The following is a 52,970-nucleotide window of genomic DNA, read 5'->3' as shown; positions in this document are numbered from 1 at the left end:
TCTGTATCACCATTTGGTAATTTCTTAGTCTCTACGAAGCGGTATTCTGGAATGTCTTTCTTATCGACTGTTCCTGGCTCACTTGGATATTTAGGAATTTCGTTTCCTTCTTTATCCTTGAATGATGTCTTAACTTTTTCGTAGATGTGTTTTGTATTTCCTTTTTCATCAATTTCAGTTCTAACAACATTATATCCTGGAATTGGTTCTGAAGGTTTAGCTCCATCTTTAGATGGAAGTAAATCTGTTTCTTTGCCATCTTTTTCGATAACTACAAATCTAGTATCTGGGCGAACTGTTGGAGTATATTTAGCTGTTACTGGTGTTCCGTTCTTATCAACACGTTTAACTGTTACTCCTGTAGCTTTTCCTACGAAGTTTGGCTCTGGAGTGAATGTTACTTTTCCATTTTCATCGATTGTATATGTTCCTTCGTTTGGTACTACTTTTTCAGTTGTTCCATCATCGAATTTTGGTTTTACATTTTCATCGATTGCTACTGGTACTTCTTTCCCGTTAAGTGTTACTTTTCCACCTGTAAATGTTGGTGTCCCTTCTTGAGATTGTCCTTTTGGACCTTCTGATTCAGCATCTTTAGAAGTTGGTGACACTGGGATTACTACTGGTGTGTATTTAGCTGTTACTGGTGTTCCGTTTTTGTCAACACGCTTAACTGTTACTCCTGCAGCTTGTCCTGTGAATGTTTTTTCTGGAGTGAATGTTACTTTTCCATTTTCATCGATTGTGTATGTTCCTTCGTTTGGTACTACTTTTTCAGTTGTTCCATCATCGAATTTTGGTTTTACAGCTTCATCGATTGCAACAGTTTTTTCTTGACCATTAATCGTTACTTTTCCACCTGTAAATGTTGGTGTTCCTTCTTGAATTGCACCTTGAACATTAGTTGTGATGACATCTGAACTTGTTGGTGTTGCTGGTTTTACAACTGGTGTGTATTTAGCTGTCACTGGTGTAGCATTCTTATCTTCACGTTGAACTGTAACACCTGTTCCTTTACCTGTAAAGTTCTTTTCTGGTGTAAATGTTACTGTGCCGTCTGGAGTTACTGTATATGTTCCTTCACCATCGATAGTTACTGATTCAACTGGATCACCTGTTTTTGGATCTACCAATTTAGCTGGTTTATCTTCATCGATTGCAACAGTTTTTTCTTCACCGTTAACTGTTACTGTGCCACCTTCAAATGTTGGTTTACCTTTTTGAATTGAACCTTGAACATCTTCTGTTACAGTATCTGAACCTGTTGGTGTTACTGGTTTAACTGTTGGTTCATAAGTAGCAGTTGTTGGTGTTCCATTCGCATCTTTTGCTTGAACAGTTGCTGCTACTGGTGTACCTGTAAAGTCTTTATTTGGTGTAAATGTTACTTTACCTGTTGTTGGTTCAATTGTGTAGGTACCAACTGTATTTCCATCATTATCTTTTGCTGGAATTGTTGTATCATCTGTTGGTTTTCCAGTTTCAGGATTTACTAATTTAGCTGGCTGATCCGCATCAATCTTCATAGGAATTCTTTCATCACCTGGTGTGAATGATGGAGTTCCTTCTTGTTTAGCACCTTGAATTCCTTCAGAAGTTGTTGGTGTTCCTGATGGTTCTACTGGTGTAATAGATGGAGTATAAGTTGTTTTTACAACTGTTCCATTTGTATCTTTTGCTTGGATCGTTACTGGCTCAACTTCACCAGCATACGTTTTATCTGTTGGTGTAAATACTGCATTCACTTTGCCATCTACGACTTTAAGTGTATACGTACCAATCACATCACCTGCTGGATTCTTCGCTGGAACTGAATCTACTGCATTTTCATTTTCATCTAATAATTTAAATGAAGTTGTATCGATTGCTACTGTTTTTTCTGTTCCATTGATTTCTGTTTTACCTGGAGTAAATGTAACTTCTTTTGATTGTTCTACTCCTTGGATATCTGTTGAAGTAGCTGGTTCTGCTGTTGGAACTACTCCTACGATATGTGGAGTATAGGTTGTTTTCACAGTTGTACCATTTTCATCTTCTGCTTGAACATTCGCTGGTAATACGGTACCTTTATAAGTTTTATCAGTTGGTGTAAATGTTACAGTATTATTTGATGGGTCGATTGAGTAAGTACCTACTTTTGTAACTCCATCTGCTGCATAAGCTGGGACTGTTGCTTCTGTTGGTACACTTCCGTCAGCATTTACTAATTTAACTGAGCCTTCCTTGATGGCTACTGACTTCTCAACATTATCGATAGTCGCTTTACCTGGTGCAAATGTTACAACACCTGATTGTACTTCACCTTGGATGTTTGTAGATTCTGCTGGTGTTGCTGTTGGGGCTACTCCTACGATATGTGGTGTGTAGGTTGTTTTAACAGTTGTACCATTTTCATCTTCAGCTTGAACATTCGCTGGTTGAACAGTACCTTTATAAGTTTTATCAGTTGGTGTAAATGTTACAGTATTATTTGATGGGTCGATTGAGTAAGTACCTACTTTTGTAACTCCGTCTGCTGCATACGCTGGCACTGTTGCTTCTGTTGGTACACTTCCATCAGCATTTAATAACTTAGCTGAGTTAGCTTTAAGTGGTACTTCTTTTTCTACACCTTCAACTGTTGCTTTACCTGCTGTAAATGCTACAGTTCCTGTTTGAGTATCCCCTTGAATTCCAGTTGAAGTAGCTGGTTGCGCTGTCGGTGTTGCTCCTACTACAGTCGGAGTATAAGTAGCTGTTGCTTTTTTCAACACTGGCGTTCCATTTTTATCAGAACCTACAGCTGTTTCTAACTCAATCGTTACTGGTTTAGCTGTTCCTTTAAAGTTTGGCTCTGGTGTAAATGTTACCTCTCCAGTTGTTGGGTTAATTGTATAAGTTCCTTGACCATCTACTTTTAGTGTCTCTACTTTATTACCAGAAGCATCCACTAATTTAGCTGGGTATTTATCACTTGGTGTTACTGCTGTTGTTGTATCCGCTAAATTAAATGTAGGTGTTTTCTTCTGTGGTTTTCCTTGGATATCTGTAGAATCTACATTTTTACCTTCTAATTCTTTTGGTGTTACTGTTGGAATGTAGACTGCATCCATAGATGTAGTTGCTGCCCCATTAAGCGTAACTGTTTTTTCAACTGCTTTAGTAACGTCTAAGCTACCATCAAAGTTAGTGTATGTAGATCTTCCGTTGGCAGCTGTTACCGCTGTGTCTTTATCTTGTAAAATTGTTGATGTCCATCCAGTAGAGTTTCCATTTTTATCAACACGACGAACGAAAATACCATCTGCAGTACCAACAAATGTTGCTTCTGGTGTGAACGTCACTAATCCATCATTATCAACTGTATAAGTACCTTGACCTGTTACAGTATATGATTGACCGTGTTCAACTCCATCAGCTGAAACGATAACTGGTAGTTTTGTTGTATCGATTGTGTTCGCAACTGAATGATCCGTATTTTGTGTTCCAAATGCTGTGAAAGTTAAAACTGCTGATTGTTTTTCACCTTGAGCACCTGATGTTTGCTTAACTGAACCTTTAGGAGCTGTAGTTGTTAATGACTTGAAGTCTTCTACCTCACCAGTCGCTGCTGATCCTGTAGGAACTAGAATCTCATTTTTAGACATCGCAATACGGATACGTGTTCCTAATTCTGAAACTTTACCATTTAGAGCTGCTTCTGTTCTAGCTTTATTACTAAATCTTAATGTAACATCTTGGTTATTACCATTTATTTCTACAACATCAGATTCTTCTTCTGGGTCAAATCTTCCATTTTCATTGAAGTCAATCCATCCACGAACATAAGCTTTTCCACTCAATGTTTGTTTAGTACCGTCTGCTTTATCGAATTCTCCAGAACCATTGCTTGCTTTGAAGCTGATCTTTGTTGTTCCGTCTGATAAAGTAATAACTGAGTATTTCTTACCTACTCCTACTAATTGTTCTTCACCTTCATCTTTGGTTCCAGGATTATTCGTTACATTTGTATCATCATCACCTGTCCATGGAGTTGTTTCGATTGGTTTAGATACATACTTACCATTTTCTTGCGTAACCTCAGTTTTTCTTTCAAAGTCAGGTAAAGCAGAACCTAGATATGGTTGTTGTATTCTATCACCAGTTCTTTGGTTTACTGAGTTGATACTATGACGAGCCTCACCATATGTTAATGGAGCATCTCCTCTATCTTCCGCTAAGAATCCAATCATCGCATTTTGCATTCCTGCAGCATTGATATAAACAGATACATGTTGTGCATCACGTGATCCAAAAATAGGAACTGTTTTAGATGCATTCCAACTGCTTCTACTTGCATATCCTAATTCTACTGAATTTGTATTGTAATGACTATTAACGTTAAATGTATGATATGGGCTCATAACTTGAGTTCCTAATCCAAGTTTTGGTTCCCCGTTTTCATCTAAATCTAAATAGGCTTTATAGTAGTTATTATTCTTACGGTTGAAGAAGTCACGATAATCCTCCGCTCCTCCTTCATGTTTACTATTTCTCGCTCCACCGACAAGGTGTGTCTCTTGTTTTAAATCATCTGCTGAAGTTAGTGACCAACGACGTAGAGGCGCTGCATATCCTTCTGCATAAGATCCATCTGGCCATTTGTATCCACCATTTCCGTCTAAAGAAACACTTGGTGTGCTGCCTGTTAATGGATCTCCTTGTTGATTCTGTTGTGCATTCGCTTCTTCTACTAGCTCCCAGTTTCCTCCGTCAGTCACGTAGTTTACTGTTTCAGTATTGGTTAATTGTTCTCCATCGGCTAATAGAACATCTGCACCTTTTAGTTCTTTACCATTTAAGAAACGAGTTAACTTCCAAGTTACCCCAACAGTAGCGTTGTCTCTAGCAGGACCAAATCTGTTAAACATGTTTCCAGTAACGATACCTGCATTACTTGGATTTCTTTCTTTTTCTTTTTGAATTACAACATCAACTTCTCTTCCATCATAACGAATCGAGTTCTTAGTAATTTCTGAATTATCTTTTGTATGTTTTACTTCCACACCAGCTTTTTGGGCACGCTCTTTATAAACATCTGTTGTTTCATATGGTTTAAGTTCTGTAACTTCCATACGTACAACATAACCAGGATATAGTTCTTGTTCAAACACAGTTCCTACTTGTAGAGCTAGTTGATATCCTGCCGCTTTTGTCACTCCAGCTGCTTGAGCATCACGTTTTAAGTTTTCGTTTGTAGTTTCATAAATAGAAATATCTGTAGTTGGTTTTCCTAAGTCATTGCTAATCGCAGTGAATTTACCACCTGATTTATAAGCTTTACCGAAGTCATACCACATAATACCGTTGTTTTTATCTGCGGTATATTGTTGTTTGTTCTCTACCCCTAAGAAACTAGCACCATATTTATAGTTTTTAAAATTTTTATAACGCTCTATCGTGTCATTCTTAACAGTATCAACTTTACCAGTTGTTGTTCCTGTAGTGCTTGGTAGTACTGCTTCAAATTTACCATCACGGCCGATTCCTGCTTTTTTCAATTCATTGTATACTGCAAGAATCGATTCATTTAGGCGCTCCAATTGAGCATCTACTTGCTCTTTTGTAACACTCTTATCAGCTAAAAGAGTTTTTGTTTCAGCAAGAACTGCTTGGTTTTTAGCGACTGCTGCTGTAACAGCTGCCTTGTTTTCTTCTTTGACATCAGCCTTTGCAAGTTGAGTCTCAGCCAATTTGTTAGTTGCTTCAGCTTCTGATGATACTTGTGTTAGAGTTGTTGTAGCCACTGAAAGTGCTTTTTCAACTGGAGTTGCAGTTTTTTCTGCTTCTGCCTTAGCTGCTTCCTGATCAACCGCCTGCTTCTTATCAAAACCAGCAGTATTTGACTCTGTTACAACCAAACTTAAAGCAGATACTGTAGCTGCCTGTTGATCAACTTCTGCTTGACTAGCCTCTGCATTAGCAAGAGTTGCTTTAGCTGTAGCCAAAGCTTCCTTAGCTGAGCTCAGTACAAAAGCCTCTGCATACTTAGCCGTTGAAAGTTTTGATTCTAAAGTTGAAATGCTAGCTTCAAGAATCTCTTTTTTAACTTTTTTAGCTTCTTCTACTTTATCAGCTTCTGCTTTGACTGATTTATCTTTAGAATCCGCCTGATTCCCTAGATTAGCAGTTGTTACAGACGAAACTTCAGCCCCTTGTACTTCAGTAGCCGAAACTGCTCCATTCCCAAGGAACATCAAACCAGCTGCAATCGCTACTGATGCAGCTCCAAAACTATACTTACGGATACCATAACGAAGGTATTTTTCCGTTCTAAAATCTTGTTGGTTTCTCTGCATGAGATACACAACCTCCTTATTTATTAAATAATGCTGATTTCAAACACTAGGAAAAATACCCCCCCCCTTAAATTTTTATGCAATATTAAGAAGTTGATATCTTAAGTTAGGTATAAAAGATAAATCAACATTTGTTGTTATTATATCATTCAGAACAATCTTTTGCAAGATAAAAAATTTCGTTCGACAATCGTAAACATAGAAACCTTATGTAAATATATAGTTCTCTGGTTGTTTTTTTATAGTATTCCAGAAATATTATACAAACTTGTGAATATTGAAATAATTGATACGCTTGTAATCCATATAATTTTTTTTACAAATCAACAGAAAACAATTCCTATTTCTTTATTTTTATCAATCATCAAATCACGTTCAAAAACACCAAAATGAGGCTGAGAAAAACTCAATTTCTGGATCAAACAAAATAAATTTTCTCAAATAAAAAAACGAGCACTTTCGTACTCGTCTTTGTTTATAAACTACTGATTAAAGTGAGTTTACGTCAACTTTGATACCAACACCTTGAGTAGTTGTGATAGTCAAGTTTGTTACGTAAGTTCCTTTAGCTGTAGCTGGTTTTGCTTTTTGGATTGTTTCGTTGAAAGCTTTGAAGTTTTCAACCAATTTTTCAGCTTCAAATGATACTTTACCGATGATTGCTTGAACGTTACCTGCACGGTCAGCACGGTAAGTGATTTTACCACCTTTAGACTCTTCAACTGCTTTAGCAACATCCATTGTTACAGTACCAGTTTTAGGGTTTGGCATCAAGTTACGTGGTCCAAGGACACGTCCAAGACGTCCAACAAGAGCCATCATGTCAGGTGTTGCGATAACTACGTCGAAGTCCAACCAACCGTCGTTGATTTTAGCAACAAGGTCATCTTCACCAACAAAGTCTGCACCAGCAGCTTTTGCTTCTTCAGCTTTTGCACCACGTGCAAAAACAAGAACGCGTGAAGTTTTACCAGTACCGTTTGGCAATACCATTGCTCCACGGATTTGTTGGTCAGCTTTTTTAACGTCGATGTTCAAGTTATAAGCAACTTCTACAGTTGCGTCAAATTTTGCAAAGTTAGTTTCTTTTGCAAGTGCTACAGCTTCTTCTACGCTGTATGCTTTTGTGCTGTCGATTTTCTCAAGAGCAGCACGAAGTTGTTTGCTTTTTTTAGCCATTTTCTATTCTCCTTGTAAGTGGTTCAATCGATTTTCATCTCCCACGTCACTTCTCGAAATGATGAAGTCTTGCGGGTTTTCAGTCTATTAGATTCTTTTCCTACGGCCTTAAGTTTCCTTGCTGTACCCAAGTACAAGCATCAGTCACTTGCCTAGTATGAAAAGCAACTAATAGACTGCTGTGAGATTTTCTACTGTGTTATTGATTAGTCAACAACAGTGAATCCCATAGAACGAGCAGTACCTTCGATCATACGCATTGCAGACTCAATGTTTGCTGCGTTCAAATCTGGCATCTTAGTTTCTGCAATTTCTTGTACTTGTGCACGAGTAACTGTAGCAACTTTAGTTTTGTTAGGTGTACCTGATCCTTTTTCAACACCTGCAGCTTTTTTCAAAAGAACAGCAGCTGGTGGTGTTTTAGTGATGAAAGTAAATGATTTATCTTCGTAAACTGAGATAACAACTGGAATGATCATGCCAGCTTGGTCAGCTGTACGAGCGTTGAACTCTTTTGTGAATCCCATGATGTTGATACCAGCTTGACCAAGAGCAGGTCCAACCGGTGGAGCTGGTGTAGCTTTACCAGCAGGGATTTGCAATTTTACAAGTTTTTCGACTTTTTTAGCCATTTTTAAATCCTCCTTTGTGGTTTTGGCGGTAATTAAAGATTTTTACCTCCCACAAGTATGCTTTACACATACTCATCTATTATACACTATTTATCTGAAATTGCAAGAGAAAAGTTTATTTTTTATACTCAATGAAAATCAAAGAGCAAACTAGGAAGCTAGCCGCAGGTTGCTCAAAGTACAGCTTTGAGGTTGCAGATAAAACTGACGAAGTCAGCTCAAAACACTGTTTTGAGGTTGTGGATAGAACTGACGAAGTCAGTAACCATACCTGCGGTAAGGCGATGCTGACGTGGTTTGAATTTGATTTTCGAAGAGTATTAATCGACGTAATCTCCGCCTTCAAATCCATAGTATTCTTCCAAACTGAGACCACTTGCAGCAATTTCTTTAGCTTCTTTTCCGACATAACGAAGATGCCATTCTTCAGCCATATAGCCTGTTTCCTTTTCCTTACCTTTAAGATAACGGACAACAAATCCATAATCAGCTGCATGGTCCAAAAGCCATTGGGCTGCTTTTTCTTCTGTTACCAAATCTCCATTCGTCCCAATCACATCAAAGGCCAAGCCTGTTTGGTGTTCGCTATAACCAGGTCGAGCAGAGTAACGGTCAGCCGCTGCCTTCCCATCTTGATTGACATAATCTTGATAGAGCTTGGTCTGAGTTTCATAACTTCTAAAACCACTATAATGGTCACTGATTGGGAATCCTGCCTCTTGCATAGCCTTGATGAGTTTGAGCAACTCTGCCTTGGCTGTCGGATTTTCCCCTGGATTATAGTCTTTAGACAATGGATAGTGTTTATTAGCTACGATGATTTCATCGTATTTTCCTTGAATGCTGTAATAGTCTCCTTTGTTGACCACTTCTGCTTTTTTCTGGGCAGCTCCTTGAGATTTACTGCCAACTGTTCCATCAGTCTTGGCGGTTTGTTCTGTCTTAGCTGCGCCATCTTCAGTTTTTGCTTTTTCTTGTGAACAAGCTGCTAGACTCAAGGCTAGCAAGGCTGTCAAGACAAGGTATCTTTTTTTCATTTCTACTCCTTTATTTCTAATAGTTTATCTAGTTCTAATGATAAACATTTGACTAATCTTTTAATCTCATCTGGTTTTGCTTGGCAAGTTTCTGAGGTCATTTCTTCAAAGGGAACCCACCAAACTGGCCCACGCCCCTTAAGACCGTGGCCGTTCATATCACCTCTTCGTCGTGGAAACAGATGCCAATGAAGATGGGCATCGCCATTTCCTAGCAGTTCGATATTCATTTTCTCAGCAGCAAAGGCCTTAGCAACTGCCTCTTGGACCATACTCATTTCTTCTAGAAAACGGAGTTTCGTTTCCTTTTCTAAATGGTGCAATTCGGTGACATGTTCCTTGGCTAGAAAGAGACTATAGCCTGCAAAATACTGATGGTCTCCAACCACAAGATAGCCTGTTTCCAACTCTTTGACAAAATAGGGATTTTCTCCCTTCTTGATGAGCTCAATTCTCTGGCAAATCAAACACATATTAGTCTACCAATGCGCTCTTAAGATAAGCATCAACCATACGTTCCGTTGCGACTACCGAGTCAATATGAGTACGTTCATATGAGTGACTAGACTCGATACCAGCACCGAGAAGGGCGTGTTTGACTTCTGCCCCTGCAGACATAGCTGCTGAAGCGTCCGAACCATAAAATGGATAGATGTCCAGCTTAAATGGAATATCTTGCTCTTTAGCCAAGGCAACCAAATGTTGACGGAAGTCATAGTGATAAGGCCCAGAAGCATCCTTGACACAGATAGACACTGTATACTCATCTGTTTGCTGATCATCTCCCATGGCTCCCATATCCACAGCCAGATATTCGACTACCTGAGCAGAAATATTAGAATTAGCACCGTGGCCCACTTCTTCAAAGACTGAAAAAGCAAAATGGGTTGTTACAGGCAACTCAACCTTCTCTTCCTTATAGATACGAAGGAGATTGAGCAAAATTGCTGCACTGACCTTATCGTCCAAATGACGAGACTTGATAAAGCCTGTCTCTGTAACGACAGTTCGTGGATCAAAGCTGATAAAATCACCGACCTCAATCCCCAAGGCTCGAGTTTCTTTTTCATTGCTTACTTTTGCGTCCAAACGCACTTCCATATTGTCCTGCGTGCGTTCTGCAGTTCCTGCATCCTTGTAGACATGGCAAGAAGTCTGGTGGATGAGAATAGTTCCTGATACTTTTTGTCCTGTGCTAGCCACATGAACGGTACAGTTTTCTCCTTCAATCATATTCCAAGGAAAACCACCGATACGGTCCATTTTGAGACGACCATCTGGTTTGACAGCACGGACAATAGCACCCAGCGTATCCACATGGGCAGTCACATAGCGGTGCTCTTCATCATTTTGACCTTTGATGGTCACATTGACACCACCCTTAGCTGTACGAACCGGTTGGTAACCAAAATCTTCTAAAGTCTTGACTAAATAGTCCGAAATCTCACGAGTGAAGCCTGTTGGCGATGCAATAGCTGTCAGTTCTTTGATATATTCTACTGTTTGATTCATTTCTTCACCTCTTTTGCTACCTATTATAACACATTTATCATCGGATAAAAAAAGAAAATCACTCCTGTAGACTTGGCTACAAAAGTGATTTTAATGATTATTCCATTTCAAAAACATCGCTTTCTTGCTTGTTTGGTAGAACCAATGAGAGCAAGATTCCGACAATGGCTGGCACCAACCATGGGAGAGATGCCTTGGCAAAAGGAAGAGCGTTGACAAGGTTTGCAAGAAACTCAACCTTAAATGAGCTTCCTAGTACGCTTGCAATGGCAATAGCTGTAACAACAGCAATTGTCAACTGCATACCTGGTTTTGAAAGAGCCACAAATTTGTTAACAATGACAATCATAACGATAGCAATCGTGATTGGGTACAAGATAACCAATACTGGAATGGAGTACTTGATAATCGCACTCAAACCAAGATTTGCAATAGCAAATCCAATCAAGGTAAAGACTGTTGCATAAACCTTGTAGCTGATTTGTGGGAAGCGCTCATTAAAGAACTCAGCTGTTGACACAATCAGACCGACTGTTGTTGTGAAGCAGGTTACGGTTACCATAGCTGCTAGGAAGAGTTGAGCTGTTGAGCCAAAGATTTCTTGAGTGGCTTGTGACAAGATGTAAACACCTGGTGTTCCACCCTTCATCGCTTCAGCTGGTACTGGGAAATGATTTCCAAGGAAACCTAAACCGATGTAAAGAGCGCTGAAAGCAAGGGCAACAACGATACCAACCACCCAAATAGTTGAAATGTATTCTTTCTTACTTGAGAATCCAAGTTGTTTCAAGGTTTGAACTGCGATTACACTGAAGGCAACTGAGGCAAGGGCATCCAAAGTATTATAACCTTCTAGGAATCCTGTACCAAAGGCAGAAGCTTGATAAGCAGCTGAAGCAGCTTGAGGACTTGTTCCACCATATTTGATAGCTCCTAGAACAACTAAGATAACGATCAAAATCGCAAAGACTGGCGTTAAGATACGGCCGATACGGTCCAAGATTTTTGATGGATTAAGCGAAATTAGATACGCTGCTGCAAAGTAAAGAACCGTAAAGACAATCAAGCCAAGACCTTTATTTGCATCCGACAAAAGGGGGCTAATCCCTACTTCGTAAGCCGTTGTAGCTGTACGTGGGATAGCAAAGAATGGACCGATTGACAAGTAAAGAACTGAGAGGTAAAGAGTCGCAAACCAAGGCGCTATCTTTGTTGAAATCTCGTAGATATATCCTTTAGGATTTAGCGTTCCAATAATAAGAGTCAAGACGGCGATACCGACACCTGAAAAGACAAAACCTGCGATGGCAGGAAGAAAATGTTCTCCAGACAGAGCACCTAGAGAAGGCGGAAAAATCAAGTTCCCCGCACCAAAAAATATTCCAAACAGGAGTAAACCTGTTAGGGCACCTTTTTTAGCCATGAAAATCTCCTTCATATTTATAAAATACTGACCTAGTATATCATGAATAGGAGCATGAAAAAAGCTTCACGAAGTAAATATTGAATGTTTTCAAGATTCTTAAAAATGAGAATTGTCTAAAAATAAGATTCTCCTACCCAGTCCACGCCAAGTAGGAGAAAATTCTAATGTTTATACTCTTCGAAAATCTCTTCAAACCACGTCAGCTTCACCTTGCCGTACTCAAGTACAGCCTGCGGCTAGCTTCCTAGTTTGCTCTTTGATTTTCATTGAGTATTAAAGTTCTTCAAAGGCCATCATACCACCTTGGACATTGATAACTTCATAACCTTGTTCTGATAAGAATTGGCAAGCACGCGCCGATCTCATTCCAGATTTACAAATAATATAATGCAAGCGATCTTTGTCCAATTGATCATAGCTATCAGCTAATTGACTCAGCGGTAGGTTTTGGGCACCTTCTAAATGAAGAGCGTCAAACTCTTCCACTTCTCTCACATCCACTAGAGAAAGTTGGTCGTTTTGGTAGAGTTGGTAAAATGCGTCAAAGGTTATTTCTTTCATTCTTTTTCTCCTAATACTCTTCGAAAATCTCTTCAAACCACGTCAGCGTCGCCTTACCGTACTCAAGTACAGCCTGCGGCTAGCTTCCTAGTTTGCTCTTTGATTTTCATTGACTATAAAATGGTTTTAATTCTTTTTTTCAAATCTGGCACCACTTCTGACTCAAACCAAGGATTTTTGGCCATCCAGATTTGATTTCGCGGTGAGGGGTGAACTAGTGGAAAATAGGTTGGTAAGTAGTTCTGGTAATGTTTTACCCGTTCTGTCACCTTGCCACTAATTTTTTCCTGTAAATAGTAGGCTTGGGCATACTGGCCAATCAAGAGAGTTAGCTGAATATCTGGTAATTCTTGCAAGAGCTGAGGATGCCATTTTTCTGCAAAACCCGCTCGCGGTGGCAGGTCACCTGATTTGCCATGCCCTGGAAAGTAGAAATCCATAGGCAAAACCGCAAAATAACCTGAATTGTAAAAGGTATCTTCATCCACACCTAACCAGTCCCGCAAACGGTCACCACTTTTGTCTTTCCAGTAAAGGCCTGCTTCTTGGGTTTTAAGTCCCGGTGCCTGACCGATGATATTGATGCGAGCAGTCTTTGGCGCTGCAAAGAGAGGCTCGATACCACGTTCGGTATAGCTGGCATTCTGCGGATCCGCCATGATAGCCTGCTTGATTCTTTCAATTTGAGACATCTACTTTCCCTCCAAAAAGAAGTCTAAGCATAGCATCTCAGACTTCTATCGTTTTATTTGATCAATTCGTAAATAGCTTCGGCATAGATTGCTGCTGCTCGGAAGAGATCATCCAAGGCGATAAATTCATTGGCTTGGTGCATAGTATCAATTGAGTCTGGGAACATAGCACCGTAGGCAACACCTCGTTCGAGCAAGCGACCAAAGGTTCCACCACCGATGACTTGCTCATGACCTTTAAGTCCAGTTTGTTTTTCATAAACATTCAACAAGGTTTGGACAAGTGGATCTTCCATTGGCACATAGTGAGGGGTGTGACCGTGTTCAGAAAGGCTAACAGAAGCAACTGGCAAGTTTTCAAGGATTGACTTGATCTGTTCAGGACTTGTTCCTTTCGGATAGCGGATATTGAGGGCAATGGTATTATCAACACTTGTTTCGTCAAAGCGGAAGACACCGGCATTCATAGAAAGGGCACCCATCTTTTCATCCACATGTGCAATCTTGAGGTTTTCACCCTCATGGTCGTTCAAGAGAATTTTACCAGCAATATCAAGGTAGTCTTTTGCTGGTCCAACAAAGTCAAACTGGCTAAGGAAGAGGGCTAGGTAAGTCGCACCATTGACACCTGAAGCAGGCATAGCACCGTGGGCTGATTTCCCAATGATCGTCACCTTGTATTGACCAGCCTCTTCTTGGATTTCTCCTCTGAGCTTGTGTTCTGCAACAAAGGTATCTAGTTTAGCTTGCAAGTCAGTCAAGTCACCTGAAACGACTGCTGTTGCTGATTCAGGTACCATATTTTCACGCAAACCACCTGTAAAGCTATGAAGATGAGCAGCACCTGCATTTTCACCTGCAAAGTGAAGATATTCCGTGATATTTCCTTTTTCACCGTTGATGATAGGGAATTCAGCATCTGGAGAGAAACCGAAGTCTGGTTTTGCAAGTCCTACGTGCTCGAAGTAGTAGTCCATGTCTGCCCAGCCTGATTCTTCATCAGTTCCGACAATGAAGCGAACTTTCTTAGAAGTTGGAAGGCCCAATTCTTTGATAATTTTCAAACCATAATAACAAGCTGTTGTAGGTCCCTTGTCATCAGAAGCACCACGCGCATAAAGACGACCATCTTTGATAGTTGGTGTGTAAGGGTCTGTGTCCCAACCGCTACCAGCAGGTACTACGTCCATGTGGGCAAAGATTCCGAGAACTTCTTCTCCATCACCAAACTCGAAATGCCCTGCGTAGTTATCAACATTTTTAGTTGGGTAGCCATCACGGTCTGCAATTTCAAGGAATTTTTCCAAGGCTTTTACCGGCCCAGGTCCAAATGGATGCTCAGCATCCGCCTTGCTGTCATCACGTTCTGAGTTAATTTCCAAAAGGCTAAACAAGTCAGCCAAGAGGTCTTCTTTGCGTTTTTCTACTTCTGCTGTAAAATCAATTGCTGTCATAATATCTTCCTTCTATCTTTTCTCGATGATTTCATCTACTGGCAAGCGGTAGCTTGGTTCCAATTTTTCGTCTGTGTATCCCACTGTAATCAAGAGTTCTGGGCGGAAACGTTCTTCGATGTCCAAAACTTCATTGACTTTTGATTTGTCAAAACCAAGAATCAAATTTGATCCGATTCCTTGGTCTGTAAGAGCGAGAACCAAGTTCATAGCAACCAAACCTGCATTGAGGGCTAGGTAGTCGCTGACTTGTTATTCATTGTAACGGGCAAATTCCGCAGGTAAATTCTTCATGAAATATTGAAGTTGTTCTTCAGAAAAATTCTTTGCCCCACCGACACGAGCAATCTTGCGAGCACGTTTGGCTAAGTCCGTATCTGTAAACAGGGCAATGGTGACAGGCGCTGATGATACCTGCTCAAAATTTGAACCGTAAGCCAACTTTGCCAAATCAGCATTTTTCTCACGAACCACCACAAATTTCCAAGGCTGGCTGTTGTGGGCACTTGGTGCCAAGGTTGCAATTTCGATAGCCGTACGCACATCTTTTGGATCAACTGGCTTATCAGTGAAATGCTTAGTCGCATGACGTTTTTTATTTAATTCAAGAAATTTCATAATCGATTTCCTTTTCTAATTCTACTGTTTCCATTCTACCATAATTTGAAAGAGCTTGCAGGGATTTTTCATGATTAAGATTTTTTATTACAGTCATAAAAAATATATATTGGTTCATCAGGAACATTTCTGATAAACTAGCAAGTACTTTACATTTGAATGGAGATATTATGAAAAAATTTAGCCTATTATTAGCCATCCTACCATTTTTGGTTGCCTGTGGAAATCAAGCTACACCCAAAGAGACTAGTTCTCAAAAGACAATTGTCGTTGCTACAGCTGGTGATGTGCCACCATTTGACTACGAAGACAAGGGCAATCTGACTGGCTTCGATATCGAAGTTCTAAAAGCAGTAGATGAAAAACTCAGCGACTACAAGATTCAATTCCAAAGAACTGCTTGGGAGAGCATCTTCCCAGGACTGGATTCTGGTCACTATCAAGCTGCAGCCAATAACTTGAGTTACACAAAAGAGCGTGCTGAAAAATACCTCTACTCACTTCCAATTTCGAACAATCCCCTCGTCCTTGTCAGCAACAAGAAAAATCCTCTGACTTCTCTTGACCAAATCGCTGGAAAAACAACGCAAGAAGATACCGGAACTTCAAACGCTCAATTCATCAATAACTGGAATCAAAAACACACTGATAATCCTGCTACTATCGATTTTTCTGGCGAAGATATCGGCAAACGAATCCTAGATCTTGCTAACGGAGAGTTTGATTTCCTAGTTTTTGACAAAGTATCCGTTCAAAAGATTATCAAGGATCGTGGATTAGACCTTTCGGTTGTTGATTTACCTTCTGCCGATAGCCCCAACAACTATATCATTTTCTCAAACGACCAAAAAGAGTTTAAAGAGAAATTTGATAAAGCGCTCAAAGAACTCTACCAAGATGGAACCCTTGAAAAACTCAGCAATACTTATCTAGGTGGTTCTTACCTTCCAGATCAATCTCAATTACAATAATACTCTTCGAAAATCTCTTCAAACCACGTCAGCTTTATCTGCAACCTCAAAGCTGTGCTTTGAGCAACCTACGGCTAGCTTCCTAGTTTGTTCTTTGATTTTCATTGAGTATAAGATATACTAAAAGCGATTGGACCAGCCAATCGCTTTTTTAGTTTGCATTGGTTATTTTAGGAAACTCTTACAAAAAATCAAAATAATCCTTCACATCTTCTACATACCCATGCTTTTCTATTAAGCTTGCTAATAGTTCCAGATTGTGCCCCTGATAGTTGTCTTCTCTTCGTAGCTCTTCATACATTTCGATAAAGGGAAGCCCCTTGGACTTGGCCAATTCTAACTCCGCTTCATAATCATAAGCGACTTTACGAAATTGGATATTGAGTAATTCCCCATCTTCAACTTCTATCACGGCATACTGGGCACGGTGATTTTTTAACGCCTCCCAATTAAAATAGGGCATACCAATCGAACCTGGATTGATGATTTGTTGCCCTTGACTGCCATAACGAAGCAACTGCTTGTGAACATGACCATAGACTGCCACGTCGGTTTCATCATCTAGGAGTTGGTCAAATTTCTCCGTATCATTATCAACCAGTAGGTCCCCACCATAGTTTTTGTCAGGTAAATTATGAGAGAGAGAAAAGCGCAGTCCGTCAACTTCTTTCTTTTCTAGCAAAGGCAAGCTTCGTAGCCAGACAATCGTTGCAGGATCCATTCGCTCCATCAAAAACTGGGTCATTCGCATTGACTGGATTTCTTGTGGATGTTCCAAACCATATTCACCATCCAAGGCCTCAAGGACACAATCATCCCAATTGCCTCGAACACTGGCTGTTATAGGAAGGTCCTTTAACAGGGCGACCAAGTCATTTGCACCGGGACCGGGAAGAAAAATATCTCCCAGAAGCCAGTATTCACTGACTCCTTGATTTTTAGCATCTGCAATCACTGCTTCTAGGGCAGTTGTATTGCCATGAATATCTGATAAAATTGCGATTTTATGGTTCATTGTGGTTTCCTTCCGTTTGATAATCTACTCTTTCTTCCGCCACTTGAGCTAATTCCTCTTCTTCCTGCGGGTTCAACTTCCTCTGTACAGCCTCTGCAACCGTTCTAGGTACTCCAACATCAACAATCTCATCCACACTGGCTTCCTTGATTTTGCTCAAAGACTTGAAATGCTTCATGAGATTCTGCTTGCGTTTAGGTCCCAGCCCTTCAATTCCATCCAGTTGTGATGAAAAAGAATTTTTGGAGCGCAGTTGACGGTGGAAAGTAATAGCAAAGCGGTGGACCTCATCTTGGATACGTTGGAGCAGGAAAAATTCCTGAGAATTGCGAGACAACTCCACCACCTCAAGTGGATCTCCAAAAAGTAATTCATGGGTTTGGTGCTTGTCATTTTTTTGCAAACCTGCAATGGGAATATCCAGACCCAGTTCCTCTTGTATGACTTGCTTGGCGATATTGACTTGACCTTGTCCCCCATCGATGACAATCAAATCTGGAGGAGTCAAACCGTCACGCTGTACTCGACCATAGCGCCTGCGAATGACTTCTCTCATACTCGCATAGTCGTCTGGCCCGACTACGGTCTTGATTTTATACTTACGGTAATCTTTCTTACTTGGTTTGCCGTTGACAAAGACCACCATGGCTGAAACAGGACTGGTCCCCATGATATTAGAGTTATCGAAGGATTCGATGCGGACTGGGGTCGGTATTTGGAGCAAACGACCTAGATTTTCAATAGCTCCTTGTGTCTTTTCGACAGATTTCTCTAACAGGTTGAACTTCTGCTCTAGACTGACTCGAGCATTCTTTATAGCCAAATTGACCAGTTGCTTTTTCTCACCACGCTGGGGTTTGAGAATCTTAGTATCCACTAAGACCTTGACGGCTTCTTCGTCAATATCCTGCGGAATCAGCACCTCATTAGGAACTAGGTGAGATTTTTCTTGATAGAATTGTCCCACATAGGTCAAGAAATCCTCATCCGGATCATTGTAGTAGGGAAAGAGATTGACATCGCGCTCAATGAGTTTTCCCTGACGGACAAAGAAAACCTGAACACACATCCATCCCTTGTCCACATAGTAGCCAAAGACATCCCGATTTTGGAGATCCTTAGCCATGACCCGTTGCTTGGTTCGAAGTGTTCCAATAGCCTGAATTAGGTCACGGTATTCCGCTGCACGTTCAAATTCCATAGTCTGGGCTGCCGCTGCCATTTTTCCCTTTAGGTCATTAATGATTTTGTCATCTTGCCCTTTCAGAAAATCAGAAACCTCCTGAGCCATAGACTTGAAATAGTCCTCATCCTTCTTACAGATGGTATGGGCCATACATTGACCGATATGGTAATAAAAGCAAACCTTAGACGGTGGATTGGTACACTTTCTAAAAGGGAAAATTCGATCCAGCAACCGCTTGATTTCATTGGCTGCCCCTACATCTGGATAAGGTCCAAAGTAGAGACCGCCGTCCTTCTTGACCTGACGGGTGATAATCAAACGAGGATAGCGTTCATGGGTGATTTTGATGAAAGGATAGGACTTATCATCCTTGAGCATGATATTGTACTTAGGCTTGTTTTCCTTGATCAGGTTGATTTCTAGGAGAAGTGCCTCAATATTGGACTCAGTAACGATAAATTCAAAATCCACAATTTCAGACACCAAGGCCTCTGTTTTGGTATCATGACTTCCACGGAAATAAGACCTCACGCGGTTACGCAGATTTTTAGCCTTTCCTACATAGATAATGGTGCCGTTTTTATCCTTGTGAATGTAGCAACCAGGGCTGGTCGGCAAGAGCTCTAGTTTTGATTTAATCAAGTTATTCATAGTTCCATTATAGCAAAAAAGTAGGGAAAGATAGCCTCCCTACTCATTGGTCTCATATATTTTTTGAAGTCTTTCGACATCCTCTTCCTGAATACCATAAAAGGAACCTGCAGGTTGCATGACAGACTTCTCATCTGTATGGTCCAAGCCAATCGCATGACCCAACTCATGTTCCGCCGTATGGACAATGCGCTCATAGGAATAGCCATAGTTTGGATTGGACAGATAATAGTGATTCAACCGTACCGTGACAGACAAGAATTGCCCCGTCAAGAGATTGGTCTGACTTTCTGCCTCTCCTGCCACAGGAGTACCTCCGTCATTCATCTCCGTAGCCAAGATATCTGCCTTGCTGGCCTCAGTCACCAGTTCAAACTTAAAGGCACCAGTTTGATTCCAATTCTGAATCGCTTCTACATAAGCTTCTTGAAAGCGTGAATCTATCTGCGGATCTAGGTAAATACGAGCAGAAGCCTGCGGCCACCTTCCTTCAGAGTGTTGGTGGCTATCTGTCTGGTTCAACTTAGGCAGTTGCCCTGTTTTTTCCCATTGGTCGATACTTTGTTTACCAATCTTGACTGACCGTTCTGCTTGCTTTAGCGCTCCTTGAAAATCACCGTTCAGATACCAGAGAAGTCCAAAAGCAAAAGCACACAAAAGAAAAGCTATCCAAACTAGACGCCAAAACAAACGCCACACAAAAGAAAAGAAAGCCCCTATCAAACGAAAAATCCAGCGCATGTTCCTCCACCTTTCTAGCAAATAAAGTCTATTTTACTAAAACAAGCTGAAAGAAAGCTAAATTATGACAATCTCTCTTCTAATTTGAAATCGATTGGTAAGGTTGCTAAGAACCGTTCCAATTGTTTTTCCCAGTAGTACCACTCGTGAGTTCCAGCACTATGGCTATAGGTCACATCAAAGCCCAGTTTTTTGAGATTTTTCACTGCTAGATTATTGGCTTCGTACAAGAAATCCTGCTCGCCACACCAAGCCCAAAGCTGGGTCTTTTTGTCCGATTTTTTAGCCAGACTTTCTAGAGAATAAGGACTAGTTGTCCAATCTTTAATCTCTCCAAAAACACCTCTCCAGTAAGCTGGTGTCCCCAGATTTTGGCTTTCAGGAGAAAAATCTTGAAAGCTGAGAGCACCTGAAAAACTAGCTGCATGAGAAAAACGATTTGTAGCAAAAGCCAGTTTGAAACAGCCGTAACCTCCCATAGAGAGACCAGCGATAAAGGTCTTTTCACGCTTTCTAGTCATATTAGGGAAGAAGCGTTTCAAAACCTGTGGTAATTCCTCTGCTAGAGCTGTGTAATAGTCAAAACCATATTGGGTATCGGTATACCAACCGTTGCTGGTATTGGGCATAACAACGATGAGATTAGTGCCTCGAAGCAAGCGTTCTACATTAGTACGCTTGAGCCAGCTATTATGGTTGCCAGACATCCCGTGCAGGAGGTACAAGACGGGAATATCTTTACAATCTGGTTCTTCCACTCGATGAGCATCAGGATAGAGGACATTCACTCCCCACTCCATATCCAAAACTTGTGAGTAATACTCGATTTTCATTACTGCCATAATTTTTTCCTCTATTTTTCTATAAGAAAAAGCCGAAACTCGACTTTCTCTCTGTTTATTTCAACAATTATTTCGCTTCCATGACTACTGGTAAAATAGCTGGACGACGCTTGGTTTGGTCAAAGAGGTACTTGGTAAGATTATCACGAACCTTCCCTTTGAGGTCTGCCCAGTCAAAGTCATCTCCTTGAAGATAGTCTTCTACCGTCTGGTTAATCAATTCTGAACTTTCACGGAGAATATCACGACTCTTCTTGAGATAAACAAATCCACGCGTATGCACACGAGCCTTGGCCACAATTTTCTTCTCACGACGGTTAACGGTGATTGCGACGATGAAAATTCCATCTTCTGACAAGACCTTACGGTCACGAAGAACCACATTGCCAACATCACCAATGGCATTCCCGTCAATCAAGACATCCCCTGCCGAAACCGCTCCAGCTGGGACAAAGTCTCCATTCTCATAAGCCATGCTGGTTCCCTTTTTAGGGATAAAAATGCGTTCTGGCAACATCCCAACTGCCATAGCAGCCTTAGCATGGGCATCCAACTCGCGGTATTCTCCTTGAATTGGGAAGAGATACTTGGGTTGCAAGAGATTGATCATCAACTGCAAATCACGCGCATTTCCATGTCCTGACACACGCAAGCTTTGAGTGATCAGTTTGACAACTCCGCCAGCTTGGTAAATCATGTTTTCCACACGCGCCATGACTGCTTCTTTAGCGATAGACGGAGTGGTTACAATATAAACTAGGTCACCGTCCTTGATTTCCACATAACGGTGGCGACCAATCGACATCTTGCGAAGACCGTTGATAGGCTCACCCATACGACCTGTCTCAAGGATAATCAACTCATGGTCTTCAAAGCGAGACATATCTTTTGGCTTAATCAAAAGACTCTCGTTAGCTAGAGACAATTTCTTAAGGCGAATAGCAGTACGGACGATATTTTCAATATCAAATCCTGTCAAGACCACACGGCGGCCTGTTGCATCCGCAGCGTCAAACACCTGCTGGATACGAGAGAGGTTGCTAGCTACTGCTGCAACAATGATACGACCATCCCAGTCCGAAATGGTTTGAGTGATCTCGTCCCCAACTTCACTTTCGCTAGCCACTTGGATATTACTGTCCGCATTGGCTGAATCGCTAAGAAGAGCTAGAACTCCATCACGACCGATTTCTGCCAAACGAGCGAAGTCTGTCGCATAGGATTCACTAGCTGTCTGGTCAAATTTGAAGTCACCTGTATAAACGATGCTTCCTTCAGCTGTCTTCAAGACCACACCCAGACTTTCTGGGATAGAGTGGGTCGTACGGAAGAAGGAAACCACAGTCCCTCCAAAATCAATCTCCGTATTCTCATCAATGACATGGAAATCATTGAATTTCTTAACCGTATCATTTCCTTTGACAAAGAGTTTGGCCAACTCAATGGTCAGTTCAGAGCCAAATACAGGCACCTTGGCTTCAGCCAAGAGATAAGGCAGAGCACCAATGGCATCCGCATGCCCATGGGTCAAGAAAACGCCAGCGATACGGTCGCTATTTTCAAAAAGGTAGTCCATATTTGGAATAACTACGTCCACCCCTAGTTGTTCATTTTCAGGGTACTTCAGACCTGCATCCAAAACGAAAATAGACCCATCGATTTCAGCGATATACATATTTTTCCCATTTTCACGCACACCACCAAGTGTTGTTAAACTGATATTACTCATTTTTCCTCCGAAAGCTTAGTTTATCTTGATTATAGGGTTGCTTACCCTCTTATTCTAAAAGCACTATTACTTTTAGCCGAATCTTTTCCTACCATTATACCATTTTTTTAATGATTTTCAAAATGAAGATTTGTTTTCAAAAAAGAGCTGGTTGCCCAACTCTTTCCTATCTGCTATTCTTTTTCCATTAAAAAGTCATAAATTTCTTGCACGGTACCCAGCGCCATCATTTCTTGGTCTTTGACGGTTTGTTTGAGATTTTGGTAAATCTGACTTTCTCCGATTTCCCGCTTTGCTGCCTCTTTATTGACTGTCATGACACCATCTTTGATCGTCACAAAGCCTAGCTCTTCAAATACTTGAATCATCTTGACCAGCAAGATTTGTTGGATATTAAGATAAGCTGCCAAATCCTTCAGTTTGTAGCGAATATCAAACTCTGGGAACTGGTAGATGGTCTTGTACAATTTGGCAAACTGCTCTCTAGTCCCATAGCCTGTCAGATAGTAGGCCTTGTCAATATCATTTTTGAAATAAACGGCAGAGAAATTCTGTTCCTGAAAAATGGTTTTCAACAGAGTAATATCCTCAGGTATGTTTTTTACGACAACCGCTTCACTAGTCGCTAAATCCGGCACTTCTCCAGAGAAATCCAAGACTGGAACCCCTTCTGGCAAAACTGCATTCTTCCCACGGATGTTAAAAAGTTGAACACCCTCCACACGCGCATCCACCATCATCAACTGGAGAGCAGTTTGGCCATTCCATTGATTGACAGACAATTTGACTGCCAACTCTAGATTCTTGGTTTGAGCAAATTCTGTTGCCCATCTACCTTGTCCAAATGCTACCACTTCAAAACTCGCTTCACCCTTAGAGATTTTCAGCTTGAGATGGGCATTGCCTGCTCCCATGGTACGGGCACTTTCGACCTGAAAATCCTTTATATAAAAGACAGGTTTCTGATTGTCCATTCCAAAAGGTGCTAAACGTTCAAAACTTTTAACCGTTTCCAAGCTAAGTGTCTCCAAATCCAGTTCTTCATCTAGATTTAACTTGTTCTTACCACTAGCATCTGCACCTTTTTCACGGACATAATCTTCCAAAACCTGAGATAAATCTGAAAGTTTCTCAACTTCCAGCGTCATGCCAGCTGCGCCAGCATGGCCTCCGAAAGCGATAAAGAGGTCTCGATGGGGATCCAGAGCCTCAAAAATATCCACTGCTTCCACACTACGAGCACTACCCTTGGCACGACCGTCCTCTATATTAAGAACAATGACTGTCTGCCCCAATTCTTCCAACAAACGACCAGCTACGATTCCTAGAACCCCAGGATTCCAACCTTCCTTGGCCAAGACTTGGACCTTCTTCTCAGGATCCACCATGGTCTTGGCTTCCTCATAGATAGATTGCACGATTTCCTTGCGCTCTTCATTTTTCTGGTGAATCATAAGGGCAATCTCTTGCGCCTCCTCATCATCAAAGCCAGTCAACAAATCAATGGCTGGATTAGGATCATCCAAGCGACCCAAGGCATTCAAACGAGGGGCAATCTGGAAACCAACCGTTTCTTCTGTTACTTCGTTGGCAGCAATCCCAGCCATGTCCAGCATTTCTTGCAGACCAATTCGTTGAGTATGCCCCAGCATTTCTAGACCATATTGAACCAAGATACGGTTCTCATCCGTCAAACTCACCATATCTGCAATGGTACCAATAGCGACCAAATCAAGCAATTCCACTTGAACTTCTTCTAACAGGGCACAAGCTAACTTGAAGGCCACTCCACAACCAGCCAAATATTTGAAAGGATAGTCCGCATCTGGATGTTCAGGGTGAACGATGGCGTAGGCATCTGGTAAGGTTTCAGGCATAGAGTGGTGATCTGTGACAATGACATCCACTCCCATAGACTGGGCCAGTTCAATAGCCTCATGACCAGCAACCCCATTATCCACCGTCACAATCAAGGAAATTCCTTCTTGCTCGATAAAGTATTTGTAGACACTGGCATTAGGTCCATAACCGTCTGTAAAACGATTGGGCAAATAAACCCGACACTCGGCACCAAGCTGTTCCAAACTTTCCTTGACAATAGAAGCCGAAGTCATACCATCCGCATCATAATCACCGTAAACGAGGATATTTTCCCCTTCTTCAATGGCCTGACGAATCCGTTCCACTGCCTTGTCCATATCATGGAGCAGATAAGGGTCGTGCAAGTCCTCCAAGGAAGGTTCTAAAAACTTCTTCAGACTTTCTTGGTCCTGAATTCCTCTTTCAAATAATAACCGAGCCACCTCAGGACCCAGTCCAGCCTTCTTGGCTATCTTTGTAAAATCTGCATCTTCAACCTGCGGGGCAAACTGCCATTCATAAGTAGGTGTTATCAAAAAGACATCCACTCTTTCTAAGAATTCTATTGCTTCATTATAACATGATTTAGGCTTTTTCTCTATCCTGATTGCTTTCTACAAAAATTTTACTAACTTTTTTCTGATATGATTTGACAAGAAAAATCTTTTGGTGTAGAATCATGTTATAAAATCTAACACAAAGGAGATTCCTTATGGCTTTAGTAGAATTTGAACACGTCGAAAAATATTACGGAGACTACCACGCACTCCGCGACATCAATCTCCGTTTTGAAAAAGGGCAAGTCGTTGTCCTCCTTGGACCTTCTGGTTCTGGGAAGTCCACTCTTATCCGTACGATTAATGGTTTAGAGGCTATCGACAAAGGAAGTCTTCTAGTAAATGGTCACCAAGTTGCTGGTGCCAGCCAGAAAGATTTAGTACCTCTTCGCAAGGAAGTTGGTATGGTTTTCCAACATTTTAACCTCTATCCCCACAAAACAGTGTTAGAAAACGTAACACTTGCACCCATAAAAGTTCTAGGAATTGATAAAAAAGAAGCTGAAAAGACAGCCCAAAAATATCTGGAATTTGTAAATATGTGGGACAAGAAAGATTCTTATCCAGCCATGCTATCTGGTGGACAAAAACAACGGATTGCCATCGCACGTGGACTCGCTATGCATCCTGAACTCCTCCTCTTTGATGAGCCAACATCTGCCCTAGACCCTGAAACTATCGGCGATGTTCTGGCAGTTATGCAAAAATTAGCCCACGATGGTATGAATATGATTGTCGTTACTCATGAAATGGGCTTCGCCCGTGAAGTTGCTGACCGCATCATCTTTATGGCTGACGGAGAAGTTTTGGTGGATACGACAGATGTCGATGACTTTTTCGACAATCCAAGCGAACCTCGTGCCCAACAATTCCTCAGCAAAATCATCAACCACGAAAGTGACAAAGTCAAATAAGGAGGCATCTATGAAAAAGAAATTCTTTTTATCAGCATTATTAATTAGCCTTTTCGGCCTTGCTGCTACAAAACCAGTTCAGGCAGATACCAGTGTCGCAGACATTCAAAAGAGAGGCGAGCTAGTTGTCGGTGTGAAACAAGACGTTCCCAATTTTGGTTACAAGGATCCCAAGACAGGAACCTATTCTGGTATCGAAACCGACTTGGCCAAGATGCTAGCTGATGAGCTTAAGGTCAAGATTCGCTATGTGCCTGTTACAGCACAAACTCGTGGACCCCTCCTGGATAACGAACAGGTCGATATGGATATCGCAACCTTCACCATCACAGACGAACGCAAAAAACTCTACAACTTCACAAGCCCCTACTACACGGACGCTTCTGGCTTTTTGGTCAATAAGTCTGCCAAAATCAAAAGTATTGAGGATTTAAACGGAAAAACCATCGGAGTTGCCCAAGGTTCCATCACCCAACGCCTGATTACCGAACTGGGTAAAAAGAAAGGCCTGAAGTTTAAATTTGTAGAACTTGGTTCCTATCCAGAATTGATTACTTCTCTCCATGCCCATCGTATTGATGCCTTTTCCGTTGACCGTTCTATCCTATCTGGCTACATCAGTAAGCGGACAGAACTACTAGATGATAGTTTCAAGCCATCTGACTACGGTATCGTTACCAAGAAATCAAATACAGAACTCAACGACTATCTCGATAACTTGGTCACCAAATGGAGCAAGGACGGCAGTTTGCAAAAACTCTATGACCGTTACAAACTGAAACCATCTAGCCATACTGCAGAATAAGGAGGACACCCCATGACAGATTTATCATCTTGGACAGCCTATTTTCAGGATTTTGGACAATTTTTCAATGGTTTCCTCTTCACCCTTGCCCTAGCGATTGGATCCTTTATCCTCGCCATGGTCTTGGGAATCTTCTTCGGAGCTATGTCGACCAGTAAACGTCCAATTTTGCGCATTTTAGCTCGTATCTTTGTCGAGTTTTACCAAAACACTCCCCTCTTGGTACAGTTTGTTATCGTTTTTTATGGTTTGCCTCTTATTAGTGACCATATCATCATGATTCCGATTTATTGGACGGCTGTACTCTGCGTGGGACTCTATCACGGTGCCTATATCGCCGAGGTTATTCGCTCAGGAATTCAGTCTATTCCTAGCGGTCAGATGGAAGCTGCCTTGTCGCAAGGGTTTACCTATATCAGTGCCATGCGCTTGATTATCTTGCCTCAGGCCTTCCGTATTATTCTCCCTCCTTTGACCAACCAAATTGTCAACCTCATCAAGAATACCTCTACAGTCGCTATCATCTCTGGAGTGGACTTGATGTTTGTGACCAAGTCTTGGTCGGCACTTAACGGAAACTATATCCCAGCCTTTCTAGGTGCTGCCCTTCTCTACTTTTCTCTTTGCTTTCCTGTTGCCCAGTTTGGTCGCAAGATGGAGCAAGCCAACAAAAAAGCCTATTCACTTTAGGAGGTTACTATGGAATCCATTTTAGAAGTTTTGAACCCAGATAACCTAGTCTTTATCTTTAAAGGATTTGGCTTGACCCTTTACATTTCTCTGATTGCTATCGTCCTCTCTACCCTTATCGGTACGGTGCTAGCTGTCATGAGAAATGGCAAAAATCCTATCTTGCGCATCATCTCCAGCATTTACATCGAGTTTGTGCGTAACGTTCCCAACCTCCTCTGGATTTTCACTATCTTTTTAGTGTTCAAGATGAAATCCACACCAGCAGGAATCACTGCCTTCACTCTCTTTACCTCAGCAGCTCTAGCTGAGATTATTCGAGGCGGTCTCAATGCCGTAGCCAAGGGACAGTACGAAGCAGGAATGTCACAAGGATTCACCTCAACCCAAATCCTCTACCACATCATTCTCCCACAAGCAATCCGTAAAATGTTGCCAGCTATCATTTCTCAGTTTGTAACCGTGATTAAGGATACCAGCCTTCTCTACTCTGTTATCGCCCTACAAGAGCTCTTTGGAGCCAGCCAAATTCTCATGGGCCGTTATTTCGAACCAGAGCAGGTCTTCAGTCTGTATATCCTGATTGCCCTCATCTACTTCAGCTTCAATCTAGCAATTTCAAGCCTATCTCATATGCTAGCAAAACGCTGGCAACAAGCTGCAGAATAAACAGCAACTCTCCAGTTAAATTGGAGAGTTTTTTTGATGATAGTAGATATTTATAGACCTCAATTTGACACCATACTTTTTCTATGATAAAATGTAACGAATTCGTTTACAACAAATCAAAATCTTAATGAAATGGAATTTTCTATGAAATCACTCAAAGGACTACTCTTTATCATAGCTAGTTTTGTCTTGACTATTTTGACTTGGATGAACACTTCTCCCCAATTCATGATCCCAGGACTAGCTTTAACAAGCCTATCTCTGACGTTTATCCTAGCCACTCGTCTCCCACTACTAGAAAGCTGGTTTCACGGTTTGGAGAAGGTCTATACTGTCCACAAATTCACAGCCTTTCTCTCCATCATCCTACTCATCTTTCATAACTTTAGTATGGGCGGTTTGTGGGGCTCTCGTTTAGCTGCTCAGTTTGGTAACCTTGCCATCTATATCTTTGTCAGTATCATCCTTGTCGCCTATTTAGGCAAATACATCCAATACGAAGCTTGGCGATGGATTCACCGTCTGGTTTATCTAGCTTATATTTTCGGACTCTTTCATGTCTACATGATGATGGGCAATCGTCTCCTTACATTTAATCTTCTAAGTTTTCTTGTTGGTAGCTATGCCCTTTTAGGATTACTGGCTGGTTTTTATATCATCTTCCTTTATCAAAAGATTGGCTTCCCCTATCTAGGGAAAATTACCAATCTCAAACGCTTAAACCACGATACTAGAGAAATTCAAATCCATCTTAGCAGACCTTTCATCTATCAATCAGGACAATTTGCCTTCCTAAAGATTTTCCAAGAAGGTTTTGAAAATGCTCCGCATCCCTTTTCTATCTCAGGAGGTCATGGTCAAACTCTTTACTTTACTGTTAAAAATTCAGGTGACCATACCAAGAATATCTATGACAATCTTCAAGTCGGCAGCAAAGTAAGCGTAGACAGAGCTTACGGACACATGATCATAGAAAAAGGACGAGAAAATCAGGTTTGGGTTGCTGGAGGTATTGGGATCACCCCCTTCATCTCTTATATCCGTGAACATCCTATTTTAGATAAACAGGTTCACTTCTACTATAGCTTCCGTGGAGAGGAAAATGCAGTCTATCTAGATTTGCTTCGTGACTATGCTCAGAAAAATCCTAATTTTGAACTCCATCTAGTAGACAGTAGGAAAGACGGCTATCTTAATTTTGAGCAAGAAGAAGTGACCGAACATGCAAGCGTCTATATGTGTGGTCCTCATTCTATGATGAAATCACTTGCCAAACAAATTAAGGAAGAAAATCCAAAAGCAGAGCTTATTTACGAAGGATTCAAGTTCAAATAATCAATCATACCCTCCTGGAATTTCCCAGGAGTTTTTTCTACGCAATCTCAAAAAACACTGCCAGATTTCTAGCAGTGTTTTGAGTTTCATTTATCTTAGTAGACTGTTTTTTCAGTTTCTACATCGAAGAAGTGTGCTTTGTTCAAGTCAAATCCAAGTTCAACTGTTGCACCTGTTTGCAAGTAGTCACGAGCATCAACTTTGGCAACAAATTCATCTTTACCAACTTGGCAGTAAAGGTGAGATTCTGAACCAAGCAATTCTGATACAGAGATAGTAGCTTTGACAACTGATTCTGGGAATGTTTCAAGGAAAGCAGGTTCTGCATTCACATCTTCTGGACGGATACCGAAGATCAATTCTTTACCTTCGTAGCCTTTTTCACGAAGAACTTTCAATGCTCCTTCTGGAACTTTCAAACGGAAACCGTCTGAAATAATTTCGCTACCAACCAATTTCACATTGATGAAGTTCATAGCTGGGCTTCCGATGAATCCTGCTACGAATTTGTTAACTGGGTTTTTGTAAACTTCTTGAGGAGTGCCGATTTGTTCTACACGTCCGATAGTACCTGTACCAGCAGGGTTCTTAGTTGCTGACATGATAACGATACGGTCTGCAAGTGTCATCGCTTCTGTTTGGTCGTGAGTTACGTAGATAGTTGTAGCTCCGATACGACGGTGGATTTTAGCGATTTCAGCACGCATTGATACACGAAGTTTGGCATCCAAGTTTGACAAAGGTTCGTCCATCAAGAATACTTTTGCATCACGGACAATCGCACGACCCATGGCAACACGTTGACGTTGACCACCTGAAAGGTCAGCTGGTTTACTATCCAAGAATTCTTTCAAACCAAGGATTGCTGCTGCTTCTTGCACACGTTTGTCGATGTCTTCTTTGCTGTATTTACGCAATTTCAAACCGAAAGCCATGTTGTCATAAACAGTCATGTGTGGGTAAAGAGCGTAGTTTTGGAATACCATGGCGATGTCACGGTCTTTTGGAGCTACGTCGTTGACAACCACGCCATCGATAGATGCAGTACCTTCTGTGATGTCTTCAAGACCAGCAATCATACGAAGAGTTGTTGATTTACCACATCCTGAAGGACCTACAAAAACTATAAACTCTTTGTCTTTGATGTCCAAGTTGAAGTCTTCAACTGAGTAGTGTTCGCTGTTTGGATATTTTTTGTAAATGTTTTTAAGATTCAATTCTACCATGAGGTGAACTCCTTTTGTCTTTTGATAGTTTTATTATAGATGAAAACGCTTTACATTTCTATGGCAAGATGACCAAAAAAATAAAAAAGTTCTGTGCAACTTGCACAAAACTTTAGAGAATATCTGGTAAAATCAACTGATAGCACAAGGTCAGGTCAGTCAATTCCTTCAATTGAAGCCCTGTCAACTCTTCCCATTTATCAATCTTGTATTGGAGAGAATTGCGGTGCAGATAGAGTTGCTGGGCTGTTTTTGTTAGAACAGCACTATTTTCCCAAAGAGAGAGAATGATTTCCTGAATCTGGTCCTGATCCAAGATCATCTGGTGTAGACATTCCTTGATTGCCTTCAAGCCCACGAGTCTTTCTCCCATACTCCAAAGATAGAGATGAGAAAAAGCATGAACACCTTGGTGACCCTGACGCCACCAAGTCTTGAACAAATCGCGCTCCGCTTTGATTAAGTCTGGTAAGGCATGATGTCCTGTCTGAGACCAAACCTGACCTAACATGATTGACAAACGCAATCCAAAGTCATACTCAACTGCTTCAATCGTATCGCTTAAAATAGCTCGTACAGGGGTGTACTTATCTTGTTGAAGCACGAAAACGTAATCCTGAGCTCCGACCTGAAGCACTGTCTGACAGTTGGGAAAAAGAGTCCGCATCATATCCAGCCAAGAAGCTAGATTTTCCTGCTGAAAATAGGAAAGATGACAATAAACCAACTGAATCTTTTTAAAAGCTTGTGGTACCTGTCCCTTCCCCTCAATCAAAAAAGAATACCAAGGATTGAGCGAACGAGCCTGCTCCTGCTGGGTCAAAAGCGAAATCAACTGCTTTTCACGCTCGCTGAGTTCAGCTTCCTCCAGCAGAATCCACTGCCGAGAAGCTAAAGGTAGCGTGAGATAGCCCTCTTTCTCTACTGGTTGGTCTGAAATCTGAGCCTCAGGAAACCAGTCTTGTAGTTCTTTTGCTATCATGTCCTAGCCCTCCACTTTTTGGATGCACCACGAAATCAAGCTCTCAAGACGTTCCAGATTTTCAGTCATATGAAGATAGCCCATGACTGCTTCAAAACCTGTAGACATACGGTAAGTCACCACATCGGCATTTTTAGCCTTTGTGTGGCTATTAGTATTGCGACCACGTTTGTAGATTTCTTCTTCTTTTTCCGTTAAGACCCGCTCATCTAACATAAGGGAAATCAAGCGAGCCTGAGCTTTGGCTGACACATACTTGGTCGCTTCTTGATGGAGTTTATTGGGTTTGGTCATACCTTTGAGGATGAGGTGACGGCGAATATACATAGAATAAACCGCATCTCCTTCAAAGGCTAGCGCAATCCCGTTAATGAGATTGACATCAATCACGTGTCCACCTCACTCCATCCTTGGTGTCAAGGAGCTTAATTCCTTGAGCAGCCAATTGGTCACGGATTTGGTCAGCTGTCGCAAAGTCCCGATTGGCACGCGCTTCTTGGCGTTTTTGAATCAAGGCTTCAATCTCTACATCCAATACTTCCTCAACAAAGACAATCCCAAAGACTTCCAACATATCCGCAAGAGCTTCCTTAACACTTGCATCATAGTTGCCGGAATTGATCCATTTGGCCATTTCAAAGACTACTGTGATACCGTTGGCAGCGTTGAAATCCTCATCCATAGCTGCTATAAACTTGTCTTTAAAAGCCTGTAACTCTTGATCATCTACAGTCCCAGAAAATGGTTGTTCGTAAGTGTTCTTTAGATACTTGAGATTAGTCTCTGCATCACGCACTGCCTTTTCCGTAAAGTTGATAGGCTTACGGTAATGTTGTGTCGCAAAGAAGAAACGAAGCACTTGACCATCAAGAGTTTTAAGGGCATCGTGTACGGTTATAAAGTTGCCCAAAGACTTAGACATCTTGACATTGTCGATATTGACAAAGCCATTGTGCATCCAGTAGTTGGCAAAAGTCTTGCCTGTTTTAGCTTCAGACTGGGCAATTTCATTGGTGTGGTGAGGAAACTCAAGGTCCGCTCCACCACCGTGGATATCAATAGTATCGCCCAAAATTTCTGTCGACATGACCGAACACTCAATATGCCAGCCCGGACGACCAGGTCCCCAAGGACTGTCCCAAGAAATCTCGCCTGGTTTAGCAGCTTTCCATAGGGCAAAGTCTACAGGATTTTCCTTGCGAGCTGTTTCTTCATCGGTACGACCTGAAGCACCCAGCTCCAAATCTTCCAAGGTTTTATTAGCCAATTTGGCATAGTTGTGAGATTTTTCCACACGGAAATAAACATCCCCTTGACTCTCGTAGGCAAAACCTTTTTCAATCAAGTCTTCCACAAAACGGACAATGTCAGCCATAAACTCCACCACACGCGGATGGCGAGTTGCAGGCTTCACGCCTAAGGCCGTCACATCTTCACGAAAGGCAGCGATGTACTTGTCCGCAACTTCCTGAGGCGTGATACCTTCTTCCTTGGCACGGTTGATAATCTTATCATCCACATCTGTAAAATTGGAAATATAGGCAACTTCGTAGCCACGATACTCAAAATAACGACGAATGGTATCAAAGGCTACTGTTGAGCGGGCATTGCCCACATGGATATAGTTATACACCGTTGGCCCACAAACATACATCTTAACTTTGCCGTCCTCAATTGGGACAAATTCTCGCAAATCACGAGACATGGTGTCGTAAATTTTAATCATAAATCATAATCAGGAAAGCTAAAATCCAAGAACAGTTAGTTTCATCACTAAGAGTTCAATTGAATTTCAGTCCGAATGTCCCTACACTTCGGAATCCCTTGCTCCTTTCTCATTCAGATAAACCACCTGGGTCTGTTTGACAAAGCCAATTTTTTCATACAAGCGCTTGGCACCTACATTGCTGTCCTCTACTGCAATCTGAAATTCCTTGTCATTTTGCTCAATTAGTTGGTTGACAAGGGATTTTGCTAAATAGCTTCCATAGCCTTTCCCACGTTCAAGTTCTGATATTGCTAAACCGTAGAAGTAATTCGTATTAGTCGATAAATCTACCGTGCAAGTTCCAATAATCTGACCGTCTTTTAACAAAATATATAAGCGACTTTCTGGATCCTTCAGAGCTTCAGCGACATATCTATCCACAATCTCTCTAGATTCATGCTCTTCTGAGAATGCCTGAAATTTTAACTGACTAATTTGATCCTGATACGAACTATCTGCTAACAAAACTTCAAGATTGGAAACATTTGCTAACGGATAAGGTTTTCTATCCTTACCTAACCAAGTTTCTGTCTCTTCATCCTCGACCAATCCCCAGTTGCTAACAAAATCAGGATGACGTTCTAGAAAAATACGTTCTGTCTGAAAAGTCACTGAACGAATAGGAAAAGAAGCTGTTTCTCTCTCAAAACTAGTAAACAATGCACGCGCAATCCCCTGACGGCGACGATCTGGATGAACCAGTATCGTCACTTCTACATCTTGGTCATCTGCATAGACAGTTAATAAACCAACAAGTTCGCCTTTTTCATAATAAAGGAAAAAGGCGGGCATGTTTGGGTCAAAATTAAGCATGTTAGAGAGATAGGGATCACGATAGGTACCGTCATAGTTTTGACAACAGTTAATTAGTTTTTTCGCCTCAGATAGCTCCTCTTGGCTTAACTTGTTTCTTACTTGAATCATATAGGTATCCTCTACAACCCAGACGATCTGTGACTGGCATCTTTAGCCTGCTCGAGTTTATTGACGTAGTACTCTCGTTTTTCTTCGACTTCGTGAATGACCGGCTCATCCTTTTTACCATGTACACGGACAATCTTAGCAGGAATACCGACAACCGTCACATCACTAGGTACGTCTGCTACAACAACTGCTGCAGCACCGACCTTGGCATTTTCGCCGATTTCCACTGGTCCGATAACTTGGGCATGTGCTGATATAAGGGCACCCTGACGAACGGTCGGATGGCGTTTGCCAACATCCTTACCAGTCCCACCAAGAGTCACTCCGTGATAAAGGAGAACACCTTTTTCAACGATCGCTGTTTCCCCAATCACCAGACCAGAACCGTGGTCGATAAAGACACCTGAATCAATCTGGGCACCTGGATGAATCTCAATCTGAGTCCAAAAGCGCCAAAACTGACTGTGCATACGAGCCAGGAGTTTGAAGCCATGCTTCCAGAGAAAATGCGAGAGACGGTGGGCCGCCAAGGCCTTGACACCTGGATAAGTCAGCAAAACCTCCAAAGTGGTGCGGGCCGCTGGATCATTTTCTTTTACGATATCAATGGTTTCGCGCCACCATCCCATACATTTCTCCTTTTCTTATTCTGAATCTTTTGGTGTTTCTGTAAATTCTTTCTTAGGTTTGTGGTCCTTGTGATGACGTGGGCGGTGAGGTCGCTCAGACTTTTCGCCTTTTTCATCACGTTCAGGTTTTGGTGGACGAGGAAGAAGGGCTTTCATAGAAGCATCCACACGTCCTTTTTCATCAATCTTGATAACCTTAACATCAACTTCATCCCCGATTGCTACCAAGTCTTCGACATTATTGGTACGCGTCCAAGCCATCTCAGAGATATGAACAAGGGCATCTGTCTTGTCAAAGAGGTTGACAAAGACACCAAATTTCTCGATACGAACGACTTTAGCACGGTAAACTTCATCCACTTTGGCTTCACGGACCAAACCGGCAATAATTTCTTTAGCACGATTGATGGCATCTTGGTCGCTAGAGTAGATAGACACATTTCCTTCTTCATCGATATCAATCTTAACACCTGTTTCAGCGATAATCTTGTCGATGGTTTCTCCACCCTTACCGATGACAATCTTAATCTTGTCCACATCAATCTTGATGGTATCAATTTTCGGAGCAGTTGGAGCCAATTCTGGACGAACTTCTGGAATGGTTGCTTCAATCACATCAAGGATTTCAAAACGCGCTTTCTTAGCTTGGGCAAGAGCCTCAGTCAAGATTTCTGCAGTAATCCCTTGAATCTTGATATCCATTTGAAGGGCTGTAATCCCGTCACGAGTACCTGCAACCTTAAAGTCCATATCTCCAAAGTGGTCTTCCAAACCTTGGATATCTGTCAAGACTGTATAGTTGTTTCCATCTGAAATGAGACCCATGGCAATCCCTGCTACTGGCGCCTTGATTGGCACACCACCAGCCATAAGGGCAAGAGTTCCAGCACAGATAGAAGCCTGAGATGAAGAACCGTTTGATTCCAAGACCTCAGCTACCAAGCGGATAGCATATGGGAATTCTTCCAAACTTGGCAAGACTTGAGCAAGTGCACGCTCACCAAGAGCACCGTGACCGATTTCACGACGACCTGGCGCACCGTAACGACCAGTTTCCCCAACAGAGTATTGTGGGAAGTTATAGTGGTGCATAAAGCGTTTCTTGTACTCTGGATCCAAACCATCAATGATTTGAGTTTCACCCATTGGGGCCAAGGTCAAGACTGAAAGAGCCTGAGTTTGTCCACGAGTGAAGAGACCAGAACCGTGTACACGAGGAAGGAAGTCAACAACCGCATCCAAAGGACGGATTTCATCAACCTTACGACCATCAGGACGCACCTTGTCTTCTGTAATCAAACGGCGCACTTCAGCATGTTCCATTTGTTCCAAGATTTCAGCCACATCACGCATGATACGGTCAAATTCTTCGTGATCTGCATATTTTTCTTCGTAAACGGCAGTGACTTGGTCTTTGACTGCTTGAGTTGCAGCTTCACGGGCCAATTTCTCTTCTACTTGGACAGCTTTTTGGAGGTCGCTGTTGTAGGCTGCGATAATTTCAGCTTGCAAGTCAGCGTCCACATGAAGCAACTCAACTTCTGCTTTTTCCTTACCAACAGCAGCAACGATTTCTTCTTGGAAGGCAATCAATTCTTTAACTGCTTCGTGCCCTTTAAGGAGAGCTTCCAACATGATTTCTTCTGACAATTCTTTAGCACCAGATTCTACCATGTTGATAGCGTGTTTGGTACCAGCTACTGTTAATTCAAGAAGAGAAAGCTCTGCTTGTTCTTGACTTGGATTGATGATGATTTGGCCATCTACATAGCCCACTTGTACCCCAGCGATTGGTCCGTCAAACGGAATATCTGAAATAGAAAGCGCCAAGGATGAACCAAACATAGCTGCCATAGGTGCAGAAGCATTTTCATCATAAGAAAGCACGGTGTTGATGACTTGGACTTCGTTACGGAAACCTTCTGCAAACATAGGACGGATTGGACGGTCAATCAAACGCGCTGTCAAAGTCGCATCCGTTGAAGGACGTCCTTCACGTTTCATAAAGCCACCAGGAAACTTCCCAGCTGCATACATTTTTTCTTCGTAGTTGACTTGAAGAGGGAAGAAATCTCCAGTTGCCATTTTCTTAGACATAACGGCAGCAGTCAAGACAGTTGACTCACCGTAACGCACGACAACAGAGCCATTTGCTTGCTTAGCAACCTGACCAGTCTCTACAATTAACTCACGACCCGCAAAAGTCGTTTGAAACACTTGTTTTGTCATTTTAATCCCCTTTGGATTGATGAAATTATACGCCTTGCCTACAAAGATCAAGATACCAAGGACGTCAAAAGCAAAGTAAAAATAGGAAACTGACGAAGTCTTCGATGAAGACAAGACAGTTTATCTTTTTTACACAGCTTTTCGGCCGGGTTCAATTACTCAAGATAGCATTCGATTGACGCAGTGTGCGATGCACACTAGGAAATCTATCTTTTTCACTAGGGATTTAGCCCGTGTTCAACTATTAGATACTTTGATTTGAATAGTTAAAAATCTGTTTATACCCTCATCTTTGTATCAAGTACGTACAGAGTCTATTTTATCATATTTTTCTTAAAAAGTGCGGCCTTTACCATTAAAAAGGAACCATTCCCCTCACCTGAGAAGAATGGTTTGCTTTTTATTATCCTAGAGACTGGTGATTAAACAAGGCATGTGTTGCTTGGTGGATGTATTTTGCTGTTTCTGCATTGTTCATAGTGTAGAGATGCACACCGGCAACATCCTGAGTTACCAAGTCCACGATTTGGTCCACCGCATAGGCAAGTCCTGCTGCTCTGAGCGACTCAGGGTCATGCTCATACTTGTCTAAAATGGCTTTGAATTTACGTGGAAGATGGATATTCTCACAAGTCTTCAAGAGACGGAGAGCCTGATTTCGATTCAGAATTGGCATAATCCCTGCATGAATAGGAACATCAATCCCAGCCAAGATACACTTGTCTTGGAAATCATAGAAGCGCTCATTGTCAAAGAAAAGCTGAGTTACAAGGCTTGAACAGCCTGCATCCACTTTCTTCTTAAGATTTTGAATATCTGAAATCTGATTTGGTGAATCTGGATGACCTTCTGGATAACAAGCACCGACAATATCAAAGTGAGGGGCTTGTTCCTTGATGAACTCGATCAAGTCAGTTGCGTAGCGGAAATCCTTTTGTGGTTCCACATCTGGAATAATATCCCCACGAAGAGCTAAGATTTTCTGCACCCCAACCTTGTCCAAGTCTGCAATAGTTTCAGCAACCTTGTCCTTGGTCAGATAGATAGCTGGCAAGTGAGCAATAGTCGGAATCGCCAAGTCATTTTGGATAAAGTCAGCCAAACGAACCGTCGTTTCCTTGATATTAAATTTATTATTGCTGGCAGTTACACTGATAAAGTGAGGAGCCAACTCCTGCATGTCCTGCAAGGCTGAAATAATTTTATCATTACCCACTGCTGGGTTTGGAGGGAACACTTCAAATGAGAGTGACGGTGTTTGGCGTGACATAGTCCTTATCCTTTTCTAGTTGATTTTTTTCGTTAGCTGGACTCCTAGAATCCAAGTGAAACAGGCAGATTGACCAAACAGCGCTTCTAGAGAAATCCGATCTTACAATTTCTCACGCGCAGCTTTAGCTGCTTCAACAAGGCGGATCAAGCTTTCTTTTGTTTCTGGAATACCACGTGTTTTCAAACCACAGTCAGGGTTGATCCAAACTTTCTTGCTTGGCACTTTAGCAAGGATGGCTTCGATTGTATTGTCAATTTCGCCTTCATTTGGCACACGAGGAGAGTGGATATCGTAAACCCCAGGTCCCACTTCTGTTTGGAAGTTTTTCGCTTTGAGTTCGTCCAAGATTTCAAGGTTTGAACGGCTAGCTTCAAAGGAAATAACGTCCGCATCCATGTTGTCGATAGCTGGGATGATATCTGTAAATTCTGAGTAACACATGTGAGTGTGGATTTGTGTGTCTGGCGCTACTGTTGAGTGTACCAAGCGGAAGGCAGGAATTGCCCAGTCAAGGTAGTCTTCGTACCAGTCGCTACGACGGAGCGGCAATTTCTCACGAAGAGCAGCCTCGTCGATTTGGATGATTTTCACACCAGCAGCTTCAAGGTCAAGCACTTCATCCTTGATAGCAAGGGCGATTTGAAGAGTTGAATCCTTGATAGAGATGTCTTCACGTGGGAATGACCAGTTGAGGATGGTAACAGGTCCAGTCAACATACCTTTAACAGGTTTGTTTGTACGGCTTTGTGCATAGCTAGACCATTTCACAGTGATAGGGTTAAGACGAGTTACATCACCCCAGATGATTGGTGGTTTAACTCCACGCATACCGTATGATTGTACCCAACCATTTTTAGAGAAGAGGTAACCTGACAAGTTTTGACCGAAGTACTCAACCATGTCGTTACGCTCAAATTCACCGTGAACAAGGACATCAAAGTCGATATCTTCTTGCCATTTGATCCATTCGTCAATTGTTTCAGCAAGGAAAGCATCGTACTCTTCTTGAGACAATTCACCTTTACGGTAAGCCAAACGTTTCGCACGAACTTCTTTTGTTTGAGGGAATGAACCAATCGTTGTTGTTGGAAGAGCTGGAAGTTTGAAAGCTTCTTCTTGGATAGCTTCACGTTCTGCAAAGGCTGGCAAACGAGTGTAGTCTGCGTCTGTCAAGCCAGCGATACGCGCACGAAGTTCAGCATTTTCACCCACACGCTCAGTCGCAAAGAGTTCTTTGTTAGCTGCAAGTGCTTCTTCACCTTGGCCATTGCGGATAGCATCCAAATCACGAATCTCATCCAATTTTTCAACTGCAAAGGCAAAGTGGTTCAAGATTGCTGGTTCAAATTCTTCATTAGCAGTTGTAAATGGCACATGAAGAAGTGAGCATGAGCTTGTCAAGACAATGTTTTCAGCTGGAATTTGCTCAAGAACAGCCAAACTCTTTTCGTAGTTGTTGCGCCAGATGTTTTTACCATTGACAATACCTGCATAAAGAGTCTTGTCAGCTGGGAAGCCACCTTTAACCAATTCAAGAGTTTTCTTACCTTCAACGAAATCAAGACCGATAGCATCTACTGGCAATTTCACAAGGTCAGCGTAAACGTCACGAACGTCACCGAAGTAAGTTTGAAGCAAGACTTCAAGACCTTTTTTGTCAGCCAAAAGTTTATTGTAAAGGTTCAAGAAGAGAGCTTTTTCTTCAGCTGTCAAATCTTTGACAAGAGCAGCTTCATCCAATTGGATACGAGTCGCACCAAGTTCAGCCAATTTTGCAAAAACTTCTTGGTAAGCAGCCACTAAGCTGTCTACGAAGTCTTCTGCTTTCACGCCTTCTTCAAAGTCTGACAATTGAAGGAAAGTAAATGGACCTACAAGAACAGGACGAGTGTTCAATCCAAGTTCTTTTGCTTCTTGGAACTCATCGAAAATCTTGTGACCTGCAAGTTTAACTTGAGTGTCTTTTTCAAATTTAGGCACAATGTAGTGGTAGTTGGTGTTGAACCATTTCTTCATTGGAAGAGCGCGAACATCCCCTTTTTCTCCTTGGTAACCACGTCCCAAAGCGAAGTAGCGCTCAAGGTCAGACAAGTCCAAGTTTTGAACTGAAGCAGGCACCACGTTGAAAAGGAAAGCTGCATCTAGGAAGTTGTCATAGTGAGAAAAGTCATTTGATGGGATTTCAGTGATGCCTTTTTCTTTGACAATGTTCCAGTGTTTAGCACGCAAGTCTTTTGCTGCTGCCAAAAGTTCTTCTTCTGAGATTTCTTTTCTAAAGTATTTTTCAGTTGTAAATTTTAATTCGCGGAATTCGCCCAAACGAGGGAAACCGATGATTGTAGTTGACATGATGTGTCCTCCAAAATTTGTTGTTGAAACTATCTTAACAGAAAAGAATGCGTCTGTATAATTGTAAAAAATTAGGCTTTGATATAGTTTGAAACTATATCTCTGTTTTAGACAAAAGAAAAAGACTTGAAACAAATGCCTCAAATCCTTTGTATAGCTTGTTTTATGGGCGTATTCCGGTTAGAATGCTCAAACGCGTTATTAGTAATTCTTATAAGTGACTATGGCTTGTTATTAGAAAAGACTATAACTGATTCTAGTCAGCTTTTCCTCTGTTCAAGTGGGACGACTGCTAGTGTCTTTCCTAAACTGGCTAAGACTTTCAATACCGTATTCAACTGGGGGCTAGTCTTGCCTTTTTCCATTCTAGCTATGACAGGCTGGCTCACTCCACTGAGTTCTTCTAGCTTTTTCTGACTGATTCCTTGCTCACGTCTAGCCTCAATCAATTCACTCATGATTGCCACCCGCATATCACTTTCAAGGATTTCCTCCTTGGTGAAGAGTTGAGACCTGACATCCTTCCAGTTACTCCCAATAGCACTATTCTTCATCACTTAACCCTCTTTCTTTTAAGTCCTTTAGTTCACGCTTGGCTTTTTTAATATTATAACTCAAAAGTTATTAAAAGTACATCTGGACACTCATAAAAAGAAGACCTTAGAAAAACTCTAAAGGTCTCATCTTTATTATTCGAAAAAATTACGAGAAGAGTTATAAATTGAAGGCAATCCTTACGTTTACTCCAGCTCAATCCCCTTCTCTCGGAGATTTGCCAGACACTCCTCATAGTAGGTAGCATCGTGCTCCTTGTAAATAGGGCTCGTCAAAGTCTCCTCAGGTAAATCTTCATAAGAAGGGCAGGTCTTACCACGATAGTTTTTATCCAACCACTCTGGACTGACATTGTAGCCACGGCTAGCCATCTCCTCCATGATCAAGTCATGATAGGCATAGAGTCGATAGGGCGAGTGGGTAAAGACATAGTCCACCGTTGCATGCTTTCTGCCCCAGCCATTGCCACGCAGGGCGCAACATTCTCGATGTTGCCCCAAGAGTTGGGGACGAGGAAGCTGTGAAATCAAAGCCTCATGCCAAAGTCTCATGGGAGTCTCCTTTCAACAAGGTAGAATGTTGCAGATAAGCATTTGGGTAACATTCAAGCAAATCTCTCGTCTTAGCAATTAACTCTTCTTTGGTGGCATGACCAGAGTGATAACGCTCCAGTAAAAACATAAAATCCTTGCGTTCAGTCTCCGTTGCTTTCTTCTTGAAATATCCCCAAATATGCTGAAAGGCATTGCAAACCTGACCCCTGTGTTCTGGAATCTGGCAGGCACGGTCAATCATCTCCTGAACCTGACTCACCTCCACCTCTTCATTCTTGAGATACTGACGAATCTCATTGTAAATATTGCTAGAATGACTCAAAACGAGGTATTTGTTTTGAGCCCAGAGTTGCTGGCAAAGTGCACGTTGGTTGTTAGTTTCCATATTTCTCCTTACTTTCTACTAGTTCCCCGGAAATATGGAAACAAAGTTGTATCTTAAAAATGAGCGGAATATGAGCGAATAAATAGTGTTTTTTGTACTTCCTGATTTTTCTAATAAACCTTGGTTTACAGATAGTTGGAGATAACGACAAATGGTTGCTGCACTCAATCCTGTCAATTCTTGTACCACTGCATTTGTTATCTGATAATGCTCTTCAAGATAAGACTCTAACCAACTCACCCCATACGACCATTCCCATCTTCAAAAGGTGGAATAATTTCTAACTCAAAATGTACAATAAACCATTCATCTCTTTAGTCTATTTCTAAATCATGTTGCCCAGCTAATAAGAGATTTTCAAAAAATCGTTCCAGATATTCTGTTTTTTTCTGGAATAACTTTGCATTATCAAGAACAAGAGCATCTCGAAAATACTTTGCATTTTCTTGGAAGGGTTTGTTGTCTACCTGAAATCCCATAGTTCTAAGATACTTAATCAAAAATACTGTTATGGTTCGAGTATTTCCTTCTCCAAAAGGATGAATTTGCCAAATACCTGAAATAAAAGTCTTAATATGTTGCACTACTTCAATATCAGATTTTCCTCGATAGTCAAATTGACTTTCCTGCTGAAAATCATAGGTCAAACTATCTGCTACCGTGCGAAAATCATCATATATGACACTGTCTCCGTTTAAAACAGCCTCACTTTTTGTAATGTTATAAGAGCGGTATTCTCCCAAGGGAATGCCTTGTGGCAGGAGACCAAAGAAAAGCTCTCTATGAATCACTTTCAATGTTGTTGGAGCAAATTTAAAGGCATTAGAGGACAAGAGTTCCACAATTCTCATAGCAACAAGGTCTGCTTCTCTTGTGCTATCATCCGTCTCTTGGTGATAAGCCGTTACTTGATCATAAACTTCTTGATAAGTCAACTTTCCTTGAGAATTTTGCTCTGCTAGCTCTCTCATATACGACGACGGCTCTAAATCATCTACCTTTTGTAAACCAAATCCCGTTTCCCATAGGTCTAATTTGGTCTGATAAGAGAGGCTGGGATTATCAATTTCATAGGTCGGTGTCATGGTTTTCCTTTCTAAACAAAGCTTCAAGTAAAATCTATACACTCTATTCTACCATATTAAATCTTTAAGCTCGTTATACAAGTTCACAGTTCTCCGTTCTATCGAGCTTGAAGAAAGCCCCTCCTCGCTAATGTTAGAAAATACAACTATATCAGCCTAGATAAAGTTTTATCTTAAATATGAGCGAATCAATTACTCTCATCACCCTTTAAACTCTTTCAAAAACTCTTTAAGCTCAGCATCGGCTTCTGGTGTGGTTCCATGTAGTTGACCGAGCATTTCGAGTAGGGAAGCGGTTTGGTTTTGGATTGCTTCATTTGTTGTGTTAATCTTGCTGACGATATATGTCAGTGGTTCGACTTCTTCTTCCTCAAAGGTATCTACATAGCGAGGAATATTGAGGTTATAGTCATTTTCAACGATTTCTTCATAACTTGCCAGATGGGCAAACTTGTCAATCTCTTCACGAGACTTGTAGGCTTCCAAAATCTTATCGATATGAGTATCCGTCATGATATTCTGGTTTTTCCCCTTATCAAACTCCTTAGAAGCATCGATAAAGTAGACATCACGATTGGTACGGTTCTTTTTGAGAATGATAACCGTAGTTGGAATGCTGGTATTAAAGAAGATATTGGCTGGAAGACCGATAACCGTGTCAATAGCTCCTTCTTCTAACAAGGCCTTGCGAATGGTTCCCTCCGCATTGCCACGGAAAAGAACACCATGGGGAAGAACGATAGCCATGACCCCATTATCCTGCTTGAGATGGTAGTAACCATGCAAAAGAAAGGCAAAGTCAGCCTTGGACTGGGGTGCCAGTTTCCCAAAAGGAGAGAAACGAGGATCCGCCATAAAGCCAGAGCTAGCAGACCACTTGGCTGAGTATGGAGGGTTCATCAGAACACCGTCAAAGTTGGTCGGTTCTTGAGTCGGCCAGTCTTCATCCAGTGTATCGGCATTGTGGAGAAATTGATTTTCAACAGGAACACCGTGTAGAATCATGTTCATCCGAGCCAAGTTATAGGTTGAGGTATTGAGCTCCTGACCAAAATAGACAACGGTTTGCGGTTTATGAGAGTATTTCTTGGCATTGAGCAAGAGAGAGCCAGACCCCATGGTCGCATCATAGATGGTAAAGCCTAGCTGGTCCTCACGACCCAAAAAGGCAATCTGAGTCATAAGTTTGGCAACAGGCTGAGGTGTATAGAACTCACCAGCCTTCTTACCCGAGTCAGTTGCAAACTGACCAATCAGATACTCATAGGCATCTCCCAGCATATCACCAGCATGACCAGCCACATCTAGCACAGCCAACTCCTTCATAACTGCCGCCACCGTTTGGTTTTGCTTTTGCGGAGTCGCCCCTAGCTTTTTGGAATAGAGGTCAATATCTTCAAAGAGGTTTTCATAGAGTTCATCACTCTGCTCAATATCACGAAAACCCTGAGCCAAATCTTCCAGCTGGAAAGTTCCCTCATTGACACGTGCTACTAGAGCCGTAAAGGTCAACTCAGGCTTGATACTATAGTTGAGTTCGTCCTTCATCACTGCAAGAAGATCCTCGTGGGTGTCCGCATCCTCATAGTAGTTACGATAGACCTCAAGGGCAGCCTCTAGACTCTCACTCCCCTCCTCCATAGTCTCCGCCACGAAAAAGAGCATCTTGTCTGACAGATACTTATAAAAGACCATGCCCAAGAGATAGGACTTGTAGTCATTAGCATCCATCTTAGAGCGGAGAACATCCGCTGAGTTCCACAGGGCTTGGTAGAGCGACTGGGAAGTTTGTGTTGTTTCCATAATGTTTCTTTCTAAAGTTTTAAATATAATTGTTAAAATTTATCACTAATCATCTATATAAACATATCCTGCAAGAGTTTCTTTTTCAAAGTCTCAAGCTGAGAAATTTTTTCTTGATGAGAGTTGATGAGTTTATCGAGGTTTGAGAAGTAAGCACCGATGGCTTGTTGTTCTTCTATGGAAGGAACACTAATTCTAATATCCATTATCTCATCTTTATTAATAAATTTAGTAGCATTTCCAGTTGTTATTCTTTCAAAAATATATTTAGAATCTAGTAAAGATAAAGTTATTTTTATAAACAAAGATGAATAATTATCTTTGATACTCATTTTTAAAATATTCCAAGCAATTAAAAACATTTCGTCAGAATCTACAAGTACAGATGGTCCAATGGTACCAATATTTGCAAATAAAATTTCTCCTTTTTTAGGCATATATTTTGAGATGTAGTGTTCGTATATATCCATATCTAAATAGCGGGTATCTCTATAATTGATTTGTCCGTTCGTGATATGTTTTGCCTGTAAAATCGGAATCCCCGATATAGAATACTCTACTTTATCAGAAGCAGTATTAATTCCTTGGTATGCCTCTAAAATAGCTTCCCCCAATTTAATAAACTTCCATTCACCTTCAAATCCATCCAAACGAATCTCCGGAACGGTCTGTCCATTCTTGGGAAACATCATGGAGAGCATGGTCGTTTTAAGAGATTGGTAGTTGGTGAGATTATCCTTGTAGCTAGCCAGAAGGTCATCGAGGGTGCGGAAGAGGGAGCCGATTGCGGATTGTTCGGAAGAGTCTCGCGAATAATTAACAAAAACTTGTTTAAGGACCGAAAAATGCCTCTTATAGCCTTGACTTTTTGGAATATAATTTTGAGTTAGGTAATACAAATAATCTCTTTTCAAGATAGTTGATTGCAAAATTTTTATTCCATCAGTAGCTAGAAGAAAAGGGGCCTTAGGTCGATATAATGATAAAGTATGATCTCCAAAAAGAATAACACTTTTGTATTTTTCAAATGGTCGGTCGTCAGAATAACCTAAAATTGGTATATCTCCTTGTTGTATGACTTCATACTTCCCTAAATCACTTACAACACTTTTAATATACATTCTTGTACTTTCTGACCTTACAATTTCACCAAATATTTTTTTTTCAAAATTCTTGTTAAAACCATCTACTCTGATTCTAGGAACACTCATTTTTTCATTTCTCCCATCTCAATATTTTACTGATTTCATGAAGTTCCTCAGAAAATCTTTCTGAATCCAAGGCGTTTTTCAATTCTTCCTCTTTTATTTCTACAATTTCTCCTATCTCATTATAAACAAATTGATCAATAAATTCTTCTTTAAGAAGTAAGGAGGTTGCTCTAGAAAAACCTAAATTTTGCAATTCTACCACTTGACGATCAGTAGTCCCATACTCTAAATAATTAGACCACTCACTATCAATCTCTATGCCTTTCTCAATAAGTAATAGAGTATAATTCGTTATATAATTTTTTATTTTAAATTGAATTTTAGTATTTATGTCACCAATAATTTGATTAATCAACGCATTTATATGTTCTCTATTAAATTTATCAAAAGTAATGTAGAGATTTTTTTCTATCTCTATCTCTCTGGGATTCCCTTTGTTATGGTAGTAATTTGTCATATAATTAATAATTTGATTGAGCGATATACCGCTAATCCAATTTGACATCAATGCAGCTAAATATTTAAGTTGACTTTCTTTTTTTAACAATGGACGATTCCCACCGCTCTCTAAATAAAGCCAATCATATTTTTGACATAGTATTTTCAATATTTCAAAACATGCATCATAGTCAAAACTATTTGGAAAAGCAGTAGCTGAGCTAGTCAAAATTTTATTTTGCGAGTCTAGGTTAATATTAATACTCTGTTCTATAATTTTTTCAGGAACTTCTAATTCTGAACGTTTTTTCTTTAACGTTTTTCTACCATTATCGCCTATTTTCTCTAAGAATTTATCTTTTAAAATTGAAGAACTCTCAACAATATCTTGATATAAAAGTATATTCGAATACATTTCCAAAATTTTCTTTTCAGAATCTGTTAAATTCTTATTGGTCAGCGGCGCATTATTCAATACATTATTTATATTTTTATAGAAATTTCGATTGCTGTTTTTTAATAATATAGGAGTCTTTCGTTCAATTGTTCTTTTCTTTAAAATTGCAAAGTCACTATCTTTCCAATATCCTTTTTTATCAACTACATGACAGCAGAAGATATTCCCACTTAGATCTATAGTCAATCTACCAGCCCTACCAGACAAATTCCAGAAATCAATATCATCCATTTTTCGTTGCCCTATTTTTTCGGAAAAAATAAAGATATTTTTGGCTGGTAAATTCACTCCCTCTAAAAGTGTTGATGTACAAAATAAATATTTTATAACCCCTTCTTTGAACAATTCCTCAATTCCTTCTCGAATTGTCTGTGGCAAATTTCCAAAATGATAAGCAACCCCCTTGCGTAAACAATCTATCAAGTAATACTCTTTATGGATGCTTGTAGAGACTATTTTTATCAGTTTTTCTAATTTCCCATTATTTAAATCTGGCAAACTCTGTGCAAAATTCACTGAAAATTTTAAAGTATAGTTCACAGTGTTACAATATACTATATTTTGATGACTCCCTCCCAGTTTTATAAGGATTTCTCTTATATTCGCATCTTCAGTTTTAAAGTAATTTAATCCTTCTAAGGCATACTCTGTTTGATCTTCTAAAAGCATTATAGATTTTTTATTAAATGAATCAATGAAAAATTTATTCTGTGTCACTGATTTTTCACCAATTGCCATACTTTCTTCCTGACTGCTACCAAAAAGTTTTAAAAAATCTTCTACATTTAGAATATTAGGAGAAGCAAAATAGATGTTAACACTTTTTCTTTTAGCTTGAGCAATAGAATGATATAGTAGTGGTGCACGTGTATCATCATTTAACAACTTTTGCGCTTCATCAACAAATAAATATCCTACGGAAGGATTAGAAACTTCAGCAAAATATGAAATTAACCTCTCTGGAGTAAATACAAAGATATAACGCTTATCTTTTTTCTTGTACAGTAATGGTATTTGCGGATAAGAAATAATTTCATAGCTATCATTTCCTAGTTCGTTTTTTAGTTTCAAGGTCACTTGATGTATTAATGCTCTGGTCGGAACTACGATAGCCATATTTTCACTGGAGTTTTTAGTATCTATAATATATTTAATAAACGACTCAATTACAAAAGATTTTCCAAAAGATGTCGAACCAGAAAAGCTGTAATGATTACTATCTTTTAAGTTCTCAAACAACTTATATTGAGCATCTGTAAAGATATATCCTTCTTTAGGTGACTCTTGAAAAACTTCCTTTATTACTTTATCAACAATAATTTCATCATTCATTTCACCTTCTGGATTTACTATATTTAGAGATGGAAAATTTCCCATTTTTATCAAAGCACTTGAAGCAAAAGTTTTAAAATCAGGATTTTCTTTTATATTAGGCAGTTCATTACAAAGCGCTATAATCTTCAAAACTAAATTTTTTGCCTTTGAATTATTACTTCTAGATAGAATATCAGTGAATCGCATTAAATCATAAAATTCTTTTTCATCTATACTGCTACTACAAATACTATTAAATAAAAACTCACCGTAACTCTTTTCAATTTTAGTAATTAAATAAATTAAATATTCATCACAAAGTGCCTCTTCTGTTAACTCTTCTATAAAGTTCATTAACTTAACAACTCCTTTAAAATCATTTCCCTATCATCTTCAATATTAGCAAAAGGTAAAACATAAATGTAAAAAGTATGTCCAAATAATTTATAATTTTCTACATATTTGTTAATATTTTTAATTTGTTTTTTTGTCACTTCTATAATTTTGTCTTTGATAACTTCTCGAAAATCATTATTAGATAATTTTTGCAAATCAGTATAGTTAAACTCAAATCCAACAAAAATTCCAAAAGCATCATCTACATAAAAACCTGACTTAGTTGATGGATAAATAATACTTTTTAAAAATAGTTTCTCATTTTCATCTTCAATTTCTCTATCAAGATTTGAATTTAATAACCCTCTCTCAAACATTATTCCACTTTTATCATTATCTTTTTTATTTTTACCTTTTTTGAAATCACTTATGGACTCAAAAGCATGTCTTAATCCATCGGTTAATTTTTTCTCAACCTTTGATTCTCCAAAAATTAAATGATAATTTCCATCAACTAATTTTAAATAATGTAAACCGTCAGCTCCATTTACATACATATTTTTAGCTGTTTTAAGTTCTAGCTTTGATAAAATTTTAGGCGCTCCAAGATGCCCTTCCAAAAAGCAATATAAAAAAAATTCTCCAAGCTCTCCTTTATTTTCTGTATAATCCCTAAATTTTTCTCTAGCCTTTTTAGATAGAGCTAATGGCTTATCTTTATATTCTTTATTTATTTTTCTGGATAAAGCAAACTCTGCAACTGATTCTAATAATTGTTCTGTTGCGTTTTTATAGTCAAAATCATTTGCATTTATAATAAAAGAAAAAACTTCTAGTTTATTATTTGATGAAATATCAAATGTTCCAAGATGAGTTGTAACATCTTTAATTCTTATTGAATTACTATTAATTTTCATATTATTTTTCCGTATTACATTCTATCTCCCAACCCTCAATGGCTCAATGACTTCCTCTACTAGCTGGGTATAGGCTTCCTTGATTTGTTTTTTATAGAGGAGAGGATTGAGGGCATCTGCCACCTCTAGCTTATAGTCCTGATAGCGCTGGCTCTTGGTCAACTGGCTTTCTCCTAGTTGTTTCTTGGCTCCCTTGCGGTAGTGCTCGACATAGTAACGGAGTTCATCCTCTCCGACATACCAACGTTTGCTAAAGACTTGGATATGTTGCTGGATGACAGCCTCTATCATCTGATCCAAGATATTTGCGATAGACTGACCACGATAGCTTTCTGGATGCTCTTGTACCTCTCTCCACAGTTCAGTGATGATCTGGGCAAGATTTGGATTGGTCTTCTCAAGACTCTGAATATAGTTATCCACGGCTTCCTTATCTTGAGCGCTTAGGTTCTTTTCTTGACTCTGACCTTGCTCAATCAGGCTTTGGATCAAGGTCAAGATATAGGCATAGTTGATTTCGTCCACTTGGATAGATTCCAGTTCATAGTGGATATCAAGTGGCTCTCCATCGTCATCATCCTCTACTCGGCTTTTTAATTCTGCAAGGACATTTCGATAAAGGCCCAGATACCTTTCCAACTTCTCTCCATCAAGTCCCGTCTGACTGTAAAGTTCTTCCTCATCATACTCTTTGTACACTCGGATAGAGGCTAAGTATTTATCAAAGGCTTGATAGGTTTTAGCTAGTTTCCTCAACTCAGGTGTAGAGATTTGCTCGATTTGGAGTTCATCCTCAGAATCATCGGTGATGAGATTTTGGAAATCACTGCAACTCCGTAAAAAGTTCCTCTTTTCCTCTTCCCAACTTGGGGCTAGGACCTCGTTTTCTCCACCATTTGAGTAGAGCTTGAGGGCATTATCTACTGCTTCCTTAAAGGCTAGGGGCTTTTGGAAGGTGATGATATGACCGTAGGTCTTACTGGAGTCAAAAATACGGTTGGTTCGGCTAAAAGCCTGAATCAAGTCCTGCGGTTGCATGGGTTTGCGGTCAATAAAGAGAGTTGATAGACAAGGAGCATCAAAGCCTGTTAAGAGACGATTGACCACGATGACCAAGTCCAACTGCTCCTTGCGATAGAGGTATTTGTCCTGCTTTCGAGCTAGACGGTTATTGACATCCGTATTAAAGCCACGAAGATCCGCCATGGTAAAGTGGGTATCAAACTCTTGATTATAGTCTAGTAAGACCTGCTTCATATGGTCTTGGTTGGCTCTTGACTCTTCTTCATTCTCCGTAACGGAGTAGGTGATGGTCGCCTTTGGAAAGTCAGGAAGGACCTGCTTAACCCTCTCCGACACCTTGACCCTCGTCTCCCCAGCCTTGACTCGTCTGAGCAGGTCATAGTAGGCCTGTGCTTGAGGTATTGACTTGACGGTCAGGATGGCATTGTAGGTCTTACCAACTCCTTTTTGGAAGCCTAGCTGTTGACGGGATTTATTGATAATGGCATCCAAGACTTCCAGCATATGCTCCTCATCTTCGTAGACGGTATCTGGTAGGTCATTTTCAGATTTATCCGTGATGAGGGTATTGCGATAATCCACCTTAAAGCCTAAAACTGCTCCATCATGGATGGCTTCCTTGACTGTATACTCATGGAGACGGTCACCGTACTGTTGCTGGGTGGTTTGGGCTAGATCACCGACCTGCTGGCGTTTATTTTCCTTAAAGATAGGTGTGCCTGTAAAACCATACCAGAGAGACTGGGGGAAAAAGGCCTTCATGTCTTTTTGTGTTTGAGGTGTTACGGCACGGTGGCATTCATCCACGACAAAGGCCACTCGGAGACCCTTGATTTTGTCCGCATCTCGTTGGTAAAGTCCTTGCTCAAACTTACGCATCATGGTGGTGATTTTCTGGATAGTGGTCACCACCACACGCTTATCATTACTTCCTAGTCGCTTGACCAAATCATGGGTATTATCCGTCTCATCGATATCAATGACATCATTGGTCGCATAGGAGAGAAAGGATGAAGTAGTCTGTTGATCCAAATCCCTGCGGTCAACGACAAAAATCGTCTTTTGGATGGATGGAATCTGGAGGAGATTCCGTGCTACCTTATAGGAGGTCAGAGTCTTCCCTGAACCTGTCGTGTGCCAGACATAGCCAGACTCCTGACGACGAGAAGCTTCCTGTACCGCTTCGATAGCATGAATCTGATAGGGGCGCAAGAGGATAAGAGCTTTCTTACTATCATCAAGGACAGAATACTGCATGACCATCTGATGAGCACGAGGGATAGAAAGGACTTCATGAGCAAAACTCATCAAGCTCGTTATGGGTTGGTTGTCCTTATCCACCCACTTGGTTAGAAATTGCTTGTTGAGTTTATTTTCCCTAGCTGCAGCTATATAGCGTGTGTCTACCTTATTGGTCACAACAAACATCTGTAAGCTAGAGTAAATGCCACGGAACTTTCCTTCCCTATCATACTTCTTGATTTGATAAAAGGCATCTAGAAAAGCAACTCTGGGACTTTTAAGCTCGATCTGAATCATTGGAAGGCCATTAATCAAGAGGGTCACATCTAGCCTGCGGTCTTGATCCTGAGGATTTATCTTATCTCTCTCGACTTGGTTGACAATCTCATAACTAGACTTACCAGCTGCGATATTGTCTCGCCAAATGACAGATAAACGGATAGTCCCCAAACTAGCATCTTCTCTTTGAACTTCAACCTTGGCAATGCCATTTTCGCCGACCAACCACTTGGCCGCATCATAGTAGCTAACAAAGTTCAGTTGGTTCTTTATCTGGCGTTTTTCCTGTTCTGTCAGAGGATAATCTGCCAATAGAGCCACATTGTTCTGGGCTAGCTTTTCAAAGAAGTTTTCCCATAATTGCTCTTCTGTTTTAAGGTCTTCTCTGTAAGTCCACTGACTTTCCCCAGTTACCAGTTGGTTGATCAGTTGTTTTTCTATCTCCAATTCTGGTTTTACCTGTATCATACTCTCTCCTTTGCTACTTGTCTGCTCCCTTTATTATAGCATGTTTAGGCTCAAAATCCATCACTCTTCCCATAGCAAAAAGACTCATTCCCCCTTTCTCCTCCAAAATATGGTATAGTAGAATTATACT

The 52,970-nt window shown here is 40.7% G+C and carries 40 protein-coding genes and 1 pseudogene; 6 read left to right on the top strand and 35 right to left on the bottom strand.

Annotated features, from left to right (window positions below; genetic code table 11):
- The 11 genes and pseudogenes from OCF96_RS04425 to OCF96_RS04375 all read right to left on the bottom strand — a co-directional run.
- On the bottom strand, positions 1 to 6,317 hold a 6,317-nt coding region (locus OCF96_RS04425), incomplete at its 3' end, for an Ig-like domain-containing protein (RefSeq protein WP_261446547.1).
- 489 nt (positions 6,318 to 6,806) lie between these two features.
- Positions 6,807 to 7,496, bottom strand: coding sequence for a 50S ribosomal protein L1 (gene rplA / locus OCF96_RS04420; RefSeq protein ID WP_001085675.1), 690 nt, complete (start codon positions 7,494 to 7,496; stop codon positions 6,807 to 6,809).
- Positions 7,497 to 7,702: 206 nt separating this feature from the next.
- Positions 7,703 to 8,128: a 50S ribosomal protein L11 gene (gene rplK, locus OCF96_RS04415; protein ID WP_001085806.1), complete on the bottom strand. Its 426-nt coding sequence runs from the start codon at positions 8,126 to 8,128 to the stop codon at positions 7,703 to 7,705.
- A 320-nt stretch (positions 8,129 to 8,448) separates the two neighbouring features.
- The gene (ldcB, locus tag OCF96_RS04410; RefSeq protein ID WP_261446546.1) at positions 8,449 to 9,165 is read right to left on the bottom strand and encodes an LD-carboxypeptidase LdcB/DacB; all 717 of its coding nucleotides are present in this window, start codon (positions 9,163 to 9,165) and stop codon (positions 8,449 to 8,451) included.
- Positions 9,166 to 9,167: 2 nt separating this feature from the next.
- Complete coding sequence (locus OCF96_RS04405; protein WP_261446545.1) at positions 9,168 to 9,638, bottom strand: HIT family protein; 471 nt, start codon at positions 9,636 to 9,638, stop codon at positions 9,168 to 9,170.
- A gap of 1 nt (position 9,639) precedes the next feature.
- Complete coding sequence (locus OCF96_RS04400; protein ID WP_261446543.1) at positions 9,640 to 10,677, bottom strand: M42 family metallopeptidase; 1,038 nt, start codon at positions 10,675 to 10,677, stop codon at positions 9,640 to 9,642.
- Positions 10,678 to 10,774: 97 nt separating this feature from the next.
- Positions 10,775 to 12,100 (bottom strand): branched-chain amino acid transport system II carrier protein, encoded by a 1,326-nt coding sequence (gene brnQ, locus OCF96_RS04395; protein WP_261446542.1) that lies wholly within the window; start codon positions 12,098 to 12,100, stop codon positions 10,775 to 10,777.
- A 276-nt stretch (positions 12,101 to 12,376) separates the two neighbouring features.
- Entirely contained in the window at positions 12,377 to 12,664 is a 288-nt protein-coding gene (locus OCF96_RS04390; protein ID WP_261446540.1) for a rhodanese-like domain-containing protein, read from the bottom strand.
- A 113-nt stretch (positions 12,665 to 12,777) separates the two neighbouring features.
- Complete coding sequence (locus tag OCF96_RS04385; protein ID WP_261446539.1) at positions 12,778 to 13,356, bottom strand: uracil-DNA glycosylase family protein; 579 nt, start codon at positions 13,354 to 13,356, stop codon at positions 12,778 to 12,780.
- Positions 13,357 to 13,409: 53 nt separating this feature from the next.
- Positions 13,410 to 14,810, bottom strand: a complete 1,401-nt coding sequence (gene pepV, locus OCF96_RS04380; RefSeq protein WP_261446538.1) for a dipeptidase PepV — start codon at positions 14,808 to 14,810, stop codon at positions 13,410 to 13,412.
- A gap of 12 nt (positions 14,811 to 14,822) precedes the next feature.
- Positions 14,823 to 15,428, bottom strand: a pseudogene (locus OCF96_RS04375) (nitroreductase family protein).
- Between the two features lie 170 nt (positions 15,429 to 15,598).
- Here OCF96_RS04375 and OCF96_RS04370 point away from each other — a divergent pair.
- Positions 15,599 to 16,399 (top strand): amino acid ABC transporter substrate-binding protein, encoded by an 801-nt coding sequence (locus OCF96_RS04370; protein ID WP_261446537.1) that lies wholly within the window; start codon positions 15,599 to 15,601, stop codon positions 16,397 to 16,399.
- A 181-nt stretch (positions 16,400 to 16,580) separates the two neighbouring features.
- Here OCF96_RS04370 and OCF96_RS04365 read toward each other — a convergent pair whose 3' ends face one another.
- From OCF96_RS04365 to recJ, 6 genes are all read right to left on the bottom strand, one after another.
- Positions 16,581 to 17,414: a metallophosphoesterase family protein gene (locus OCF96_RS04365; RefSeq protein WP_125411015.1), complete on the bottom strand. Its 834-nt coding sequence runs from the start codon at positions 17,412 to 17,414 to the stop codon at positions 16,581 to 16,583.
- Entirely contained in the window at positions 17,404 to 19,251 is a 1,848-nt protein-coding gene (uvrC, locus tag OCF96_RS04360; protein ID WP_261446536.1) for an excinuclease ABC subunit UvrC, read from the bottom strand. The genes OCF96_RS04365 and uvrC overlap by 11 nt, the downstream gene beginning before the upstream one ends.
- Positions 19,252 to 19,290: 39 nt before the next feature.
- Complete coding sequence (locus OCF96_RS04355) at positions 19,291 to 19,992, bottom strand: M57 family metalloprotease (RefSeq protein ID WP_261446535.1); 702 nt, start codon at positions 19,990 to 19,992, stop codon at positions 19,291 to 19,293.
- Between the two features lie 62 nt (positions 19,993 to 20,054).
- A complete protein-coding gene (locus OCF96_RS04350; RefSeq protein WP_261446534.1) occupies positions 20,055 to 20,834 on the bottom strand; it encodes an alpha/beta hydrolase in 780 nt (259 codons plus the stop codon).
- Positions 20,835 to 20,901: 67 nt separating this feature from the next.
- Positions 20,902 to 22,563, bottom strand: a complete 1,662-nt coding sequence (locus OCF96_RS04345; RefSeq protein ID WP_143952989.1) for a ribonuclease J — start codon at positions 22,561 to 22,563, stop codon at positions 20,902 to 20,904.
- A 173-nt stretch (positions 22,564 to 22,736) separates the two neighbouring features.
- The gene (recJ, locus tag OCF96_RS04340; protein WP_261446533.1) at positions 22,737 to 24,959 is read right to left on the bottom strand and encodes a single-stranded-DNA-specific exonuclease RecJ; all 2,223 of its coding nucleotides are present in this window, start codon (positions 24,957 to 24,959) and stop codon (positions 22,737 to 22,739) included.
- Between the two features lie 176 nt (positions 24,960 to 25,135).
- Between recJ and OCF96_RS04335 the strand changes: the two genes are divergently transcribed.
- The 5 genes from OCF96_RS04335 to OCF96_RS04315 all read left to right on the top strand — a co-directional run bounded on the left by OCF96_RS04335 (position 25,136) and on the right by OCF96_RS04315 (position 29,393).
- The gene (locus OCF96_RS04335) at positions 25,136 to 25,894 is read left to right on the top strand and encodes an amino acid ABC transporter ATP-binding protein (protein WP_084928862.1); all 759 of its coding nucleotides are present in this window, start codon (positions 25,136 to 25,138) and stop codon (positions 25,892 to 25,894) included.
- A 10-nt stretch (positions 25,895 to 25,904) separates the two neighbouring features.
- A complete protein-coding gene (locus OCF96_RS04330; protein ID WP_261446530.1) occupies positions 25,905 to 26,699 on the top strand; it encodes a transporter substrate-binding domain-containing protein in 795 nt (264 codons plus the stop codon).
- 12 nt (positions 26,700 to 26,711) lie between these two features.
- Complete coding sequence (locus OCF96_RS04325; RefSeq protein ID WP_000131137.1) at positions 26,712 to 27,389, top strand: amino acid ABC transporter permease; 678 nt, start codon at positions 26,712 to 26,714, stop codon at positions 27,387 to 27,389.
- A gap of 9 nt (positions 27,390 to 27,398) precedes the next feature.
- Positions 27,399 to 28,058 carry an amino acid ABC transporter permease gene (locus OCF96_RS04320; protein WP_261446529.1) on the top strand — a complete coding sequence of 220 codons (660 nt, stop codon included), beginning with the start codon at positions 27,399 to 27,401 and terminating at the stop codon, positions 28,056 to 28,058.
- Between the two features lie 144 nt (positions 28,059 to 28,202).
- The gene (locus tag OCF96_RS04315; protein WP_261446528.1) at positions 28,203 to 29,393 is read left to right on the top strand and encodes a ferredoxin reductase family protein; all 1,191 of its coding nucleotides are present in this window, start codon (positions 28,203 to 28,205) and stop codon (positions 29,391 to 29,393) included.
- Between the two features lie 95 nt (positions 29,394 to 29,488).
- Here OCF96_RS04315 and OCF96_RS04310 read toward each other — a convergent pair whose 3' ends face one another.
- The 18 genes from OCF96_RS04310 to OCF96_RS04220 form a co-directional block, all read right to left on the bottom strand.
- Entirely contained in the window at positions 29,489 to 30,619 is a 1,131-nt protein-coding gene (locus OCF96_RS04310) for an ABC transporter ATP-binding protein (protein ID WP_261446527.1), read from the bottom strand.
- A gap of 112 nt (positions 30,620 to 30,731) precedes the next feature.
- Complete coding sequence (locus tag OCF96_RS04305; protein WP_261446526.1) at positions 30,732 to 31,601, bottom strand: PucR family transcriptional regulator; 870 nt, start codon at positions 31,599 to 31,601, stop codon at positions 30,732 to 30,734.
- Between the two features lie 3 nt (positions 31,602 to 31,604).
- Complete coding sequence (locus OCF96_RS04300; RefSeq protein ID WP_024057574.1) at positions 31,605 to 31,991, bottom strand: Mini-ribonuclease 3; 387 nt, start codon at positions 31,989 to 31,991, stop codon at positions 31,605 to 31,607.
- A complete protein-coding gene (cysS, locus tag OCF96_RS04295) occupies positions 31,984 to 33,327 on the bottom strand; it encodes a cysteine--tRNA ligase (RefSeq protein WP_261446525.1) in 1,344 nt (447 codons plus the stop codon). The genes OCF96_RS04300 and cysS overlap by 8 nt, the downstream gene beginning before the upstream one ends.
- A gap of 81 nt (positions 33,328 to 33,408) precedes the next feature.
- Positions 33,409 to 34,293 carry a GNAT family N-acetyltransferase gene (locus OCF96_RS04290; RefSeq protein WP_261446523.1) on the bottom strand — a complete coding sequence of 295 codons (885 nt, stop codon included), beginning with the start codon at positions 34,291 to 34,293 and terminating at the stop codon, positions 33,409 to 33,411.
- A gap of 11 nt (positions 34,294 to 34,304) precedes the next feature.
- Complete coding sequence (gene cysE, locus OCF96_RS04285) at positions 34,305 to 34,922, bottom strand: serine O-acetyltransferase (RefSeq protein ID WP_261038446.1); 618 nt, start codon at positions 34,920 to 34,922, stop codon at positions 34,305 to 34,307.
- A gap of 15 nt (positions 34,923 to 34,937) precedes the next feature.
- Positions 34,938 to 37,151 (bottom strand): polyribonucleotide nucleotidyltransferase, encoded by a 2,214-nt coding sequence (gene pnp, locus OCF96_RS04280; protein WP_049511044.1) that lies wholly within the window; start codon positions 37,149 to 37,151, stop codon positions 34,938 to 34,940.
- Between the two features lie 403 nt (positions 37,152 to 37,554).
- A complete protein-coding gene (metF, locus tag OCF96_RS04275; RefSeq protein ID WP_000089956.1) occupies positions 37,555 to 38,421 on the bottom strand; it encodes a methylenetetrahydrofolate reductase [NAD(P)H] in 867 nt (288 codons plus the stop codon).
- A 102-nt stretch (positions 38,422 to 38,523) separates the two neighbouring features.
- Positions 38,524 to 40,773, bottom strand: a complete 2,250-nt coding sequence (gene metE / locus OCF96_RS04270; RefSeq protein WP_049511043.1) for a 5-methyltetrahydropteroyltriglutamate--homocysteine S-methyltransferase — start codon at positions 40,771 to 40,773, stop codon at positions 38,524 to 38,526.
- Between the two features lie 260 nt (positions 40,774 to 41,033).
- Positions 41,034 to 41,327 (bottom strand): helix-turn-helix domain-containing protein, encoded by a 294-nt coding sequence (locus tag OCF96_RS04265; protein ID WP_049511042.1) that lies wholly within the window; start codon positions 41,325 to 41,327, stop codon positions 41,034 to 41,036.
- 186 nt (positions 41,328 to 41,513) lie between these two features.
- Complete coding sequence (locus tag OCF96_RS04260; protein WP_049511041.1) at positions 41,514 to 41,879, bottom strand: TIGR02328 family protein; 366 nt, start codon at positions 41,877 to 41,879, stop codon at positions 41,514 to 41,516.
- On the bottom strand, positions 41,863 to 42,267 hold the full coding sequence (locus OCF96_RS04255; RefSeq protein ID WP_049511040.1) for a YbgA family protein: 405 nt from the start codon (positions 42,265 to 42,267) through the stop codon (positions 41,863 to 41,865). The genes OCF96_RS04260 and OCF96_RS04255 overlap by 17 nt, the downstream gene beginning before the upstream one ends.
- Before the next feature lie 314 nt (positions 42,268 to 42,581).
- Positions 42,582 to 43,352, bottom strand: a complete 771-nt coding sequence (locus OCF96_RS04245) for a Fic family protein (RefSeq protein ID WP_049511039.1) — start codon at positions 43,350 to 43,352, stop codon at positions 42,582 to 42,584.
- A 201-nt stretch (positions 43,353 to 43,553) separates the two neighbouring features.
- Complete coding sequence (locus tag OCF96_RS04240) at positions 43,554 to 45,155, bottom strand: type I restriction-modification system subunit M (protein ID WP_049511038.1); 1,602 nt, start codon at positions 45,153 to 45,155, stop codon at positions 43,554 to 43,556.
- Between the two features lie 53 nt (positions 45,156 to 45,208).
- Positions 45,209 to 46,366 carry a restriction endonuclease subunit S gene (locus OCF96_RS04235; protein WP_049511037.1) on the bottom strand — a complete coding sequence of 386 codons (1,158 nt, stop codon included), beginning with the start codon at positions 46,364 to 46,366 and terminating at the stop codon, positions 45,209 to 45,211.
- A 4-nt stretch (positions 46,367 to 46,370) separates the two neighbouring features.
- Positions 46,371 to 48,929 (bottom strand): DEAD/DEAH box helicase, encoded by a 2,559-nt coding sequence (locus tag OCF96_RS04230; RefSeq protein WP_049511036.1) that lies wholly within the window; start codon positions 48,927 to 48,929, stop codon positions 46,371 to 46,373.
- Positions 48,929 to 49,828, bottom strand: a complete 900-nt coding sequence (locus OCF96_RS04225) for a HamA C-terminal domain-containing protein (protein WP_049511035.1) — start codon at positions 49,826 to 49,828, stop codon at positions 48,929 to 48,931. The genes OCF96_RS04230 and OCF96_RS04225 overlap by 1 nt, the downstream gene beginning before the upstream one ends.
- A 21-nt stretch (positions 49,829 to 49,849) precedes the next feature.
- Positions 49,850 to 52,840, bottom strand: coding sequence for a type I restriction endonuclease subunit R (locus OCF96_RS04220; RefSeq protein WP_261446519.1), 2,991 nt, complete (start codon positions 52,838 to 52,840; stop codon positions 49,850 to 49,852).
- Positions 52,841 to 52,970: the final 130 nt, after the last annotated feature.

The organism is Streptococcus mitis, from assembly GCF_946190065.1.
GTDB classification, from domain to species: Bacteria; Bacillota; Bacilli; order Lactobacillales; family Streptococcaceae; genus Streptococcus; species Streptococcus mitis_DE.
The sequence above is the reverse complement of the archived record's forward strand: the minus strand, read 5'-3'. Positions and strand labels throughout refer to the sequence as shown.

Bases quoted from the DNA above. Each gene is read 5' to 3' on its own strand.
- rplA (WP_001085675.1), bottom strand. From the start codon at position 7,496: ATGGCTAAAAAAAGCAAACAACTTCGTGCTGCTCTTGAGAAAATCGAC.
- rplK (WP_001085806.1), bottom strand. From the start codon at position 8,128: ATGGCTAAAAAAGTCGAAAAACTTGTAAAATTGCAAATCCCTGCTGGT.
- ldcB (WP_261446546.1), bottom strand. From the start codon at position 9,165: ATGAAAAAAAGATACCTTGTCTTGACAGCCTTGCTAGCCTTGAGTCTA.
- OCF96_RS04405 (WP_261446545.1), bottom strand. From the start codon at position 9,638: ATGTGTTTGATTTGCCAGAGAATTGAGCTCATCAAGAAGGGAGAAAAT.
- OCF96_RS04400 (WP_261446543.1), bottom strand. From the start codon at position 10,677: ATGAATCAAACAGTAGAATATATCAAAGAACTGACAGCTATTGCATCG.
- brnQ (WP_261446542.1), bottom strand. From the start codon at position 12,100: ATGGCTAAAAAAGGTGCCCTAACAGGTTTACTCCTGTTTGGAATATTT.
- OCF96_RS04390 (WP_261446540.1), bottom strand. From the start codon at position 12,664: ATGAAAGAAATAACCTTTGACGCATTTTACCAACTCTACCAAAACGAC.
- OCF96_RS04385 (WP_261446539.1), bottom strand. From the start codon at position 13,356: ATGTCTCAAATTGAAAGAATCAAGCAGGCTATCATGGCGGATCCGCAG.
- pepV (WP_261446538.1), bottom strand. From the start codon at position 14,810: ATGACAGCAATTGATTTTACAGCAGAAGTAGAAAAACGCAAAGAAGAC.
- OCF96_RS04370 (WP_261446537.1), top strand. From the start codon at position 15,599: ATGAAAAAATTTAGCCTATTATTAGCCATCCTACCATTTTTGGTTGCC.
- OCF96_RS04365 (WP_125411015.1), bottom strand. From the start codon at position 17,414: ATGAACCATAAAATCGCAATTTTATCAGATATTCATGGCAATACAACT.
- uvrC (WP_261446536.1), bottom strand. From the start codon at position 19,251: ATGAATAACTTGATTAAATCAAAACTAGAGCTCTTGCCGACCAGCCCT.
- OCF96_RS04355 (WP_261446535.1), bottom strand. From the start codon at position 19,992: ATGCGCTGGATTTTTCGTTTGATAGGGGCTTTCTTTTCTTTTGTGTGG.
- OCF96_RS04350 (WP_261446534.1), bottom strand. From the start codon at position 20,834: ATGGCAGTAATGAAAATCGAGTATTACTCACAAGTTTTGGATATGGAG.
- OCF96_RS04345 (WP_143952989.1), bottom strand. From the start codon at position 22,563: ATGAGTAATATCAGTTTAACAACACTTGGTGGTGTGCGTGAAAATGGG.
- OCF96_RS04335 (WP_084928862.1), top strand. From the start codon at position 25,136: ATGGCTTTAGTAGAATTTGAACACGTCGAAAAATATTACGGAGACTAC.
- OCF96_RS04330 (WP_261446530.1), top strand. From the start codon at position 25,905: ATGAAAAAGAAATTCTTTTTATCAGCATTATTAATTAGCCTTTTCGGC.
- OCF96_RS04325 (WP_000131137.1), top strand. From the start codon at position 26,712: ATGACAGATTTATCATCTTGGACAGCCTATTTTCAGGATTTTGGACAA.
- OCF96_RS04320 (WP_261446529.1), top strand. From the start codon at position 27,399: ATGGAATCCATTTTAGAAGTTTTGAACCCAGATAACCTAGTCTTTATC.
- OCF96_RS04315 (WP_261446528.1), top strand. From the start codon at position 28,203: ATGAAATCACTCAAAGGACTACTCTTTATCATAGCTAGTTTTGTCTTG.
- OCF96_RS04310 (WP_261446527.1), bottom strand. From the start codon at position 30,619: ATGGTAGAATTGAATCTTAAAAACATTTACAAAAAATATCCAAACAGC.
- OCF96_RS04305 (WP_261446526.1), bottom strand. From the start codon at position 31,601: ATGATAGCAAAAGAACTACAAGACTGGTTTCCTGAGGCTCAGATTTCA.
- cysS (WP_261446525.1), bottom strand. From the start codon at position 33,327: ATGATTAAAATTTACGACACCATGTCTCGTGATTTGCGAGAATTTGTC.
- OCF96_RS04290 (WP_261446523.1), bottom strand. From the start codon at position 34,293: ATGATTCAAGTAAGAAACAAGTTAAGCCAAGAGGAGCTATCTGAGGCG.
- cysE (WP_261038446.1), bottom strand. From the start codon at position 34,922: ATGGGATGGTGGCGCGAAACCATTGATATCGTAAAAGAAAATGATCCA.
- pnp (WP_049511044.1), bottom strand. From the start codon at position 37,151: ATGACAAAACAAGTGTTTCAAACGACTTTTGCGGGTCGTGAGTTAATT.
- metF (WP_000089956.1), bottom strand. From the start codon at position 38,421: ATGTCACGCCAAACACCGTCACTCTCATTTGAAGTGTTCCCTCCAAAC.
- metE (WP_049511043.1), bottom strand. From the start codon at position 40,773: ATGTCAACTACAATCATCGGTTTCCCTCGTTTGGGCGAATTCCGCGAA.
- OCF96_RS04265 (WP_049511042.1), bottom strand. From the start codon at position 41,327: ATGAAGAATAGTGCTATTGGGAGTAACTGGAAGGATGTCAGGTCTCAA.
- OCF96_RS04260 (WP_049511041.1), bottom strand. From the start codon at position 41,879: ATGAGACTTTGGCATGAGGCTTTGATTTCACAGCTTCCTCGTCCCCAA.
- OCF96_RS04255 (WP_049511040.1), bottom strand. From the start codon at position 42,267: ATGGAAACTAACAACCAACGTGCACTTTGCCAGCAACTCTGGGCTCAA.
- OCF96_RS04245 (WP_049511039.1), bottom strand. From the start codon at position 43,352: ATGACACCGACCTATGAAATTGATAATCCCAGCCTCTCTTATCAGACC.
- OCF96_RS04240 (WP_049511038.1), bottom strand. From the start codon at position 45,155: ATGGAAACAACACAAACTTCCCAGTCGCTCTACCAAGCCCTGTGGAAC.
- OCF96_RS04235 (WP_049511037.1), bottom strand. From the start codon at position 46,366: ATGAGTGTTCCTAGAATCAGAGTAGATGGTTTTAACAAGAATTTTGAA.
- OCF96_RS04230 (WP_049511036.1), bottom strand. From the start codon at position 48,929: ATGAACTTTATAGAAGAGTTAACAGAAGAGGCACTTTGTGATGAATAT.
- OCF96_RS04225 (WP_049511035.1), bottom strand. From the start codon at position 49,828: ATGAAAATTAATAGTAATTCAATAAGAATTAAAGATGTTACAACTCAT.
- OCF96_RS04220 (WP_261446519.1), bottom strand. From the start codon at position 52,840: ATGATACAGGTAAAACCAGAATTGGAGATAGAAAAACAACTGATCAAC.